Source organism: Nostoc sp. ChiQUE02, assembly GCF_034531305.2.
Lineage (GTDB): Bacteria > Cyanobacteriota > Cyanobacteriia > Cyanobacteriales > Nostocaceae > Nostoc.
On the sequence record NZ_JAVRBN020000010.1, the window covers coordinates 57,672 to 115,342 of the forward strand.

At 43.3% G+C, this 57,671-nt stretch carries 43 protein-coding genes and 2 pseudogenes (2 of these 45 cut by a window edge); 29 read left to right on the forward strand and 16 right to left on the reverse strand.

The window, feature by feature from the left end; all coding sequences use genetic code 11:
* The 7 genes and pseudogenes from pgmB to RM347_RS13005 form a co-directional block, all read left to right on the forward strand.
* Window positions 1-2,378, forward strand: the 3' portion of a protein-coding gene (gene pgmB / locus RM347_RS12975) for a beta-phosphoglucomutase (RefSeq protein WP_322720408.1). It extends 781 nt beyond the left edge of the window; 2,378 of the gene's 3,159 nt are visible here — the last part of the coding sequence; its start codon lies beyond the left edge, outside the window; its stop codon occupies window positions 2,376-2,378.
* 145 nt (window positions 2,379-2,523) lie between these two features.
* Window positions 2,524-3,873, forward strand: a complete 1,350-nt coding sequence (locus tag RM347_RS12980) for a PAS domain-containing sensor histidine kinase (RefSeq protein WP_322720361.1) — start codon at window positions 2,524-2,526, stop codon at window positions 3,871-3,873.
* A gap of 103 nt (window positions 3,874-3,976) precedes the next feature.
* Complete coding sequence (locus tag RM347_RS12985) at window positions 3,977-4,420, forward strand: hypothetical protein (RefSeq protein WP_322720360.1); 444 nt, start codon at window positions 3,977-3,979, stop codon at window positions 4,418-4,420.
* 268 nt (window positions 4,421-4,688) lie between these two features.
* Complete coding sequence (locus RM347_RS12990) at window positions 4,689-5,126, forward strand: RrF2 family transcriptional regulator (RefSeq protein WP_322720359.1); 438 nt, start codon at window positions 4,689-4,691, stop codon at window positions 5,124-5,126.
* A gap of 69 nt (window positions 5,127-5,195) precedes the next feature.
* Window positions 5,196-5,610: pseudogene (locus RM347_RS12995) on the forward strand (pentapeptide repeat-containing protein).
* Between the two features lie 97 nt (window positions 5,611-5,707).
* Entirely contained in the window at window positions 5,708-6,193 is a 486-nt protein-coding gene (locus tag RM347_RS13000) for a DUF2243 domain-containing protein (RefSeq protein ID WP_322720407.1), read from the forward strand.
* 121 nt (window positions 6,194-6,314) lie between these two features.
* Window positions 6,315-6,923: a DUF4129 domain-containing protein gene (locus RM347_RS13005; RefSeq protein ID WP_322720358.1), complete on the forward strand. Its 609-nt coding sequence runs from the start codon at window positions 6,315-6,317 to the stop codon at window positions 6,921-6,923.
* Between the two features lie 124 nt (window positions 6,924-7,047).
* On the opposite strand, the gene RM347_RS13010 is transcribed toward RM347_RS13005, so the two are convergent.
* Window positions 7,048-8,331: an aspartate aminotransferase family protein gene (locus RM347_RS13010; RefSeq protein WP_322720357.1), complete on the reverse strand. Its 1,284-nt coding sequence runs from the start codon at window positions 8,329-8,331 to the stop codon at window positions 7,048-7,050.
* An 809-nt stretch (window positions 8,332-9,140) separates the two neighbouring features.
* Window positions 9,141-10,928 (reverse strand): ABC transporter substrate-binding protein, encoded by a 1,788-nt coding sequence (locus RM347_RS13015; RefSeq protein ID WP_322720356.1) that lies wholly within the window; start codon window positions 10,926-10,928, stop codon window positions 9,141-9,143.
* A 574-nt stretch (window positions 10,929-11,502) separates the two neighbouring features.
* Between RM347_RS13015 and RM347_RS13020 the strand changes: the two genes are divergently transcribed.
* The 3 genes from RM347_RS13020 (at window position 11,503) to RM347_RS13030 (ending at window position 15,000) form a co-directional block, all read left to right on the forward strand.
* Window positions 11,503-12,522, forward strand: a complete 1,020-nt coding sequence (locus tag RM347_RS13020; protein WP_322720355.1) for a potassium channel family protein — start codon at window positions 11,503-11,505, stop codon at window positions 12,520-12,522.
* Window positions 12,523-12,785: 263 nt separating this feature from the next.
* Window positions 12,786-14,171, forward strand: a complete 1,386-nt coding sequence (locus RM347_RS13025) for a P-loop NTPase fold protein (protein WP_322720354.1) — start codon at window positions 12,786-12,788, stop codon at window positions 14,169-14,171.
* Window positions 14,172-14,175: 4 nt separating this feature from the next.
* Entirely contained in the window at window positions 14,176-15,000 is an 825-nt protein-coding gene (locus RM347_RS13030; RefSeq protein WP_322720353.1) for a hypothetical protein, read from the forward strand.
* Between the two features lie 55 nt (window positions 15,001-15,055).
* On the opposite strand, the gene RM347_RS13035 is transcribed toward RM347_RS13030, so the two are convergent.
* Complete coding sequence (locus RM347_RS13035; RefSeq protein ID WP_322720352.1) at window positions 15,056-15,256, reverse strand: hypothetical protein; 201 nt, start codon at window positions 15,254-15,256, stop codon at window positions 15,056-15,058.
* A gap of 74 nt (window positions 15,257-15,330) precedes the next feature.
* On the opposite strand from RM347_RS13035, the gene RM347_RS13040 reads away from it, so the two are divergent.
* Entirely contained in the window at window positions 15,331-20,190 is a 4,860-nt protein-coding gene (locus RM347_RS13040; RefSeq protein WP_416211926.1) for a hypothetical protein, read from the forward strand.
* A 9-nt stretch (window positions 20,191-20,199) separates the two neighbouring features.
* Here the strand turns inward: RM347_RS13040 and RM347_RS13045 are convergent, their stop codons facing one another.
* Together RM347_RS13045 and RM347_RS13050 are read right to left on the reverse strand one after the other, a co-directional pair.
* The gene (locus RM347_RS13045; RefSeq protein ID WP_322720406.1) at window positions 20,200-21,144 is read right to left on the reverse strand and encodes a heme-dependent oxidative N-demethylase family protein; all 945 of its coding nucleotides are present in this window, start codon (window positions 21,142-21,144) and stop codon (window positions 20,200-20,202) included.
* A gap of 188 nt (window positions 21,145-21,332) precedes the next feature.
* The gene (locus tag RM347_RS13050) at window positions 21,333-21,890 is read right to left on the reverse strand and encodes a methylmalonic aciduria and homocystinuria type D protein (protein WP_322720350.1); all 558 of its coding nucleotides are present in this window, start codon (window positions 21,888-21,890) and stop codon (window positions 21,333-21,335) included.
* Window positions 21,891-22,060: 170 nt separating this feature from the next.
* On the opposite strand from RM347_RS13050, the gene RM347_RS13055 reads away from it, so the two are divergent.
* Window positions 22,061-22,312, forward strand: coding sequence for a hypothetical protein (locus tag RM347_RS13055; RefSeq protein WP_322720349.1), 252 nt, complete (start codon window positions 22,061-22,063; stop codon window positions 22,310-22,312).
* Window positions 22,313-22,365: 53 nt separating this feature from the next.
* Here the strand turns inward: RM347_RS13055 and RM347_RS13060 are convergent, their stop codons facing one another.
* Both RM347_RS13060 and RM347_RS13065 read right to left on the reverse strand, forming a co-directional pair.
* Window positions 22,366-22,572 (reverse strand): glycogen debranching protein, encoded by a 207-nt coding sequence (locus RM347_RS13060; RefSeq protein ID WP_292696872.1) that lies wholly within the window; start codon window positions 22,570-22,572, stop codon window positions 22,366-22,368.
* A 146-nt stretch (window positions 22,573-22,718) separates the two neighbouring features.
* Window positions 22,719-23,372 (reverse strand): MotA/TolQ/ExbB proton channel family protein, encoded by a 654-nt coding sequence (locus RM347_RS13065; RefSeq protein ID WP_322720348.1) that lies wholly within the window; start codon window positions 23,370-23,372, stop codon window positions 22,719-22,721.
* 147 nt (window positions 23,373-23,519) lie between these two features.
* Between RM347_RS13065 and RM347_RS13070 the strand changes: the two genes are divergently transcribed.
* Both RM347_RS13070 and RM347_RS13075 read left to right on the forward strand, forming a co-directional pair.
* Window positions 23,520-23,696 (forward strand): DUF6888 family protein, encoded by a 177-nt coding sequence (locus RM347_RS13070; protein WP_409339947.1) that lies wholly within the window; start codon window positions 23,520-23,522, stop codon window positions 23,694-23,696.
* Window positions 23,693-23,917: a DUF6887 family protein gene (locus RM347_RS13075; protein ID WP_322720347.1), complete on the forward strand. Its 225-nt coding sequence runs from the start codon at window positions 23,693-23,695 to the stop codon at window positions 23,915-23,917. The genes RM347_RS13070 and RM347_RS13075 overlap by 4 nt, the downstream gene beginning before the upstream one ends.
* A gap of 13 nt (window positions 23,918-23,930) precedes the next feature.
* Here RM347_RS13075 and rsmH read toward each other — a convergent pair whose 3' ends face one another.
* On the reverse strand, window positions 23,931-24,827 hold the full coding sequence (gene rsmH, locus RM347_RS13080; protein WP_322720346.1) for a 16S rRNA (cytosine(1402)-N(4))-methyltransferase RsmH: 897 nt from the start codon (window positions 24,825-24,827) through the stop codon (window positions 23,931-23,933).
* A gap of 418 nt (window positions 24,828-25,245) precedes the next feature.
* Between rsmH and RM347_RS13085 the strand changes: the two genes are divergently transcribed.
* From RM347_RS13085 to RM347_RS13115, 7 genes are all read left to right on the forward strand, one after another.
* The gene (locus RM347_RS13085) at window positions 25,246-26,430 is read left to right on the forward strand and encodes an NAD(P)H-quinone oxidoreductase subunit H (protein ID WP_322720345.1); all 1,185 of its coding nucleotides are present in this window, start codon (window positions 25,246-25,248) and stop codon (window positions 26,428-26,430) included.
* A gap of 344 nt (window positions 26,431-26,774) precedes the next feature.
* Window positions 26,775-27,335, forward strand: a complete 561-nt coding sequence (locus tag RM347_RS13090) for a Uma2 family endonuclease (protein ID WP_322720344.1) — start codon at window positions 26,775-26,777, stop codon at window positions 27,333-27,335.
* A 1,060-nt stretch (window positions 27,336-28,395) separates the two neighbouring features.
* Window positions 28,396-28,932, forward strand: a complete 537-nt coding sequence (locus RM347_RS13095) for a GAF domain-containing protein (RefSeq protein ID WP_322720343.1) — start codon at window positions 28,396-28,398, stop codon at window positions 28,930-28,932.
* Window positions 28,933-29,014: 82 nt separating this feature from the next.
* Window positions 29,015-29,404: a VOC family protein gene (locus RM347_RS13100; protein ID WP_322720342.1), complete on the forward strand. Its 390-nt coding sequence runs from the start codon at window positions 29,015-29,017 to the stop codon at window positions 29,402-29,404.
* A 256-nt stretch (window positions 29,405-29,660) separates the two neighbouring features.
* Window positions 29,661-31,388, forward strand: coding sequence for a Dyp-type peroxidase (locus tag RM347_RS13105; RefSeq protein WP_322720341.1), 1,728 nt, complete (start codon window positions 29,661-29,663; stop codon window positions 31,386-31,388).
* Between the two features lie 236 nt (window positions 31,389-31,624).
* Window positions 31,625-32,881, forward strand: a complete 1,257-nt coding sequence (locus RM347_RS13110) for a class I SAM-dependent methyltransferase (RefSeq protein WP_322720340.1) — start codon at window positions 31,625-31,627, stop codon at window positions 32,879-32,881.
* Between the two features lie 351 nt (window positions 32,882-33,232).
* Window positions 33,233-34,099 carry an NAD(P)-dependent oxidoreductase gene (locus tag RM347_RS13115; RefSeq protein ID WP_322720339.1) on the forward strand — a complete coding sequence of 289 codons (867 nt, stop codon included), beginning with the start codon at window positions 33,233-33,235 and terminating at the stop codon, window positions 34,097-34,099.
* Window positions 34,100-34,252: 153 nt separating this feature from the next.
* On the opposite strand, the gene RM347_RS13120 is transcribed toward RM347_RS13115, so the two are convergent.
* Both RM347_RS13120 and hslO read right to left on the reverse strand, forming a co-directional pair.
* Window positions 34,253-36,382 carry a chromosome segregation ATPase gene (locus RM347_RS13120; RefSeq protein ID WP_322720338.1) on the reverse strand — a complete coding sequence of 710 codons (2,130 nt, stop codon included), beginning with the start codon at window positions 36,380-36,382 and terminating at the stop codon, window positions 34,253-34,255.
* Between the two features lie 153 nt (window positions 36,383-36,535).
* The gene (hslO, locus tag RM347_RS13125) at window positions 36,536-37,441 is read right to left on the reverse strand and encodes an Hsp33 family molecular chaperone HslO (RefSeq protein ID WP_322720337.1); all 906 of its coding nucleotides are present in this window, start codon (window positions 37,439-37,441) and stop codon (window positions 36,536-36,538) included.
* Between the two features lie 140 nt (window positions 37,442-37,581).
* Between hslO and RM347_RS13130 the strand changes: the two genes are divergently transcribed.
* On the forward strand, window positions 37,582-37,968 hold the full coding sequence (locus RM347_RS13130) for a hypothetical protein (RefSeq protein WP_322720336.1): 387 nt from the start codon (window positions 37,582-37,584) through the stop codon (window positions 37,966-37,968).
* Window positions 37,969-38,394: 426 nt separating this feature from the next.
* Here the strand turns inward: RM347_RS13130 and RM347_RS13135 are convergent, their stop codons facing one another.
* Window positions 38,395-38,820, reverse strand: a complete 426-nt coding sequence (locus RM347_RS13135; RefSeq protein ID WP_322720335.1) for a universal stress protein — start codon at window positions 38,818-38,820, stop codon at window positions 38,395-38,397.
* Window positions 38,821-39,237: 417 nt separating this feature from the next.
* Window positions 39,238-40,539 (reverse strand): histidinol dehydrogenase, encoded by a 1,302-nt coding sequence (gene hisD, locus RM347_RS13140; protein ID WP_322720334.1) that lies wholly within the window; start codon window positions 40,537-40,539, stop codon window positions 39,238-39,240.
* Between the two features lie 732 nt (window positions 40,540-41,271).
* Between hisD and rpsT the strand changes: the two genes are divergently transcribed.
* From rpsT to RM347_RS13165, 5 genes are all read left to right on the forward strand, one after another.
* Entirely contained in the window at window positions 41,272-41,568 is a 297-nt protein-coding gene (rpsT, locus tag RM347_RS13145) for a 30S ribosomal protein S20 (protein WP_322720333.1), read from the forward strand.
* Window positions 41,569-41,728: 160 nt separating this feature from the next.
* On the forward strand, window positions 41,729-42,526 hold the full coding sequence (locus tag RM347_RS13150; protein ID WP_322720332.1) for a TatD family hydrolase: 798 nt from the start codon (window positions 41,729-41,731) through the stop codon (window positions 42,524-42,526).
* A gap of 741 nt (window positions 42,527-43,267) precedes the next feature.
* Window positions 43,268-46,567, forward strand: a complete 3,300-nt coding sequence (gene rpoB, locus RM347_RS13155; RefSeq protein ID WP_322720331.1) for a DNA-directed RNA polymerase subunit beta — start codon at window positions 43,268-43,270, stop codon at window positions 46,565-46,567.
* Window positions 46,568-46,709: 142 nt separating this feature from the next.
* On the forward strand, window positions 46,710-48,587 hold the full coding sequence (locus tag RM347_RS13160) for a DNA-directed RNA polymerase subunit gamma (RefSeq protein WP_334817026.1): 1,878 nt from the start codon (window positions 46,710-46,712) through the stop codon (window positions 48,585-48,587).
* A gap of 81 nt (window positions 48,588-48,668) precedes the next feature.
* Window positions 48,669-52,715: a DNA-directed RNA polymerase subunit beta'' gene (locus RM347_RS13165; protein ID WP_334769385.1), complete on the forward strand. Its 4,047-nt coding sequence runs from the start codon at window positions 48,669-48,671 to the stop codon at window positions 52,713-52,715.
* Between the two features lie 166 nt (window positions 52,716-52,881).
* On the opposite strand, the pseudogene RM347_RS13170 reads toward RM347_RS13165, so the two are convergent.
* Window positions 52,882-53,151: pseudogene (locus RM347_RS13170) on the reverse strand (Uma2 family endonuclease); the annotation flags it as partial.
* A gap of 154 nt (window positions 53,152-53,305) precedes the next feature.
* Here RM347_RS13170 and RM347_RS13175 point away from each other — a divergent pair.
* Window positions 53,306-54,634 carry a hypothetical protein gene (locus tag RM347_RS13175; RefSeq protein ID WP_322720330.1) on the forward strand — a complete coding sequence of 443 codons (1,329 nt, stop codon included), beginning with the start codon at window positions 53,306-53,308 and terminating at the stop codon, window positions 54,632-54,634.
* Window positions 54,635-54,789: 155 nt separating this feature from the next.
* On the opposite strand, the gene RM347_RS13180 is transcribed toward RM347_RS13175, so the two are convergent.
* The 3 genes from RM347_RS13180 to RM347_RS13190 form a co-directional block, all read right to left on the reverse strand.
* Window positions 54,790-55,227 carry a response regulator gene (locus tag RM347_RS13180; protein WP_322720329.1) on the reverse strand — a complete coding sequence of 146 codons (438 nt, stop codon included), beginning with the start codon at window positions 55,225-55,227 and terminating at the stop codon, window positions 54,790-54,792.
* 242 nt (window positions 55,228-55,469) lie between these two features.
* Window positions 55,470-56,858: a DUF3370 domain-containing protein gene (locus RM347_RS13185; RefSeq protein WP_322720405.1), complete on the reverse strand. Its 1,389-nt coding sequence runs from the start codon at window positions 56,856-56,858 to the stop codon at window positions 55,470-55,472.
* A 31-nt stretch (window positions 56,859-56,889) separates the two neighbouring features.
* A complete protein-coding gene (locus tag RM347_RS13190; protein ID WP_322720328.1) occupies window positions 56,890-57,411 on the reverse strand; it encodes a peptidase C15 in 522 nt (173 codons plus the stop codon).
* Window positions 57,412-57,469: 58 nt separating this feature from the next.
* Between RM347_RS13190 and hisH the strand changes: the two genes are divergently transcribed.
* Window positions 57,470-57,671, forward strand: the beginning of a protein-coding gene (gene hisH / locus RM347_RS13195; protein WP_322720327.1) for an imidazole glycerol phosphate synthase subunit HisH. The gene runs 434 nt beyond the window's last position; the window shows 202 of its 636 coding nt (coding positions 1-202); it begins with the start codon at window positions 57,470-57,472; its stop codon lies off the right edge, out of view.

Sequence of the window (57,671 nt, forward strand, 5' to 3'; positions counted from 1 at the left end):
AAGAAAAACTCGCGCACCTTCCAGATTACGCAACATTACTAAAAGCCAATGAACAGGCATGGAATGAGGTTTGGCAGCAAAGTGACATCCTCATTGAGGGGGATAGCACAGCTGCTTTTGCTGTTCGCTACAATCTGTTTCAACTGCTGATTGCTGGGCCACGGCATGACGATCGGGTGAGTATTCCTGCTAAAACCCTTTCCGGGTTTGGCTATCGCGGTCATATTTTTTGGGATACAGAAATTTTTATGCTGCCGCTGTTTATATTTACCCAACCAGCGATCGCCCGCAACTTACTCACTTACCGCTGGCACACCTTACCAGGAGCGCGACGCAAGGCAGCCCATTACGGATATAAAGGGGCAATGTTTGCCTGGGAAAGTGCTGATACCGGAGATGAAGTGACACCACGTTGGGCACTCGGTAGTGATTTTTATGGTGAAGATGTGCGGATTTGGTGCCGCGATCGCGAAATTCATATCAACGCAGATATTCCTTACGCAGTTTGGAACTATTGGCAAGCCACTGGTGATGATGAGTGGATGCAAAAGTGTGGCGCAGAGGTGATCTTGGATGCCGCTATCTTTTGGGGGAGCCGAGTCGAATTCAATCCAGAGCGCGAAAAGTATGAAATTCGAGGAGTGATCGGCGCGGATGAATACCATGAATTCGTCCACAACAACGCCTTTACAAACCGCATGGCGCAATGGCATCTAGAAAAAGCGATCGCAGTTTATGATTGGTTGGTTCAGAAATTTCCCGAACGAGCCACAGAACTAGAAGAGAAACTAAAACTCACCCCAGAAGAGCGATCGCACTGGCAAGATATCATCACCAAAATATTGTTTCTCTATGACCCATTAACAGAATTAATTGAGCAGTTCGAGGGATTTTTTCAATTGGAAGATATCAACTTAGCAGACTATGAAGGGCGCGATCGCTCCATGCAAGCCATCTTAGGTGTTGATAAAATCAACAAATATCAAGTAATCAAACAGCCAGATGTCTTGATGCTGCTTTATTTAATGCGAGAATCAGTAGATTTTCCCTACAGCGATAAAGCATTGCAGACAAACTGGGACTACTACGCACCCCGCACCGATATTACCTATGGTTCGTCCCTTGGCCCAGCAGTTCATGCCATTTTAGCTTCAGATTTGGACAAATCAATCGAAGCTTACGAACTGTTTATGCGGGCGTTAATGGTGGATCTTGAAGATAACCGAGGTAACACCAACGATGGAATTCACGGTGCTAGTGCTGGTGGGATTTGGCAAGCTGTAATTTTTGGATTCGGTGGCATCCAGCTAACCGAAAATGGCCCTGTAGCCAACCCCCACCTACCCCCTGGCTGGACGCGCCTGAAGTTTAAACTGCACTGGCAAGGGAAATGGCACGACTTCGATCTGCATGGAGAACAAGTCAGCCAAGATATAACCCATCAACGAGAATATCTCCAACTTTCCCTCTCCCCAAATCCCCCTTTATCCCCTCCAATCCCCAATACAACTCTTGGAGAGGCTGCGCCAACGGCTTCTCTACAAGACGCTACGCGTAGCTTGCTTCCCCGCAGGGGTACGCTCAATACAAGCCCCCAATCCCCAATCCCCAATACAACTCTTGGAGAGGCTGCGCCAACGGCTTCTCTACGAGACGCTACGGGAACGCTCAGTACAAGTCCCCACTTCCAAATCCCCACTCCCCACAACCCCAACATCCAAGGATTCATCTTTGATCTAGATGGTGTGCTAACAGATACAGCAGAACTTCATTATCTAGCTTGGCAGCAGCTAGCAGATGAAGAGGGTATACCGTTTAATCGGGAGGCGAATGAAGCGCTGCGGGGTGTATCCCGTCGTGCTTCCCTGATGCTGATTCTTGGGGATAGACCGTATTCGGAGGCACAAATCGAGGAGATGATGGAGCGCAAGAATCGCTACTATGTGGAATTGATCCAAAACATGACGCCTAAGGATTTGTTGCCAGGTGCGATCGCCCTCTTGGATGAACTGCGGCAAGGTGGTATTAAAATCGGTATTGGTTCAGCTAGTAAAAATGCCCAGACTGTGATCGAGCGATTAGGCATTGCTGACAAAATAGATGCGATCGCTGACGGTTACAGTGTACAAGAACCCAAGCCAGCACCCGACTTATTTCTGTACGCAGCCAAGCAACTAGGAATCGAACCAGAGCAATCTGTGGTTGTAGAAGATGCCGCAGCCGGCGTTGAGGCAGCTCTAGCTGCTGGCATGTGGGCAATAGGACTCGGCCCCGCAGAACGAGTTGGAGCCGCTCATATTGTTTTACCCAGCCTAGCAGGCATTAAATGGGCAGACCTACGAGATCAATTGAGTAACATTTCTAGACAAAAACATTAAACAAATGAGAACCGCTTATTTCCATGCTCTGCATGGAAACGAGATAAACGAGAGAACAATGGAATAAACTTCAAAAGCTAAGATCGTCCAAGTAGGGAATCTAAAATAAAACCCAACTTTAGATATCCAAATTAGGAGTAATAGCGTGAATTTGGACGATTTAGCCTTACAGATACAGAATATGCGTAAGCGCGTCGCCCTTTTGCAACGCCAGAGTGAACAGCAAAAAGTACAGGAAGATATTGAACTCGTCAGCGCAATATTAAAAGAAGTCCACCTAGCTTTGGAAGAACTGCAAATAGCTAATGAAGAACTACAGCAGCAGAATGAAGAATTATTTAGCACTCAACAGGCCTTGGTGGCACAACGTCAACGCTACCAAGAATTGTTTGAAGAAGTACCAGACGCTTATTTGGTAAGTGATACAAAAGGGGTAATTCAGGAAGCTAATTCTGCCGCCACTACCCTACTAAACATTTCCAAAAGTTTCCTTTTGGGCGAACTTCTAGAGACTTATGTGCTTGAGAAAGAAATAATTGCTTTTCATCTGAAACTGACTCATCTGCGCGATCGTGCCGAAACCCCAGACTGGAAAATGCAAGAGTGGGAAGTGAACCTGCGACCACGTAACAGAACACCCATTATTGCTGCGGTTAAGGTGGTTGCTATTCGTAATCAACAAGGTAAGTTAGTTGGTCTGCGCTGGTTATTGCGGGACATTAGCGAAACCAAGCGAACCCAAGCCAAGCTAAAATGGGCAGAACAGGCGATGCGACAAGCGCTTGCCAAAGAAAGGGAGTTTAGTGAACTTAAATCTCGCTTGCTCACCATCACCTCCCATGAGTTTCGCACCCCTTTGGCTACAATCCACTCTTCTGCGGAACTACTAGAACATTATCGCCACCTATGGAGCAACGAGCGACAAAATACCCACCTGTGTCGCATTCAAAAATCTGTGATGCACATGACCCAGTTGTTGAATGATGTATTGGTGCTGAGTCAGGATGAAACAAGCAAGTTAGAGTTTAATCCAAAACCCCTGAATTTGGTGGAATTTTGCCGCGATCTATTAGAAGAGTTAGAACAGAGCGATCGCTCACAACACGCGATCGTTTTTAGCAGTGAGTGCCAATGCACAAGAGCTAACTTAGACGCGAAACTATTACGGCAAATCTTGAGTAATTTATTCTCGAATTGTCTAAAATACTCTCCCATTGGTAGCACAGTTAAGTTTTCTGTCACCACTGCCAACGATCAAGCTATATTCCAGATTCAAGACTCTGGTATTGGCATTCCCCCTTCAGACATTGAACACATCTTTGAACCCTTCCATCGCGCCAGTAATGCAGGCAATATCTCAGGAATGGGATTGGGGATGTCCATCGTCAAGCAGGCTGTAGATTTACATGGCGGCGAGATCATAGTCGAAAGTGCGATCGCTGAGGGAACTACCTTTACTGTGACTCTGCCATTGTCAAAAAATTTGTATGTATAGCAGCTTACACTCAAAATCTTGCTGCGCTCCAATTCGATATTCAAAAGTGAAATTCAAAAAATAATAGATATAACCCCTTACAAATGAATATTAGCCAGGGAATATGCTAATTAATTATCGGGAAAAAATTATTGCTCTGTGGACAGTATTTCTACTTGGAACTCTGTTTCATACCCAACTGGGTTTGATGCCACTTTTCCACGGTTTGACCGTAGTCGAATCCCAACGAGCTACATCTATCAGTGATATTTCTGGAATTATGTGGTTGATGTTGGGCTTTTTTGTACTCCCAATGCTGGCAATAATTGCTACTGCTTTTATAGATTCCAATCGCTATAGAATGATTCACTTTGCTTTGAGTGTGTTTTATAGCCTGATGAATTTGCTTCATCTGATTGCTGACCTCTCAGTGAAACCGATTCTTTGGTATCAGATTGCACTAATGCTACTTTTATTTCTCATTGGTTTGCTATTGAATGTTGTTGCATTCCAATGGATGCGTAGACGCCCCAACGGGTTGTCGTCAGAGATCACAATTTCCAGCTAATAAGCTGCAATAATCACTGACATAATTGGGTTGAAAACGTGACAGCCTATGCTTTCAAGTCATTTTTACCTTAGGAAGACGTACACTAATCAATCAGTTTTATTTATTGAATTTAAAAAAAAAAGTAATTGCTTGTATGCTGGAAGGTCTTTAAAGTAGAGTTAGCCGGTCAACAATAAGTTGATTGTAAAGTTTTCTTTAGCAGTAGCTTAAGGAAGCAGACTCAAAAACTTTGTATCTTTAGGTGTGAGTTGAAAATATTACGCCTGTGGTAATCTCTAATAAATCAGAATACGCGCTTCTAGCCCTGTTAGAGTTGGCAACCTGCTACCCTAACGGTGATGCGCTGCAAATTCGAGAGATAGCGGCATTACAAGACATACCGAACCGCTATTTGGAACAACTCCTAGCAACATTAAGACGTGGAGGTTTAATTAAGAGTATACGCGGAGCCAAAGGTGGCTATGTTCTGGCACGGGACCCCCAGAAGATTACCGTGTTAGATGCTTTTAGCTGTATGGAAGGGTCAGATATTGTTGCCTCTAATTGTGAGCCGACTCCCAACACGGTAGAAGGTGAGCTAATTCAGGAAGTCTGGCAGGAAGCACGTCAGGCTGCTAACTCTGTTTTGGAAAAATATACACTCCAAGACCTTTGTGAACGAAGAGCAATCCGACAGCAGAAGGAACTCATGTATTACATTTAAAAAGGATGAAGTCGGAGAATTTTCATCCTTAGCAGAAAGTAATAACAAGATAACATGTGAGGCTGTTACATGCCTGAAGTCAATTCTCAACAGCCCATAAATAATGCTGTTACTCTTGTTGAGAGTTATGCAGCAGGAAAACGAGACTTTAGTAAAGCAGAACTGGGTAATGCTGATTTGCAAGGCATTAACTTGAAAGGATCTGACCTCAGTTATGCTGACTTGAGTGAAGCGAACTTGAGTAGCGCTAATCTCAGAGGAAGTGACCTGAGCTTTGCCGATCTGGGTCAAGCTAATCTGAGGGATACTGATCTTAGGGGAGCATTGTTATTGTCAGCGAATCTTCGCCAAGCTGATCTTAAAGGAGCGAAGCTGGAAAAAGCGGACTACGATTACCTACGGTAGGCTACGCCAACGCAGCACCCATTTTCCCCAAGATTTCGACCCGGTGAAAGCGGGTATGCAGATTAAATTTGAAGATTGATTAATTTAAATTGAACGATCCTACTTGCCTCAAGATAGAAGATATTTCTCCTAAAAGAGTTGTATTTTGATAAAAAAGCCTATCTATGAGGTTGACAATGGAGGCGAAAAGTGAAACCCTCAACCGACGTGCACCACTAATTACTGCTGGAATTTTTCTTGGTGTGGGTCTTGGAGGGTTTATTGATGGAATTTTACTGCATCAGCTCCTCCAGTGGCATCACATGCTTAGTAACGTTCGACCTCTCACAAACACGGCGAATATAGATTTGAATATGGTATGGGATGGGTTGTTTCATACCTTAGATTGGGTATTCACCGTGATAGGAGTTGTCTTGCTATGGCGTGCCGGAGGGCGTGATGATGTTCCTTGGTCATCACAGACCTTTATTGGGTCAATATTGATTGGTACTGGGTTATTTGACTTCGTTGAAGGTTTAATTGACCACCAAATTCTCGGTATTCATCATGTGAAACCAGGCCCAAATGAGTTAGCTTGGGATCTAGGATTTCTTGCACTCGGTGCGCTACTTGTTGTTATCGGCTGGATAATGATAAAAAGGTCAAGAGTCATTAGTCATTAGTCATTAGTCATTGGGCATGGGGCATTGGACATTGGGCAATAATCAATAGTTCTGCTCCCCCTGCCTCCCCTGCCTCCCCTGCTTCCCCTGCCCTGCCTCCCCACTCCCCACTCCCCCACCTATGCCTACAGATACTTTTGAAAAAACTAGCTGGAGTTGGCAGCTTTCTCAATTCCAACAACAAGTGGGAGAATGGTGGGAATACCAGTTTTACCGCTTTGAACAGGCTTTGCCAGAATTGCCGACTGGATGGTCGATTAGTCCTTGGCTAAGTGAGTTGCTAAAATTCCTGTTTTGGTTGGTACTAGGATTGTTTATAGCTTGGATAGGTTGGCGATTATGGCGAGAATTTAGTCCTTATCTATATTCTTGGCTGAATAGAACTGGCAATCTCACTGATTTTCGCGTAAAAAATCGCTCTAGTGAGTCATCCATAGCCTTGTTGTTGGAGCGATCGCAACAATTTTACCGTCAGGGAAACTACCGTGAAGCTTGTCGTTGTATTTATTTAGCGATGTTGCAGCAGTTGCATCAAAACGCAATCGCACCCCACAAACTCAGCCGTACAGATGGAGAATATCTGCAATTGCTGCGATCGTCGGTGACTCCCATACAACCTTATGAAACTTTAATTACCACTCACGAACAATTATGTTTTGGTAATGCCGAAATTTTGCCAGATAATTATGAGCAATGTCGGCAAGCTTATCGAGAAATTTCCCCAGAATGAAGATAACGCGGGGATAATCATACTACATACATAGCTAAAAAAACAATAATTTTAGTAAAAATTAATATAAAAGTAAGAAAAAGCGAGAGAAAGGCACAAAGACTTATCCTCGCTTTTTGATTACTTAAGCTGTGAGAGTTGCGAGCGCTTGATCCACAGCTTGCAAGGCAGTGTTTACTTCTGCCTCTGTCACAATCAGCGGTGGCACAAATCGGACTACTTTTGGCCCGGCTGGTACCAGCAATACGCCTTCTTTGATGGCAGCATTAACGACATCGGCTGCGGTTAGCCCAATGTCGGCTCGCAACTCCAAACCGTTGATTAAACCCCAACCCCTAACTTCGCCAACGTGCTGAGGATATTTCGCTGCGATCGCCCTTAATCCAGTTCGCAACTGTTCACCCCTATCTTGCACATTCTGCAAAATATTTTCCCGTTCCAATGTCTGGCAAACACTGAGTGCCACACCACACACAAAAGGATTTCCGCCGAAGGTGCTGGCGTGTTCCCCTGGTTGAAAAACATCGCAGAATTTTTTGCTCATCATTGCACCGATGGGGATACCGCCACCTAAGCCTTTGGCACTGGTGAAAATATCCGGTTCAACGCCGAGATGTTCGTAAGCCCATAATTTGCCGCTGCGCCCCATACCAACTTGCACTTCGTCGAAAATCAACAAAACGCCAGTTTCATCGCAAATCTGCCGGAGCTTTTTGAAATAGGCAACATCTCCTGGACGCACACCGCCTTCTCCCTGTAATGGCTCAATCAGAATCGCTGCTACCCGATAATCGCCTTCATCCAACTCGCTAATCGCCACTTCCACAGCGTTAATATCGTTGTAATTTACGTAGTGGAACCCAGGAACCAAGGGATCAAAGTACTTTTGATACTTCGGTTGGGCAGTAGCGGTAATCGTTGCCAAAGTCCGTCCGTGGAAACTGGCATTGGCGGTTAAAATAATCGGTTTTTCAATGTCTAATACTGTGTGGGCATATTTCCGCGCCAGTTTAATTGCGGCTTCGTTAGCTTCAGCTCCAGAGTTGCAGAAAAACACGCGATCGGCACAGGAATGATCAACGATCCATTTTGCCAATTCACCTTGCTCAGGAATGTAGTACAAATTAGAGACATGGTGCAGCTTTTGGATTTGGCGTGTCACCGCTTCTACCATAGCTGGGTGGGCGTGTCCTAAAGTACAAGTGGCAATTCCAGCCACAAAGTCCAGATATTCCCGCCCCTGTGTATCCCAAACCCGGCATCCAGCACCCCGTTCTAGGGCTAAGGGAAACCGTGCGTAGGTAGACATGACAGCTTCATTAAAGCTATCTGTCTCAAAGGGACTGGATGCTACAGACCCTGAATCTGGGGGGATGGTGGCTTGGTCAACGAGAGTTTGTAGGCTCACTACCGCTCCTCCTGAGAGTTTTTCATCATATAGTTATTTACTAGTTTCCTAGAAATCCCTAAAAAATACTTTTTATTTAGCACAACTCGTACTTCTTCTTAAGCTAACGCTTATATAACCTCAAACGCTTGGCGGTGGTGAAAAAACTTTGTACTCAACACTTAAGCAAGAGGATGAGCGATAGGCAATTTGCGTAGGCGCAGCCCAACTCAGGCATCGCAAGTCTTGGGTAGAGTCTAGGGGTTTTCTCACTTATAGCCCAATACGCTTGGGTTAAGGCTAAAAACTAAATCGGCGTTGCGACTGTCTCGCCTACCAATGTAAAATCTCTATGCCCGTACCAGGCACCACCGAATTAGCGAAGCGGTTCCCCTGTTGCGTCAACTTGTTTTCAGCTTTTTTTTGCGATCGCACTTGACTTTCAAGACAGTCGCTACTATTCTTTTTAACCGAAGCGTATTGGGGTAAAGTCTAGGGGTTTTCTCATTGATGTCTAAACCTGACTCGTCAAATGCTAGCTTATGATTTTGACCGCGCTAAGAAACATGATGAAATTCCCCTTGCTGTGTGCGGGAAAACTGCAAGAGAGCTAAGAAAGTTAGAAATTATCGAGAGCGATCTATACGAATTATGAATTAGTTATAGCAGTTTGCTTTTTAAGTAAGGTACAAAATGTAGGACTCACGCATCAGGTATAAAGAGTTTTTTACCTCCTGCCTCCTACCTCCTGCCTCCTGCCTCAAAACCCGTAGCTTTGTACTTCATGCCAAAGAAAACTGCTGTATGATGCCTTAAATCTCTGGTTGGAATTATTTTTCTGTGATTTTCAGTTCATCAATATTCCAAAAAGTTGACCCCAAAGCAGAAAACTTGATGGGATTGACACGTTCACGCACCGCCTGAAACGAGATTGGATTCACAAGGCAGAATATCGGCAACTGTTGAGCAACGATTTGTTGAAATCTGCCATAAATCGCCTTGCGCTTGCTCTCATCTAGTTCTTTAAATCCTGCGCCAAAAAGACTGTCAATTTCTCTCTCCCAATCAGAAACTACCCATCCTTGGAATGGGGGTTTTCCTGGTAGAGCACCTTGATTGAACTGATGAAAGGAGCCTTGACTAGTCCAAAATAAAGATAGAAGATTCGGTTCAACATCTGCACCGGGAACACCAAAGGCACCGACATAACAATCCCAATCTCGGCGGGAGAGTAGCTTTTGCAACACTATATTAAAACTGACTACCTGCATATTCGCTTTGATACCAATTTGACTGAGGTCTTGTTGGATTTGAACTGCGGCATCGATTCTTGATTGATCTTCTGCTTTGACTAAGAGATTGAATTGCACCCGATTTCCATCTTGGTCTAACAGTTCTTTTTGGGAGTTGTACCTAAAACCAGCCTCTAACAACATCTGCCTAGCTCTCTGGGGATTATAATCATAAACTTTTAACCCTGCTGCTGGGGAGAAGTAATAGGGACTTTGAACAGCAATTGGCGAATGTTGAATTTCACCTAAACCGCGATAGATATTAGTTTTCATGCGGTTGCGGTCAAGGGCATAGGCGACTGCTTGCCTAAAAGCTAAGTTATTAAACCATCGAGATTTAATTGGGTCTATAAAAGGCTTACCTTTGAGATTGATAGCTCGGTTGAGATTGAAACCCATAAAGCTAAAACCCGCAGTCGTCCCACCATTGTAAATAATGTATTTTCCTCGTTTTTCCTCTTTCTTGAGTAACCCAAATACTGCTGGTGTCACATTCAAAGTATCCAGTTCCCCTGAGCGAAATCTCAGTAACTGATTTTCTGTAGATGCAATAATTTGCCAGACAATCCGTTGGATATAAGGCTGAGGATTTTTTTGAATATCTTTGCGCCAGTAATAGGGGTTGCGTCGTAAAATTACCCGTTCAGAAGGAGTATAGCTTTCTATTTTATAAGGTCCATTGCAGATAATTTTTTGCGGATCAGTATTGGTTCCCCACATTGAGAGAAACTGAGGATTACCATTGGCATCATTGGATAATACAGAAGAACGCAAGGCATGAGCTGGCAAAATCGCTAGTCTTTCGGCGTATCTCAAAAAAGGGGCAAAAGGTTCTACAAAAGTAAACTCAACTCGCAGTTCATCTAGTTTTTTGACTGACGGGAAAGTTTCTGTGTTGCCAATACGTAAAAAATCTCTATATACAGTGGGAATTTTTTTGTTAAGATAAATATCTTGATAGGTAAATACTACATCATTTGCCGTTAGAGGTTCACCATCTGACCATTTTAATCCTGTTTTTAAGGTAAAAATAATTCGCTTTTGATCGGCAGATATTGACCAAGATTCTGCCAGTCCCGGCTCCAACTTGGTAGTTATAACATTCTCATCGATCAATCCCTTGTAAATTAAAGAAAAAACACTGTATGGAGAGTCATTAATGGCATAGTTAAAAGTAGTCGGGTCACTTAGCGAAACTAAAACTAATTGAGCTACCTGAGATGCTTTGCTTTTTATTTGTGTCGGGTGACAGCTTGTGAGCAAGAAACAACAAGATAGCAGCAAACCAACTACCAAATTCAGAGGTCGAACAACAGCAGCAATCATCTCTAGTTATCTACCTCGCAGCTAGTATCTACACAGTACAGTATGGTGATTGACCAGTACTAGAACAATGTCAGTAGATCGAAAAGTTCTGCGTTAGCGTACCCCTACGGGGAAGCAAGCTACGCGGAGCGTCTCGTAGAGAAGCTCACCGTTGGCGTAGCCTCTCGTAGAGATGGTATCGCCTACCGTAGGCGCTCCACACCATAGCTTTGGACTAGTGACCTGGAATAGCTGATTTTTATCCAAAAAACTGTATTTTTTAATACAGTTTTTGATAATTCCCTTGAGCTTGTACATCAGTAAAACTAATAAATTAATCGAAGAAGCAATACCAATACTCTCTCCATAACATGTTTCTAGGTATTAGAGCTTCATGTAAAGTTAAAGATGAATATTTTTAAATTTTAGGAGTCTTGAGTTTGGACTATTAGTTTGAATAACTTGTAGTTTAAATGTACTAAAAAGGACGAATGCTATAAAGTTAGTAGAAAACTAGAAAAAGTAGGCTAAAAGTACTATTGTTACGTCATTTTCAACACTTGAGCAAAAATATCAACGTATCCAAAAGGAGTTAATGGCCGGGGCGATCGCTCTTGGCGGTGTTTTCTTCATTGGCACTTTGTGGTACTCGTTAGTGGAGGGCTGGTCATGGGAAGACGCGGCTTACATGACAGTCATCACTCTTGCGACTGTGGGATATGGAGAGACGCACCCACTGGGTAACCGAGGACGGTTGTTTACAATTGCCCTGATTTTGTTGGGTGTTGTCAATATCGGTTACATTGTCAACAGATTTACAGAAGCGATCATTCAAGGCTATTTTCAACAAGGAATTCGGCTACAACAACAGAGGCGATTAATGGAATCCCTAACAGAACACTACATCATCTGTGGATTTAGTCGAACTGGTCGTCAAATTGCCAAAGAATTTCAGGCAGAAGGTGTACTTTTTGTAGTGATTGATTCGGACATGGAATCTGTGCAAAGGGCGCAGATGGAAGGTTACACGGCATACCAAGGTGACGCTACCCTAGATGACACACTCCTAAAAGTCGGCATTGAACGGGCGATGTGTATTGTTGCAGCACTCCCTTCAGATGCCGAAAATTTATATATTGTTTTATCAGCCAAAACACTGAATTCGGGAATTCGGGTGATCGCACGGGCAAGTACAGAAGAAGCTTTGCAGAAGTTACGACGCGGTGGTGCAGATGAAGTGATTTCCCCCTATATTACTGGTGGGAAGCGGATGGCTGCCGCGGCTCTCAGACCCCAAGTTTTGGACTTTGTAGACGGGATTTTGACAGGTGCAGACCGCCAGTTGTATATGGAAGAATTTTTACTCGACCCGGCTTTTTGTCCCTTTGTGGGTCAGAGTTTGCAAAAAGCGAGATTGCGATCGCAATCTGGGGCATTAGTTCTGGCAATTCGCCGCGTTGATGGGACTTTAATCGGTGGTCCCACTGGCGATACAGTTTTAATGCCAGGAGATCGGCTAATTGGTATGGGTACAGCAGACCAATTACGTAGCCTTAACCAAATTCTTGGCCCAATTGGTTCTCAGAAATTGCGTAAACCTAAGAATAATAACTGATAAAGAGATTAAACAAGTCAAAATTCTTTTTTTCGGCTTGAATTCTTGATGTTTATCAGCACTAAATGATTTGCACATCATTGTAGAGGCCGCCCCTACAGAATTCCGTTAACATTCGCAACCATAAGTTAAATTCTCCATTCGACAAACCTGGTATAATTACGGAGAGCCAGCGTAGATTTTTCGAGTCTACTGTTAAGCAATTCTTCTGTGCTGAGGTTGAATTGAGCTTGTGTTCAGTTAATCATAAATAAAACGCAAAAATGATCATGAACTTGGATTTACAAAGGTTCTTTGATGCCTGCGATCCCAGTAGAACATTAGTCTTGGCTAATTCAGAGGATAAACTCTACTACATTGACTTTGCTGCCGTGCGGGGTGGCAAGATTATTGATGCTCTGAAGCGAACTATCACCCGATTATCCCCGAATAAACCTACCTGCCAGTTATTTACTGGGCACATTGGCTGTGGTAAATCTACGGAGTTATCGCGGTTGAAAACGGAGTTGCAAAGTGAGGGATTTCATGTAGTTTACTTTGAATCTACTGAAGACTTAGATGAAACAGATGTAGATATTACAGATATCATGCTGGCGATCGCACGTCGGGTAGGTGAAAGTTTAGAACAGATTAACATCACTCTGCAACCCCAAGGTTTTAAATCTTTCCTCAATGGAGTATGGGAGTTTTTGCAGACACCAGTAGTTGTGTCAGCTGAAACTGAGGTGCTGGGAGCTAAAATTAAGGGCAGCACTGAGGGTCAATTAGAATTTTCTCTCCCCGCAGGTATTGGCAAAATCACGGCGAAAACGAAAGATAGTCCTAAATTGCGTTCTAAATTAAGGCAGTATTTGGAACCGCAAACCAATAGAATTTTGCAGTTTATTAACGAAGAGATTATCAAAGTTGCCACTGAGCAACTCAAGCAACGCGGTCAAAAAGGACTGGTGGTGATTATTGATAATCTGGATCGAATAGACAATCGACCTACTTCATCAGGGCGATCGCTACCAGAATATCTTTTTATTGAGCGGGGGGAACAGTTACGCAAACTAAATTGCCATTTGGTTTATACTTTACCGCTATCGTTGATTTTTTCTAATGAGTGCGAAGCGCTGAAAAACCGCTTGGGTGGTGGAGTTGACCCGAAAGTTTTGCCGATGATTCCAGTACAACTCAGAGATGGATCTGAGTATTTTGAAGGAATGCAGCTATTGCAGCAGATGGTTCTGGCTAGAGCCTTTCCAGATATTCAGACAGAGGAACGACTAAGATTAATTACAAAAGTTTTTGATTCGCCTGATACATTAGATCGGTTGTGCAGCGTTAGTGGTGGTCATGTGCGAAACTTGCTAGGAATGCTGTTTCGTTGTCTTCAAGAAGTAGACCCGCCAATTTCTCGAAATATCCTAGAAGCTGTAATTCGGGACGCCCGCGATCGCCTCACACTTTCCGTTGATGATCAAGAATGGGATTTGCTGTTTCAGGTAGTACAAGAGCAGAGAGTCAAGGGAGACAAAGAATACCAAACCCTGTTGCGTAGCCTGTTCGTCTTTGAATATCAGGATAGTCAAGGGCGCTGGTTTGCTCTCAATCCGCTTTTGACAGAAACGGCAAAATTTAAGTTGTGGCAGCAGCCAAGGAAATGAGATCATGGCTGAATCAGACGGATTAGAAAATATCTTGCCAGATAATGAGCGATCGCTGCAAACACTAGCACGCACACTCAAACTAACTCAAAGACGATTTTCCTTAATTTTGGTGCGGTGTAATTACACTAGCTTGCGAGAGCAGATACTCCAACGGTTACGCCAGGAATGCACTGTTGAATTTGCTGAACTAGTCCTACCCTCATCTACCACAAAACTTTATAGCAGCATCTTAAACCAAGTAGAAAATCAGCCGCCAGCCGCTTTGATGATTTTGGGTTTAGAGTCAGTTCAAGCACTCGATGATCTACTGGTTGCTGCTAATAAGACGCGAGATAAATTCAAGAACGATTTTGCCTTCCCCTTAGTATTGTGGGTTACAGATAGGATACTGCATAGATTGGGGCGGTTGGCACCAGATTTTAATAGCTGGGCTAGTCCACCGATTCAATTTACCATTGCACCCGATGATATGGTGAATTCCTTGCGCCAAAAGGCAGAGCAAGCCTTTACTGGTGATGCTGACTTTACTTTAGATGGTTACGACCTCAAAGCCGTGCAGCAGGATTTAGGGAGTGAGCAACAAGAATCAGATCCAGAACTCCAAGCTAGTTTGGCATTTATGTTGGGCTTGCTGGACTATAGAAAGAATCGGTTAGATTTAGCGATCGCACATTATCAGCAAAGTTTGACTTTTTGGCAGCAAAATAACAATTTAGAGCGGCAAGGAATATTACTGCTAAATATTGCTCTGGCATATTACAGCAAAGCCGAACAGAAGCGCACAGAAAATCAAATTTATTGGGAAGAAACGAGAAATTATCTCTAGCAAAGCTTAGAGATTTTTGAACAGGCTCAACATCCAGAGTTAGTTGCTAAACATATTAGTCAACTGGGGGAAGTTTTGCGCCGTTTAAAAGCTTGGGACGAACTACATAAACTGGCTCACAAAGCGCTGAAGCTGCATCAAAGCTATGACATCTCCAGCCAAGTCGCTCAAGATTATGGATTTTTAGCAGAAGTTGCCCTAGAACAATCACGCTGGAATGATGCCCATGAACTGGCTCAAAAAGCTCTAGAAACATTAGAGAAAATCCCTAACTTTTTACCACAAGAACAGGGACAATATCACTTTCTTTTAGCAAAAAGCCAGCGAAAATTGGGTGAAATTGATGAAGCTGTTAATACCTTAGAAAAAGCCATAAATGAAAGTCAGTCCCAATATAATCCGCTGCTTTATATTCATATTTTGGAAGATTTACATAGCCTTTACTTTGAGCAAAAACAATACGAACAAGCATTTCATCTGAAGCAGAAACAGCGTGAAATAGAGAGTCAATATGGGTTTAGAGCTTTTATTGGGGCGGGACGTTTGCAGCCACGAAGACAGGTAATTAACCCAGAAAACTCACCCAATCAACCATCAAAAGACATCGTTGAGGAAGTTGTAGCCGCTTTTGGACGACAGCAAGATATTCAAAGTCTGCTCCATCGCATTGGCAGAACAGATTGTAAACTTACCGTAATTTACGGACAATCGGGAGTGGGTAAAAGTTCAATTGTGCAGGCTGGGTTATTGCCAGTCCTAAAACTTACTCCATTTGATGGGTTAGAAACTTTACCAATTTTAGTGCAAGTTTATACTGCTTGGGAAAAGGAATGTGGCAGGCTTGTGGTAGAAAAACTGGAGGAAGTGAGAGGCCTTCGGTTATCTGAGCCAGTTGAAACATCAGCAGCAATTATTGAACAGTTGCGCCAAAATGAAAATCGTAATCTGTTGACAGTGCTGATTTTTGACCAGTTTGAAGAGTTTTTCTTTGCTTACAAAGACCAAGCTAATAGACGACCTTTTTATGACTTTTTGCGCAATTGTCTAAATATTTCTTATGTAAAAGTTATCTTGTCACTCAGACAGGATTATCTACATTATTTATTAGAGTGGAGCCGCACTACAAAGTTACCAATTATTGATGACGACATTCTACATAAGAATATTTTGTACTACTTAGGAAATTTTACCCCAGCAGTTGCCAAAACTGTCATTCAAAGCTTTACAGAAAACTCTCAATTTTACCTAGCGCCTGATTTAATAGATGCACTAGTAGAAGATTTAGCAAGTGAGTTGCGAGAGGTGCGTCCTATTGAGTTGCAGGTGATAGGCGCACAACTGCAAACAGAGAAAATTACAACGCTGAGACAGTATAGAAAAAACTGGTTAAAAGAAAAGCTGGTAGAGCGGTTTTTAGAAGAGGTTGTTAAAGACTGTGGTTTAGAAAATGAACGTGCTGCTCAGTTAGTGTTGTATTTGCTGACAAATGAAAATAATACTCGCCCTTTAAAGACTCGCGCTGAATTAGAAAAAGATTTAGGAACAGAGGCGCAAAATTTAGACTTAGTACTTCAGATTCTTGTAGGTTCGGGGTTAGTATTTCGAGTACTAGAAACACCGGCTGATCGCTATCAGTTGGTGCATGATTATTTAGTACCATTTATTCGCCAACAACGCAGTGCAGAATTATTGGCAAAAATCAAAGAAGCAGAAGAAGAAAAACAGCTTATGCAAGCAGAACTAAATCGAGTTCTGCAAAAGCAACTAAAAGATGCACGAAGAACTGGAATTGGACTGGCGGGATTAGCAGCTCTAGCTAGTGGGTTTGCGATCGCCTCTTTCCTGGCATTAATTAGTGGTAATAATTCTGAGCTAAACGCCATGAGCGCAGTTTCAAGCGGGCGTTTAGCTGCTTATCAAGATATGGAGGCGCTTATACAAGCGATAAAGGCAGGAAAACAGCTAAAATCGTGGTGGAAAATTGGAATTAAAGATAATACCAAGAAACAGGTAGTAGCAGCTTTACAATCAGCAAGTTATGGCATTAGAGAGAGCAATACACTAGAAGGACATAGTGCTGCTGTTAACATCGTTAGTTTCAGTCCTGATGATAAGTTGATCGCCTCTGGTAGTGATGACAAAACAATAAGACTATGGAAGCCTGATGGTAGTCAAGCAATTACAAAGCCTCTTCAACATACCAAAAGCGTTACTAGTCTCAGTTTCAGCCCTGATAGTAATATGTTGGCTTCTGGCACTCAGGATGGAGTTGTGAGGCTTTGGAATATTCATGGTAAGTTAATTAAAGAGTTTAATAATTCTCAATCTATCAAAGCTAGTCGTGAAACTAGTTTTGACAGCAAGAAAAATACTTTAGGTAGTGTAAATACAAGTCAACAAAACCAAAACAATGAGGGTAAATCTAGTACAGATACTGATGATAAGAATAAGAGTATAACCAGTATTGTTTTTAGCCATGATAAGCAGATGATAGCTTCCATTAGCAAAGACGGCATCCTAAAAATCTGGAAAATTAATGGTGAATTAATTAAAGAATTTAAAGATACTGAAAGTGAGATTACAAATGTCAGTTTCAGCCGCGATCAAAAGAAAATTATTTCTGTAAATTACAATTATATAAATAACACTAATATCGTAAAAATGTGGGAAATTTATACTAAAAATACCAAGTATATCAAAAGTATTAAATTTAATAGAGATATTATTGGTGTTGTATTAAGCAATGATGGAAAAATAATTAATTCTTTAGGAAACTATAACTTAAAGCTGTGGCACAGTAATAGTAATGCGAGAGAAAATATATTACTTTTTTTAGAAAATAATCAAAAATTTAGCCCAAAAAGTAATATTTTTGCTGCATTTTCAATTTCCGATACTAGCATTTCACTATCTTCAGTAAATTCTCTGGATAATAACTACATATTCTTGGAATCACTTATTGGGCATACACAAAATATCACAAGCATTAGTTTAAGTCTAAATGGCAAAATGCTTGCTTCAGGGAGTGAAGACAACACAGTAAAATTGTGGAATATAGAAAGTAGGGATTTTAAACCCTTTGATGATAGCGAAGCTCAAAGCGTCAGTTTTAGCCCAAATGGTCACATAATAGCTTCTATCAGTAATAATAATAGGGTGCAATTTTGGCAGCATAATCATAATAAATCCTTGCTTGCAACTCTCCCAGGTAGCAATTCGGCAGTTAGTTTTAGCAAATTCGATCACACGCTAGTAGCATCTGCGAGTCAAGATAAAACAGTGCAACTCTGGCGACAGAATGGTAAGTTTCTGTCTACTCTTCGGGGAGAAGTTATAGATGGAAGTTTTAGCTCCGATGGAAAAACCATTGCTCTAATTAGTAACGATGACTACAGTGTGAGCTTATTTGGAAATGATGGACAACGAATCTCAAATCTTAAAGGGCATAAAGGCAGGGTTTACAAAATCTGTTTCAGCCAGGATGGACAAACTATTGCTACAGCTAGTCAAGATAAAAGTATCAAACTTTGGAAACGAGATGGGACGCTGCTGAAAAAATTGGAGGGCTATAATATTCCAATTAACAGTATGAGTTTAAGCCCTAATGGACAAAATATTGTCATCTTAGATGTTGATAACACTGTGAAATTTTTAAGATGGGATGGTAAATTGATTAAGACTCTCCAGGGACAAGGTAGTAGTTTGATAAAAATTAATTTCATCCCTGATGGAGAAATAGTAGCAATTAGTAATTTATATGATGATAAAAACAAAATACAATTATGGAAAAGTAATGGCACTTTTTTTCCAATGATTCAGAAAAATAAAAATGAAAGTATAAAAAACATTTTTTTTAGTTCTGATAATCAAACTATAGGCGTTCAATATGAGAAAAATATACAATTATGGAGGCGGAATGGGACTCTAATTAAAACTGTTGTTAACCTAAACAATATTTACCGCAAGGAGAATGATCAGAAATTATACAAAATGGTTTTCAGTTCTGATAACCAGACAATAGGACTTGAATATGAAAACTATATACAAGTCTGGAAGTCGAATGGGACTCTAATTCAAACTGTTAAAACATCAAACAGTATTTATAAGGTAGATTCTCAAATATTGATTACTTTTGGGAGTGACAAGAAAGTAAGAGTTTGGCAAAATGGCAAATTGATTCGTACTATCTTTGAGAAAAATGACTTTAATAAAAATGAGATTAACAACAATGAAAAAATTATTTTCGATGGTAATACTTTAGCCATTATTAAAGATGAAACCGAAGTACAGCTTAAGACTATTGATGCTAAATCAATTAAAAAGTTATTACGCGTAAGACAAAAGTCGATTATGAATCGAATCAGTAAAATTAACTTTGTTCCGAAGAGTGACATACTAGCTATTAGTGGAGATAATGACACTATAAAACTCTGGAAAATTCAGAATAATACAGATGTAGCAACGCAGCTTTTAGATCCTTTTAAAATAGATCCTATTAAAAGGCATAGTGATGAAATTACCAGTGTGAGTATTAGCCCTGATGGTAAGACGATCGCTTCAACCAGTAAAGATAAAACTCTTAAACTCTGGGAAAAAGATGGTACTTTCATTAAAACAATACCAGAAGCCGATGAAGTCAATAGCGTTAGTTTTAGTCCTAATAGTGATATCATCGCCTCAGCTAGTGATAAAGCTATCAAACTTCTTAGACGGCGTGATGGCACATTAATCAAGTCTCTTGAAGGGCATAGTAATAAAGTCAACCGTATAATTTTCAGCCATAATGGTCAAACAATTGTCTCAGCTAGCGAAGATCAAACTGTTAGACTCTGGAAGCTTGATGGCAGTTTTATTAAATCACTTAAAGAAAGCTACCCTGTCACTAATATTAGTTTTAGCCGCGATGATAAGATGATTGCTTCAGCCACAAGAGAAACAATCAAGCTTTGGAGTGTTGACGACGGCGAAGTACTGAGTACCTACCAACGTTTAGGGAAAGGAGATGTAAATTTTAGTCCTGATGGTAATAGCATAGCTGCTGCTGGTAATAACGCAGTTGCAATGTGGGATTTTGATTTAGATAAACTCCTCAATAAAAGTTGTAAGTTGGTGCGGAATTATCTAAAAAATAACCGAAGTGTAAACGACAGCGATCGCCAACTATGCGATGATATTCTTAATCGTAAATAGACCTATATTTTACTCATCTAACCACTCCAAAATACTAGCTTTGCTCTCTACCAAACCTTTATAAACCAGTGATTTGGGTGTCATGGATTCGATTGCCTCACGCAGCTTAGACCGTAACACTGGGTTTTTTCTCACTACACCACAATCTCTAAAGTAAGTACGAATACTAAAAAGCGCCGCTTCATACTCTGGTAGTCCCCAAATTACTTGTCGCTCAATTCGTAGATAAAGCTTGGGATGCTGTAAATCAAAGCTTCTACCTTGCCATTGGTTAGCTGACACACCAGGCGGTGGTTCGGGATGGTGATTGAGGCGGGTGTCGGTACTCAAACCCCAAGCAAAGCGCACCATCGGTTTGTGGGTAATCATTGTATGAGCGATCGCATCCCCTCGCCGATTTATTTTTTCCATACCAGCCACAGGTGCATGAATTGTGGCGAAATCTTTACCAATTTTCTCCTCAGCTGACCAGTGATTGGGATAGCAGAGATGAACTGCACTCAACCAGTTGCTACCATCAGCAGAACGGCAAATAATTGTCAGGTCTTCTTGTACCTGTGCTGCTAAAGCATCAAGGGTAGAGGCGTAAGCTGGAACAACTGAACTACCCTCAGCTTGCTGTAACTGCAACTCTGCATCTAAATAGAGGGTTTCTTTGGTAAGTTGGCTGTGAAATGTCACAGTGTTATCTATTGACTTTTGGTAGTAAAAATGCTGTGGATGTTCTTGAGTGAGGCGATTAATTATCAAACGAGCGATCGCACCTGCCACAGCCTGAGAATAATTGCAGATTTGGTAGTACTTGTTCAACCGTTCCCCACGAGCTAAAAGTTTAGCCTGACGGTAGTGGCTAAAATTATCATCAATTTGAAATACCTGCTGATCAGCCTCAGTGTTACCCAAACAGGAACCGAAAGGCATCATCCCCGGCTTGACTTCGTAACGTCCACTCATCAGAGGGAAATAGCAAGCCGCACTATTAGAGGCTTCGACTGTCTTAGCTTCCTGCAAGAAATTGTTTGGAGACACAGGTGCTACTATGCGTCTTTACATACCCATTTCTAACATACATAAAGGTATGAGGTAGAAATAACCAATGACTAATGACTAATAACTAATGACTAATGACCAATGACTAATGACTAATAATCAATTTCTTTCCACCCATGCATGGATGCTATGCCTTTTGTAACCCATTCGATCACAATTGGGGGAGCTTCTGATATCAAAATACTAGGATAAACTGCTGCACCCCAGTCGGGATGAACTAACACACGGCATTGATTTTTAATCACTGGATAGTTGAGCAAAGCTTTGACAACTGCTGTGTCATCGTGAGGTATTGCTCCGGGATGTGACAGTAAAGGATAGCCTGTACGAGGGTCGATTAAGTCTGTTAAATAGCCGCGATCGCGCAGATTAAATGCCAGATCGCAGCCAAATCGCATAAACTTTTCTCGTAAGCGTTCTTTCTCTGACTCTACTTCTGCTGTTTTTTTGACTAATTGATAACGCGATTGCTGTAAGACAATCACTACTCTTAAAAATGGCTGCCGTTTCCAATCTGGTAATATCCGTTCGCAGTTGGCACAGATATATTGGCTGGGAGCATGAATTGAAATTTGAACCGCTTGTCCTGTTTCGCCAACTAAATTAATGGGACAGGCTTGCTCCGAAGTGTAAACTTTGGGATAGTTCACTAAATTGATTCGTTTTATGCAAGTTTTTTAATTTAATCTACGGTAAAGATGATACCTCTTAAAAGTTCAGAAAAATCATCAATTTTATATAGTATGTCACTTTTTTTGGAAGCAGTTGCTAATAATTTGATAATTTTAATCCGAATTTCATCCTTTATTAACCTGTTCTCATGGGATTTGCTGCGATCGCTGTAGGCATTAGCATAGATGCAGCGTGTGTTAGACAAGCGATGCCTATGGCGGGCTACGCCTACGCTTTTGAAATCTGTTCGTCAAAATCCCAAAAAATTACCTCCATCTCAAACGATTTGCAGCCAAAACCAAAATGGTATAACTGTCAGCAAAGCTGGGTTAAACAGCTGTCTGGTGAAGCAAAGCGCGTCGGAGTTTCGCTCAAAGGTGAGCAGAAAAGACAAAGGTAATCTTGTCTACTGGGAAAAAGTTAAGCTCTTAGCCTACTTTCCATAGCGCCCAATTAATTGAGTTTTAAAGAATTCACCGGCACTTCATCCCAAGAATCAACTGTCCGCAATTGCGCTACCCAACCTGCTGCCTTTTGCGTCTCGGTCAAATTATTCTGAAATGAATCATGACACTCTTTGGCTTGAGATTCATTACAAGTAGCAATACAGGCATGAATCATCCCAGATGGATCAATTTGCTCATTTACCCAAATAGTCATGGAATATTCCCTCGAAAACTGTAGCGAAAAAACCTATTCGTCATTTTAGAATACTATTTAGAGTCGAAAATTGTAGAGCAAAATTGGTAACAAATAGTGAACTAATCCCAATTATCGATTACTAATTTACATTACTCAGTTCCGCTTCATCTGGTAGGCACATAGGATTTATCTCCTCTTTCATAGCGACGGCGGTAGAGTAATTCTAACTGTCCACCATATTCTTGAATCCAGGCAATCTGGCGCTGGTAGAGTCCCCGGAAGGTATTGGCAAATAAAAGTGTAAAGATTGCCACTACCAACCCTGATGCTGTGGATACTAAAGCTTCACTAATTCCCGATGTCACACCTGTTGTTTTACTACCTCCCACATCTCCAATATTCAGAGAGGCAAAGGAGGTAATTAATCCCAAGACGGTGCCGAGAAGTCCCAATAGAGGTGCAAGACCAATAATTGTCTCAAAAATATTTTGGGAGCGTTTAAGTAAAGGGATTTCGGCTTGTGCTTCACTTTCTAATGCCAAACGAAATTCCTCTGGTGTCGGCTCCTCCAATTCTAAAGCTGCTAAAAAAATTCGAGCAATGGGTAAATCGCTATTTTTCTGTAATTTATCTAAAGCACCAACTACATTATCAAGGCGATAAAGTTGTAGCACCTCTCGCACTACCTTGTTTTGCCGATTACTTATCCTTACCCAAAAGATGATCCGTTCGATAATCAGCGCCACCCCTAACAAAGAGAACCCGAGCAGAGGCCACATGACTACGCCACCTGCTGTAAACAGATTACTAATTTCCATCTACTATTTTTTAACTCTTCAACAAGGCTAGGTTAACAGATTGTTGAGATGGAGCAGTTTAAGGCTCACAGCAGCTTTTCTGCTATCCTCAGTCTGGCCGATCGCGATCGCAGCAGTAACTTTAATAAATCTTAAGGAGTTCAGATTATTCCTACACCAGAACAAAAAACACAGTGCTACATATTGTGCTGCTGGTTTACTAAGCTTTACTTGCCTATTAATATCGTTCGTATGGATGAACGAACAAAAAATCTATTCTTCTTGGCAGGTGAGGAAAATATTATAGAAATATACCCTAACGGTAAATGGAGATACATAGGATGAGCAAACCTAATTTTCATGCAATGAGTCAGAAAGAGTTACATGATTACGTTCTTGCTCATCGGGAAGATCGGGAAGCCTTCTACGCTTATGTGGATAAGCTGCATCTCGAAGGTAATTGGATTGAAATGCCACCGTTAGAGTCAGAACAGGATTTAGAAAATTATCCTAAGTTCATTGAGCATATTCGCAGCAGTTCTGAGCCACGAGATGGAACAGTTTAAGGTTGCATTGTAGTTACAGCAGCTTTTGGGCTATCCTCAACTTGGCCGATCGCGATCGCGGATTTTTACTAATTTCCTCTTCCTGTGCAATAATCGGCTTTTTTGTCAATACTTTTAATAAAGGTGAATTTCTTAAACCATGCTTCACCGGACGGTCTTCCAGACTGTGAAAGCTAATAATCGCAATTCTGCCACCAGGGACAAGGGCATTTGGTGCTTTATCCAAAAAGGTTTCTAGGGATTTTAACTCATCATTGACGACAATTCGCAGAGCTTGAAAAACCCGGGTAGCGGGGTGGATTCTCCCATAACGGTATTTAGGGGGAACTGAAGAAGCGATCGCATCAGCCAATTCTGTAGTCGTGTGCAATGGACGCCGTTCGACAATGCGTCTCGCAATCCGCCGCGATAATCTCTCCTCACCGTACTTAAAGAAAATATCTGCTAATTCTGCTTCATCCCAATTATTAATCACATCAGCAGCAGTTAGCGATCGCCCTCGATCCATTCGCATATCCAAACTTGCAGCTTGGCGAAAGCTAAAACCTCGTTCTGCTTGGTCTAAATGGTAAGAACTTACCCCCAAATCGGCTAAAATACCATCGAAAGTGTTAGGGGGAAACTCGTAGTCAGCAAAATTGCTATAAATAAATTGTATGCGATCGCTATATTCAGCTAAATTCTTTTGCGCGGCGGCTAAAGCATCTTTATCTTGGTCAACTGCTGTTACCCGCACATCCGCCGCAGCTTCTAAAATCAGCCGACTGTGACCACCACCGCCTACCGTCACATCTAAATAATGTCCACCTGGACGCACCGCCAAACCCTCAATTACCTCCCGACCCAAAACCGAAATATGGGAAAAAGCCAGTTCTTCTAAATCTAACGGTGTTTGTGAATCTGATTTCATCTTTAATTTTATTTTTGATAAATAAATTGACTCCTGTATTCTGACTTCTGAATTCTTCTTCAAAAATCTAAATAGCTGTTGGCTGTATACGTACCATTCGCCTTAGACACGAACTTATACAAGATTGAACAGGATTTAACAACATCAGGATTTTAAATGCAAAAAGAGATTAGATGAAAAAAACCTGTGCCTCAATCCCTTGCATATCAAGCTTCCCTATAATAATTGAAGAGGTGCAACGAAATGAAACATCAATTACAACTCCTCGGCTGCTATCCTCTCTCCAACATAACCCTGTAGAGTCCTAATTATATAGATTGCCCCTACAAACCTCATTTTGGCAAACTAGATAAATCAGGTCTGGTTGGCATCTGGGCGATTCAATTCAAAATTTTCACGAACGGAGAACACGAAATCTATGACCAGACTAGAAACCCGCACTGAACCAATGGTGCTAAACATGGGGCCACACCACCCCTCAATGCACGGGGTTCTGCGGCTAATCATGACTCTGGATGGCGAGGATGTCGTTGACTGTGAACCAGTTATTGGCTATTTGCACCGGGGAATGGAAAAAATTGCCGAGAACCGCACTAATGTAATGTACGTCCCTTACGTCAGTCGCTGGGACTACGCGGCGGGAATGTTCAACGAAGCCGTCACTGTCAACGCCCCAGAAAAACTTGCAGGTGTTGCTGTCCCCAAACGTGCTAGCTACATCCGCGTCATCATGCTGGAGTTGAACCGCATCGCTAACCACTTGCTGTGGTTTGGCCCATTCCTAGCTGACGTGGGCGCACAAACTCCCTTCTTCTACCAGTTCCGAGAACGGGAGATGATTTATGATTTGTGGGAAGCCGCCACAGGTTATCGGATGGTAAATAATAATTACTTCCGTGTTGGTGGAGTAGCAGCCGATTTACCTTACGGTTGGGTAGATAAGTGTCTAGAATTCTGCGACTACCTGTTACCTAAAGTTGATGAGTACGAACGTTTAGTAACCGATAACCCCATCTTCCGGCGACGTGTTGAGGGTATTGGGACTATCACCCGTGAAGAAGCAATTAACTGGGGACTTTCTGGCCCAATGTTACGCGCATCTGGCGTGCAGTGGGATTTGCGGAAAGTTGACCATTACGAATGCTACGACGATTTCGACTGGGATGTGCAGTGGGAAACCGCTGGTGATTGCTTTGCCCGTTACGTGGTGCGGATGCGGGAAATGCGCGAATCTGTGAAGATTATTCGCCAAGCAATTAAAGGACTTCCCGGTGGCCCTTACGAAAATCTGGAAGCCAAGCGTTTAGCCGCAGGTAAAAAATCCGAGTGGGACGCATTTGATTACCAATTCATCGGCAAAAAAGTTTCCCCCACTTTCAAGATTCCCAAAGGTGAAATCTACTCTCGTGTAGAAAGTGGCAAAGGTGAATTGGGAATTTATTTGGTTGGCGATGATAACGTCTTCCCTGCACGGTGGAAGATTCGTCCAGCGGATTTCAACAACCTCCAGATTGTCCCCCATTTACTGCGCGGGATGAAGGTTGCAGATATTGTGGTGATTCTCGGCAGTGTTGACGTAATCATGGGGTCTGTGGATAGGTAGATAATATCTATCTAAGTACTTTTTAGAGCAGTTGTATTACAGTGCAACTGCTCTTTTTTTTTACTAACCACAGAGGCGCAGAGAACACAGAGAGAAGGAAAAAATGCTGGGATTATATCAAGCCTAATACATGGTGCGATCGCACCGTTTACTCTTGAGCCATTTCTTCTCTGGCTGGAAAATTTTTTTTACGTCAGCTATTGATAGTCTCAACCGTTAACTGAGAAGCGGTATTAATAATTAGCAGCGACTTCTAGTCGCTAGGGCTAATATGAATTGAGACTTGACACACATCCTCTAAAATACTTTAAAGATATAATTTAATTATTTTAGGAGTAAATTTTATGGTTATATTATCATCTAATCTTTCTTTAACAGAGTTTCTGCAATTACCAGAAACTCAACCAGCTAGTGAGTATATTGATGCAAAAATCTACCAAAAACCAATGCCGCAGGGAAAACATAGCAGAATCCAAACTCGTTTATCAACTGAGATTAATCAGGTAAGCGAACCTGAGCAAAAAGCTTTAGCATTAACTGAATTACGCTGTACATTTGGAGGACGTTCTTTAGTTCCCGATATTGCTGTATTTGAGTGGTCGCGGCTTGTTGTTGATGAAGATGGGGAAATTGCCAATAAATTTGAAATTTATCCAGATTGGATAATTGAAATTATATCACCCGATCAATTTCCCAACCGTGTGATTGATAAAATTATTTTCTGTATTAATCATGGTACAAAACTAGGTTGGTTTATTGACTCTAATGATAAATCTGTGATGGTATTTCAACCTAATAAATTACCAGAAGTAAAATATAATAATGATAAATTGACTGTTATTGATGTATTAGCAGATTGGCAAATTACGCCAGCAGATATATTTAGTTGGTTAAAAGTTAAATAATTAAAAGGGTGCTTATAAACAGCGACTACACAAGCAAAACCCATCTCCGTGAGTTTCAAACCCTCAATTTTTACCTCGTTACCTTGTTCCCAGAATAGTCGGTTGGGTTTCGCAAAGCCTCAACCCAACAAAGCTTTGATAATGTTGGGTTACCCTACGGTAAGCAACCTACGCCTTGCGGAAAACACCGAAATGAGAAAGTAAACTGGGGTTTGAGAAAGCAAAAGCTTCTTTTACTTGCGGAAAACACCCTTGCGGAAAACACCGAAATGAGAAAGTAAACTGGGGTTTGAGAAAGCAAAAGCTTCTTTTACTTGCGGAAAACACCGAAATGAGAAAGTAAACTGGGGTTTGAGAAAGCAAAAGCTTCTTTTACTTGCGGAAAACACCGAAATGAGAAAGTAAACTGGGGTTTGAGAAAGCAAAAGCTTCTTTTACTTGCGGAAAACACCAAAATGAGAAAGCAAACTGGAGTTTGAGAAAGCAAAAGCTTCTTTTACTTGCGGAAAACACCAAAATGAATAAGTCAAATGGCATTTTGAGTAAGTCAAATGACATTTTGATAAAGCATTTCAGTATTTTGAGAAAGTAAACAGGCATTTTTATAAAGCAATTAGACATTTTTATAAAGTTATCAGCAAATATACTTGACAAGTAAAAATCACGACGGCATACACCAAGCTAACGCTCAAACATAACTCCAAAGCTTATGAAGGTTTCGAACGATGTTGACTGACAAATGTCTGTAGCTAGGAATACAAACTGATTTATTACATTACAGTTTGAAGTATATTTATTGCCTCAAACTATAAAAAACTGAACATATTATTTGTAATTTTTCAAAATTCTTAATTTTAAATTTATATTTTTGAATATTCTCTGGTGCAGATTAAAAAAATTAATTTCTTAATAATTTATTTTAAATTCTCCGAAGAGGTTGACTAGTATTATGTTCCGTTAAAATTGAATTGCTGCTATAAATACAAGAATGTATTTAAATAAGGTCTAATAAATTACTATATAAATCCGGTAGCATTTACTTAGTCGTAATTTTAGAACCGTGCAAATTCATCCTCACTCCGAATTTCACCATAGCCGCGATCGCCGTGAACAGGGTTTGCAAAATTTGCTCGATCGCCTTGTTAAAACAATGCAGCGCGATGAGTTAGTCCGGCAAACAACCAATCAACTCAGAGAATCGCTTCAGGTTGATCGGGTAGTGTTGTATTATTTTTACGGGCAGTGGCAAGGACAGGTGACTTTTGAATCTTTGAGTTCTAAAGAATTGTCTATACTTGGTTCCACTGGCCCAGATGATTGTTTTAACAACGAGTATGCTGATTTATACTTAGCAGGACGGGTAAAGGCGATCGCTGATATTGAATTAGAGCCAATCCAGCCTTGTCACCGAGATTTTCTTGGCAATTTGCAGGTTCGTGCCAACTTAGTTGTACCAATTGTCATACCTAGAGGATTATGGGGATTGCTAATAGCACATCACTGTGAAGGGCCTCATTATTGGTCCCCATCAGATATAGAAATGATGCAAACAGGGGCACAAACTCTAGCAACAGATCGTAATATTCTGGAGAGTTAACTCACTGTGTATTCAAATGGCATAGAGTTAAGTAGCAGAAATCCTCGCCAGCACTGATTTTTCTAGATAAGGAGAAAAAACTGTGAAATTTGGTTACACGGTCATCTGGGTAGACGATGTAGTTAAAACAGTTGAGTTTTACGAAAAAGCCTTTGGTCTAGTTCGTCGCACTCTTGTAGATAAGGGGCAATCTATCTGGGCCGAAATCGAAACCGGAAACACCACACTAGCTTTCTCTTCTAGTAGCGAAGCACAGAAGTTATTTCCTGGAGGTTTCCATGCCAACGACGCCACACAACCACCGACATTAATCCAGATATCATTTATTACTCCTGATGTTGGCAGCGCTTACATGAGAGCAATCGGGGCAGGTGCAAAAACACTAGATGCCCCTAAAACCCAGCCTGGAGGAAAAACTATTGCTCATGTCCGCGATCCCAATGGGGTGCTGGTGTCGTTGGTGAGTGCCTAAGTAGCAAATTGCCTTGAACGCAATTAATTGGGCTGAGGATTGCGATCGCTATCTTGCTCTTCTATACTACCTATTTAAAATATGTATATTTTATTTACATAACGCAATCTTCCTAACCATGAAATATGGGTAGAATTGCTGCATAAATCTTTTACCTAAGTCCGATAAGTTAACACAGGCTCCCATTAGGGATAACTGATTTGATATTTCCATTCTGGAATAGCCAATAGGTTTTACCATAAACAGGACTTTGATCATGACACAACAAATAATTCGTGAAGCACCTGCTCCTGAACCGTTAGAAGGTCAACAGGCAAATGCATTCTACGTCTCTGCGCCTAATGAGCCTATTCTCAATGTCAACAATATTCAAGGCAACATTCTAGGTGGGTTTAATAAAGACTACCAAGCCCTCTTTTTCCTTGAAATTGAAAATCCAAAGGCTTTCAAGCAGTGGCTTAAGTCACAGATCAATTTCATTGCCACCGCTTCAGAAGTGATTGCCTTCAACCGCTTATTCAAGTCCAGCAGACTACGGCGAGGCCGAGAAGGTGCTGTTAAGGCAACCTGGGTTAATATAGCTTTCTCCTTTGAGGGGCTGAAGAAACTAACCAATGATGCCGACTCATTTACGGATGCATCCTTTAAAGCTGGACTAGCAGCACGCGCTGCTGATTTGAACGACCCGGTGGATAAGGATGGTAAGCCTATTGGCTGGGTTGTGGGTGGGCCGGATAATGGCAAAGTTGATGTGGTTTTCATCATTGCCAGCGACGAACGCGCGGACTTGCTGGTAGAAGTCTCGCGGATTTTAGAAAGCATTGTGGCATTTACAGATGGGAAAGGCAACGCTAAGAGCAGCGGAGCCAAAATTACCTTCTTGGAAGAGGGAGCCAACTTACCCCCACCCCTGTCTGGACATGAGCATTTCGGCAACCTGGATGGAATATCACAACCTGGTATTCGTGGCAGGGTTTCTGATAATCCCAAAGAACTTCTCACTCCTCGGCAGAACCCAGAGAATAAAAACCAGGGCAAGCCCGGACAGGATCTTCTATGGCCAGGAGAGTTCGTTTTTGGCTATGAGGGTCAAAACAATGATGCTAAAACCTTGGAAGATAGCAAAGGTAAGGTTGTGTCGGCAGGACTACACTGGGCAAATGATGGCTCTTACCTTGTATTCCGGCGATTGCGTCAAGATGTGTATAAGTTCCACAAGTTCTTGAACGATATTGCTGCTGACCTAGACACTGACCCTCGAAAGGTGAGTGCAAAGCTGATTGGTCGCTGGCCTAGTGGTGCTCCCACTGTCCGCACGCCCGAAGAAGATGCCCCAAGTTTGGGTAATGATGACAATGCCAACAATGATTTTGAATTCAACGGTGACGATCCACCAGATGGAAAATTCTTCAAAAACGACGTAGTACCACCTTCCAAGGATGCAACGGGTCTGCGCTGCCCGTTTATTGCCCATACCCGCAAGACTTATCCACGCGATGACAAAACACCAGGAGGTGGAGGCCCAGGGCCAGAAGAGATTGACCGCAGTGAAGTGACCACTCAAACACACCGCTTGCTCCGTCGCGGTATTCCTTATGGCCCGGTGTCTCCTTCAACGCCGAACAATCCGCTACAAGATGAGAAGTTTGTTGATCGTGGTCTCCACTTTTTGGCTTATCAGACCTCAATTGAAGACCAGTTTGAGTTTGTAACCAGGTTCTGGGCTAACAATCCAAACTTCAGTGAGGAGGCGGCTACCGGCCACGAGTTTGGAGGTAAATTAACTCTTGGTCACGATCCAATTATTGGTCAAAGTGAAAATAACGGCGATCGCACACGCAAGTTCTTTATCCACCTTGAGGATGACCAAAATAAACCTCAAACTAAGCAGTTGACAGCACCTGAAGACTGGGTGATTCCTACTGGTGGCGGCTACTTCTTTGCACCGTCGATTTCTGCTTTAAAGGAAGTATTGACAAAGTAAGGACTTGATGCATCTAGTAGATGCTGAACCATTTTGTGGCGTTGCATTGATGGGCGATCGCATAGAACCGCAAACTTCTCAAGTTTTGTCTGTCAATAAATGCCAGCACTCATAGCACAGTGGTCGATATTATGGGGTTTGTAGACCGTTAGGGAAATTATGAATTATGAATTTTGTTTTGCATCATTCATAATTCATTTATTTTCTCTATTCCCCAATCTAAAACCTCAAATTTTATGGATTCAAATCCAGCATTGTGTGCTGCGATCGCAAATCACATTACCACCAGTCCCCAGCAGCGAATTACTTTTGCTGAATTCATGGACATGGCATTATACCACCCTGAGCATGGCTACTATTCCAGCGATGCAGTCAAAATTGGCTTTCAGGGTGGTGATTTTTTCACCTCTCCCAACCTCTGTGCTGACTTTGGCGAGTTACTAGCAGAACAATTTTTCCAGATGTGGGAGATTTTAGGAAAACCTGTACCCTTTTCCCTGGTAGAAATGGGAGCAGGTCAAGGATTGCTGGCATTGCATATCCTTAAATATCATCAGCTACGCTACCCAGATTTTTTTACTGCACTGGAGTACATCATTGTTGAAAAGTCCCCAACTTTAAGGCAAGAACAGCAGCAACGCTTGCAAGATTTCCCTGTGCGTTGGTGCAATTTAGAGGAAATACCACCAAATGCGATCGCAGGCTGCTTTTTTTCCAACGAGTTAGTAGATGCTTTCCCCGTCCATCAATTCATCCTAGAAACGGGCGAACTACGAGAAATTTATGTGACAACATCAAACCTAACCCTCCAACCCCCTTCAAGTGAGTCCTTCTCCCCTCCCCGCACTTCGTGCCGCTACGCGAACGTAGGGGAGGGGTTGGGGGAGAGGTCAAATTTTGCATTTGTAGAAGTAACAGGGGAACCTTCAACGCCCCAACTAGCTGAACATTTGGATTCACTGGGAATCGACTTGACCCAAAGTGCATATCCAGATGGCTACCGTAGTGAAATTAATTTAGCTGCTCTAGACTGGTTGAGTATAGTAGCAGACCGCTTGCAGCGCGGCTATGTGTTAACAATTGATTATGGCTACCCTGCCAGTCGTTACTATAATCCCAGGCGATCGCAAGGAACGCTACAGTGTTATTACCATCATCGTTTCCATGACAACCCCTATATTAATATTGGGCGACAAGATATCACTGTCCATGTTGACTTTACGGCTTTGGAACGCTGGGGCGAGAAGTGCAATTTAAAGAACGTCGGTTTTATCCAACAAGGATTATTTTTAATGGCGTTGGGGTTAGGCGAACGCATTGCTGCCCTTTCTGATCAAAAGCAACCCCTCTCACAATTACTACAGCGGCGGGATGCACTACACCAACTTCTAGATCCCACAGGACTGGGCGGCTTTGGAGTTCTTGTTCAGAGCAAAGGTTTGCACAAGACAGAAATTTCTCAACCACTAAAAGGATTGACCCTGCCAGAGTAAACGTTACTTTGAAAAGTTAAAACTCTATTTAAGAATGCAGTATTAGTCTTATTTAGACTAGCATAACAGTGATTACTGTAAAGTTAAACACACTACCAAAGTAATAATTATGTCCACTCATGACCTGTTAATGTTAGTAACCTTACTTACTCCTGGTATTTTACTTTCAGTGATAATTATGATGACTTTTGCCGCTGGTGGTTGATCGCCAAATGTAAGAGTTAATAGTCAGTGAACAGTTATAAGTATTCAGAAATCACTGTTCACTGATAACTGAATATTAAAATCTAATAATGGAAACGCGATGTCTACGACGGGCTACGCCTACGCTGTACCAAAGGAACGTAAAAAATGAAGGTGGCATTTCTGGGAACTGGACTGATGGGACTACCAATGGCTCAAAGGTTATTAGCCGCAGATATACAGCTAGTTGCCTACAATCGCACCCCAGAAAAATTAGCACCATTACAAGCAGCTGGGGCTGAAATTGTCACACATCCTCGCCACGCCATTCGTGCTGCTGAGTGCGTAATCCTCATGCTTACTAATGCCCCGGCCATTTATAATGTGTTGCTTTCAGATACCGCTTGGCAAACTCTGGAAGGGCGCACAATCATCCAAATGGGAACAATTACTCCCACAGAAAGCCAGGAAATTAGAGATGCAGTTGTTGCAGGTGGTGGTGAGTATTTAGAAGCACCCGTATTAGGGAGTATCCCAGAAGCAAAAGCTGGCAAATTGAGTGTCATGGTAGGTGCCGAGCCAGAACAATACGAACGCTACTTGAAGTTACTCCAAAATTTTGGGAGAGAACCTTTACTTATAGGGCCAGTGGGATCTGCGGCGGCGCTCAAATTAGCACTAAATCAACTAATAGCTTCCCTAACAACTAGCTTTGCTCTGAGTCTAGCTTTTGTCCAACGTCAGGGTGTCGATGTGGATGTGTTCATGCAAATATTGCGCGATAGTTCACTCTACGCACCTACCTTTGACAAAAAGCTACAACGGATGTTGGATGGCAATTATGCCGATCCGAATTTCCCCACAAAACACTTGCTTAAAGATACAGAATTGTTTATCTCTGAAGCCAAATCTCGGAGTTTGGATCTCAGCAGTATTAAAGGTGTGCGGCAAATCTTGCAAACAGCCGTGAAAATGTCATTTGCTGATGATGATTACTCATCACTATTTTCTGTCATCAAAGAATGGGGAGAATGAATTTTCCTAGGGGCACAGATGTGTGCCCCCTATGTGAAAAATGTTGTAATTTGAGACAAATTGAGGCAAGTTTCTCCCTACACCCCGACATCTTTGATATGCTTTTTGAAAATGCTGAATCAAAAGCTTTTAACTAAATCGTTAATAAGGATATTACTGCCCATTAATAGTAGTTGATGGAGGAAATGGTTGAGATTCCGGCTGAGGCTGAAGTTCCGGTTGAGGCTGAGGTTCCGGTTGAGGATTGAGAAATTCCTGCCAAGTTCTAATTTGCTCTTGTGCTGCACTGTAAGCAGCACTACCGCGTGGAATCGATTTGGCAATGTCAATCCCTCTGGCAATATCAGACTGACCTTGAGAGCGTGCTATTTCTAACAATTGCTGACTCCATTGGTCAATAGCCAGATTTGCATCCATACGTAAGATGCTATTGTTTGAAACCCGATCCGCCAGCCGTATTGCTTCAACTAAAGCTTCTGGCGTGCCAGCTGCGCCCGCTTCCTGGGCTTTTCTCCAGTTTTCTCTAGTGCGGATTTGCCCTTGCCACTCATCTATAGCAGTTTGTGCTTCTCCAGAAAGCGCCCTTCCCGAAGAGGCAATTTGTTGAGCTGCGCTAATTGCGGCGGTGAGATTTCCACTCTGAGCCAGTTCTTGTGCTTGATCCAAGTAGGGTTGGTCTTGAATTCGCTGAATCTTTCCTACCCAAGTACGAATTTTTTTCCGTGCTTCTGGATATAATGCACGACCTCTACGAATTTCGCTGGCCTGAGCGATCGCAGCTTGCAAGGAGTTAATATCGTCAAATATTGCTATCTGTTCAGCGCGTTCCAAGTAAGGTTGGTCTTCAATTGTCTCCACTTGGGCACGCCAGCGACCTATCTCTTGTCTAGCTTCTGTGCCCCTGGGATTACTTACAGGTATGAGTTCCACTTGGGCGATCGCTGCTGTTAAATTATTGACTGTTCCCTGGCTAGCCAATATTCTCGCTTTTTCCAAATGAGCAACATCTTCAATTTCCAACTGCCAACGAGCAATCAGTTGCTGTGCTTCGTTATACACTGGTCTGGAAGGATCAATTTGTTGTGCTTGAGCGATCGCTGCCTCTAATCCAGAAACATTACCTATCCAAGCACTTCTTTTGGCGTCAGCTATGGCAATAAAGTCATCAGTTTCGCCTTGTAGTTTCGTAATCTCTGGAATTTGTCTGGCAATATTCAGCGCTTCATCGGCATCTTGCTTGTCTAGTTTTGCCTGTGCCAATTCCAGCATTTTGCGTCCAAATGCCGGAATCGCTTCCTGAGCTTTTTGGTAAAGATAACTTTCCTGCCCAATGGACTCGGCTAACTTGATCGCTTCTAGTAAATTATCGACTACTTTGCTGCTTGCTAAATTTTCGGCTTTTCCTAATTTATCGCCATCTTCCCGCGCTGTGGCAATTAGACGATTCAATTGGTCGTATTTAGTACCTGCCCAGTATTGATTGTCTACACGCAGCATTTTGGCGGATAACATGAATGCCGATTGCCAGCGCCGTTCCCGGACTTCGGCGATCGCACCGTTATATGTGGCTTCTGCCTTTGACCAAATTGACTGCCATTTGCCAATTTGCTCATCGACTAACTTATAAGCGGCCACATCTTCGGGTATTTTCTGAGCAGTAGCGATCGCTTCTTCTAAATTTCCAGTTTGGAAACTTTGATCGGCTAGCTTCAAAATATCCCGCGACCATTCTTCGATGAAACGATCGATTTCTCCATGCAACGGGTGATTTTGTGGTAGTTGCTTCACTAGAGCGATCGCTTGCAATAGGTCGTTTACTGTCTGCTTAGAAGCCGCCAACTGAGCGCAGTGTAGCCGCACGGAAGCACTCGCTAGGGGCCAGAAAATTGAGGGACAATTCGGGGCAGTTGGCAACTTTAGCAGCATTGCCATTGCCAAGAATCCTACACTGCCGGGAATTAACATTAGCAGTACTAGCCACAATGTCCAGCTTTTCATCCAGCGTGGCCATTTGCCAGAATTCCTACTGAGTTGAGCAGTTTCTTCTGAATGACTATTTATAGGTAATCCTTCTTTACGAGACGCTTTGTGTAGCTTGCTTCCCCTTTGGGGTGGGGTATCGTTTTTTTTTCGCCGCTTCACTGACTTGGAGGTAGAACCAGTAGCAGGGACATCAAATGGCTGAGTTTCACCGAATTGTTCTGTTCGGGATAATCTTTTGTTTTGATCTGGCTCTCTTCCACTGGCTGAAGACCAACTGTCTGGAATATCCCGCTCTGTCATCTCTCACACCAAAATAATTGAATAGCGCTCTGTTTTAGGTCGATAATTCCATTGTTGCCATAGTAGCTTTGTCATAATTAAAAAGCTACGTTTTCCAGGATCTCTCACCACAGATACCATTAGCGATCTAAAAAAATAGTGCCCTTTTATACTTTATCCTGAAACAGTAGATTCAGCTTGCAAATCGGCAATTAGTTGAGCTAACTGATCGCCACTTGCCTGGTAAACGTTGCCGCAAAAGTCGCAAGTTGCTTCAGCCCCATCATCTTTAACAATCATATCTTGCAGTTCCGCTTCTCCCAAAATCTTCAGTGCCCCTAAAACGCGATCAAAAGAACAACCACAGTGGAAGCGCAGCATTTGCCGTTCGGGAAAGATTACCAGCCCCATGTCTCCTAGCAAGTCGTTAAAGATTTCAGGTAACGTCTTCCCAGCTTGCAACAACGGCGTAAATCCTGCCAGGCCAGCTACCCGTGATTCCAACGTTTCTACTAGGGCTTCGTCTCTGGCAGCTTTGGGCAAAACTTGCACCAGTAATCCTCCAGCAGCAGTTACTCCACCTGCTCCCACGAACACACCTAAAACTAAAGCTGAAGGTGTTTGTTCGGAATTCACCAGATAATGAGCCACATCATCGCCAATTTCGCCAGAAACTAGTTCTACTGTACTAGAGTAAGGATAACCATAACCGATATCCCGAACAACATAGAGGTAGCCCTCACCCACTGCACCACCAACGTCTAGCTTACCTTTGGCATTGGGAGGCAATTCTACAGATGGATTTCCGACGTATCCGCGTACCGTGCCATCTAAGCCTGCATCTACCAATATGCTACCTAAAGGCCCATCGCCCTTAACCCGGACATTGACCCTCGACCCAGTTCGCTTCATGCTAGAAGCCATTAACAAGCCCGCTGCCATAGTCCGACCCAGTGCTGCTGTTGCCACATAAGAAAGCTTGTGGCGTCCTCGTGCTTCTTCTGTTAAACGTGTGGTGATCACACCTATGGCACGAATTCCACCTTCGGCTGCTGTTGCACGAATTAACTGATCCGCCATGAATAACCTTACATTTCTTAACAAGTTCACTTTTTCTATTCTAAGTTCTCTGCTGCGAGAAAAGTGACGTAGTAATAATCAGTGATTGTATTTGCAATATTAGAAATAGCGATGTCTCACCTTTAGGTAATCCTATAAAAATGCTGGGTAATTTTCAACAAAGTCAACTACGGATCGAAATCGAAGCATCAACAGATGCAATTCGGGACAGTCTGCTGCATCCAGTGCAATTAGAAAAATGGCTCTTAGGGCAACGTTTTGCTCCAGGAATGCCAGAAGAACTACTTCCCGGATTCCAGTTTACGACCTGGACTGGGCCAGTCACGATTCATCATCAAGTGGATGTTGTCAAATCCAACTGTCTCCGCTTGGTACTCAGCGGAGGTATCGACGGGTTTCACGAATGGTACTGGGGAGAAGGTTGGGTACAGTCCCGCTTGGAAGGAATTTCAATTTTGCCCTTGAATTTGGGTCAAACGCTGAGTTTGTTGAGCTTGCGTCAATTTCTGGCAACTCAAGGACGTTAAATCTATTGAACGTAGGGACAAGGGGATTTTCCTTGTCTCTATGTGTCTTCTCAATCAGCCGACAAATCCTTCAGAAGTCTTGCTTTTCTCAAAAGAAGCTAGACACTCTTTAAAGGTAAGTTGTTTTTACAAAAGTGTAAAAAAATACAGCATAACTAAATTTATTTATGAGGATTGTAATGCATAAATAATTTTGAATTCGGAGCGTACCCCTTGTCTTAAGCAAGCTTTGCGCGGCGTATTGTAGAGAAGCGACGTGGTTGCTAGGGTTGTGGTTATGGCTTGTTCTTACAGCAGTTTGCAAGTAAGTGAGGTACACAATGCAGGAATTAAAATCAGATATAAACTGTTTCTACCTCCTGCCTCAAAACCCGTACCTTTGTACTTTATGTAAAAGAAAACTGCTGTATTTGCCTTTACCTGATTCTAAATCGGCTTTACCACCAATACCGAACAATTAGCCTCTTCTACAACTTGACTGCTAACAGAACCCTGAACAATTCGTTTCATCCCCATCAACCCCCGACTGCCAATTATGATCAAGTCAGTTTTGTATATGTTGGCAATACGAATAATTTCTTCGGCGGGATCACCAGTTACCAGTTCTAACTCACTTGTAACTGATAAATTTTCCTGATAGGATTGCAGTTGTTTTTCAATCTGAAAATAAGAAAATGTTGGGGACTCTGGCTGAGGACGATCAGCGGGTAGTTCCATCTCTGACTCTGGCGTGGGAAAGACATGACAGAGAATAACCTTGGCATCTTTTGACAATGCCAAATTATCTAAAGTCTGAATTACTCGTTCTGAAATTTCCGAACCGTCCAGAGCTACCAAAACATTATTTAGCACCGCTCTCGTCTCCTAAAGAGTAGACCCCTTATATAAGTATCTAGCAAAATTAGTCGGCAGCGACACTAAACCAATTTTTTATCTGCCAACTTAGTTTATATATTTGAGGGTGCGCCATAGGTCAGTTTCACACCACTTTTACGCTGGTGCTTTGTTGCAACTGTTCTGGAGAAGCTTTTCACCAGATCCTTAGAGAGGGAAACCCTCCCCAAGGAACTGCCGGACGGCAATCCCCGACTTTTAAAGCAACTACCATCGGTAATGCCCGATTTGTGGATGCTTAAAGGGTGACTGAAGGCAGGATAGCAAATGGCGTGCGTCAGCGTAGCTTACCGTAGGTATCGCTATCCAAACTTTTAACTTGAAGATAGCGAGTAACTTTTGCCAACACCATAAGAAAAAATTAAGCGTTCCAAATCACTCTTCTTGCTGAATTCGGCGTCGGACTGAATCAGCATGGGAAGGTAAACCCTCTGCTGTTGCTAGCACATCAATGGCACTAGCCACATTTTGCAGTGCAGTTTGGGAGTATTGAATAATACTGGAGTGTTTAAGGAAAGTTTCAACCCCTAATGCCGAAGCATAGCGAGCAGCACCAGACGTTGGCAAGGTATGGTTAGGGCCTGCCAAATAGTCTCCTACAGCTTCTGGTGTTGAGTAACCTAAAAAGATTGCCCCAGCGTGGCGAATCTGTGGTAGGAGTGCCCAAGGGTCTTTGACTTCCAATTCCAGATGTTCGGGGGCAAATTCATTTGAAAGTTCTGCTGCTGCTTGGAGCGATTCCACAACGATAATCAAGCCGTAGTGAGCGATCGCTTTTTCTGTGTCTATTCGCCGTGGGTGATCCACTAGCTGTCTTTCCAAGGCTACTTGCACGTTTTTCGCCAAAGCAGGATCTGTCGTCAGCAAAATCGCTGCCGCCATTGGATCGTGTTCGGCTTGGGCCAGCAAGTCAGCAGCTACATGCACCGGATTTGCGGTTTCATCAGCAATCACCAGCACTTCGCTGGGGCCTGCCAAAGAATCAATGCCAACAGTGCCATAGACAAGCTTTTTCGCTAGGGTAACGTAAATGTTCCCAGGCCCAGTAATTACATTCACTTTCGGAATCGTTTCTGTGCCATAGGCTAAAGCGGCGATCGCTTGTGCGCCCCCAATGCGATATATTTCTTGCACCCCTGCTTCTTGGGCAGCTACCAAGACTGCTGGGTTAATGGCACCCCCTGGGCCTGGTGGTGTCACCATCACCACGTGGGGTACAGCAGCAACATGAGCCGGAATTGCATTCATCAGTACTGTACTGGGATAGGCGGCACGACCACCAGGCACATACAACCCGGCTCGGTCTACGGGGGTGTAGCGTTTGCCCAGCACTACTTCATCGTCACCAAAGTGTACCCAGCTTTTCGGTACTCGCTGACGATGAAACGCTTCAATTTGGCGGCAAGCTAGCCGAACTGCATCAAGCAATTCCTTTGACACCTGTTGATAGGCTGCATCTAGTTCCGAACCTGTAACTCGGAGTTCTTCTGCTTTCAAGGTTTGTTTGTCAAATTCGACTGTGTAATGCAATACAGCTTTGTCGCCTTGGCGCTTCACTGCTTGCAAAACTTCCCGCACCGTTGCTTCTTTGTGAAGCACCTGTTCGTCATGGGTGCGATCGCAGATCCGTTGTAGTTCTGCTCTAACGTCTGCCTGCTGAGTAATGATTCGCAGCATGGAGTAAGGACAATGCCAAAATTATAATATTGCCACCTGAGATTTAGTATTGCTCTTGACCCACTGGGGTGTACAAGCTGACTCTAACTCTCTTCTCTAGCTTAACCTGGATTTTTTTGATACTCTCAAGGCTGCCAGCATATAGTTTGCTTGAGAAGGCGACTTAATTGCTCAGTCCGACAAGCCTTGGTAGGCTAGTGGCAGGAAGCAGGCGTGCCATTCCTCGCTACCCTTATGCCCCTCCCCTCACTCCTTACGGGGTGAAGGTTGTGTGTTTACACATCCAATCCCCAGGATTTACAGGGGTAGGGTCTGAGTATAATTTTTACTTATTTTCCTAACCTTTTAGTAGTTAACGTGTGTACAGACACGATATGTCGGTTCTATACTTGGAAATCCCTGGAATTTTAGCTCTTTACAGTTCTTTGCCTCTGACAATACATCTGCTTTATGGACAGATTATTATATTTATTGGCAATTACATTGCTTAACCAGGTTGTGGTGAGTTAGGGTCACTATTGTAAGATGTACCTCATTTTAACGCATTTCCTAAATTGACAACATACTGAATTGAGGAATGAGGAGATGAGGACGCAGGGGAAGAACTATTGATTATTCATCCATACCCAATCCCATAATTTTTTTAGGAAATTATAACATTGGCAATTTGGATGCTATATTAGTAAGTCTAGTAGTGTGTGTACATAATTAATAGTATTTTTGGAATTGACTGTGGCGAATACAAAGTCTGCTCTCAAGCGTGCCGAAATCGCAGAACGTAACCGATTGCGTAATAAAGCTTACAAATCAGCAGTCAAGACGCTGATGAAGAAATACTTTAATGCTGTAGCTGCCTATACAGCTAATCCTACGCCAGAATTAAAACAAGAAGTACAGGATCGGTTATCTGAGGCTTACGGCAAAATCGATAAAGCGATCAAACGGGGTGTTCTTCACCCCAACAATGGGGCAAGGAAAAAGTCAAGATTGGCTCACAGACTAAAACCCCTCACACAAACAGCTGAGTAGTCATTAGTCATTTGTCCTTAGTCATTGGTCACAAAACACAAAGAGAAGTCTGAGCGTCGGCTTCCGGCGTTAGCAAGTCCGCGAGCGTCTGGCTCCTCTATAGCGTTCACGCAGGGTGAACTGGGACAAATGACGAAGGACAAACAACAAAGGACAAAGAATGCAACTGATAGACACGCACGTTCATCTCAACTTTGATAGTTTCCAGCCGGATTTAGCAACAGTGCGATCGCGATGGCAAGAAGCAGGTGTAGTGCGTTTAGTACATTCCTGTGTTCACCCGGAGGAGTTTTCCAGTATTCAATCCATAGCCCAAGAGTTTCCCGAAATCAGTTTTGCCGTGGGATTACATCCTTTAGATGCTGATAAATGGAATAGCGATACAGCCGATAAAATCAAAACCTTAGCGAGTTCTGACTCGAATGTAGTAGCCATCGGGGAAATGGGACTGGATTTTTACAAAGCTGATAACTATGAGCAACAGTACATGGTGTTCGAGTCACAGTTGGCGATCGCATCTGAACTCAACTTACCAGTGATTATCCACTGCCGCGATGCTGCTGTGGCAACCAGAGAAGTGTTGCAAAAATGGCGGGAACTCAAAGGAGAAAAAGTGCGGGGCGTCATGCATTGCTGGGGAGGAACGCCAGAAGAAACTCAATGGTTTCTCGATTTAGGCTTCTACATCAGCTTTAGCGGGACGGTAACGTTCAAAAACGCCAAAGCGATCCAATCCTCAGCTGCGATGGTGAGTAGCGATCGCCTACTAATTGAAACAGATTGCCCGTTTCTGGCTCCAGTTCCTAAACGGGGCGAGAGACGCAACGAGCCTGCATACGTACTTTATGTCGCCGAGCAAGTAGCTAAACTGCGTCAGGAAACGGTAGAGGCAATCGCCCATCAAACCACCCAAAATGCCTGTGAATTATTTGGTCTGTCAATATCAAGTATGCCCTAATATCTTTTGTTAAGTTGTGCTAAAAAAAATAAAACTTTAGGGGGACAAAAATATGCTAATATTATTCCCTCAAAAACATTTTGCTTGCGCCATAATGAGAAAGGAAGGAACCTAAAACTTCTGGTCTGAATTTTTCCTGCTGTTATCGGCTTGGCCATCCTCCAAATCTCTACAAGCGGATGCTCTCCACACATGACTAACCGTGCCAACCAAAATTGAGCTAGACTTTTGCACAACATAGGCTTGGTGTGTATTGAACCTATTCAAAATCGTTAAACAAAATTGCCTTGTGAGTACAATTCAGCAAAATGAAGTGATTCTGATTCAACGCCGACAAGGTACGGATCGTTCCCTCAGTCTTAGGATATCTAGGATATCACTGAGAGTATAAACAGTGGAGTGGACTTAAGACACGCCATGTAGAGCTGCGTCAGAAAATTAACGCGCTTTTTGGAGGGGAAGTGAGGAAAGTAGATCAAACTCAGGAATATCTCAACTGTATATTCTTGTTGAATCAAGACTATAGTTGGTTTTTGGCTTTTGAGTCACCGATTAGGGGCGATTACCCCCTTGTCAAAATTGCTCATTCCATCCAACTTTAATCGCTGCGTTTGCCCACACCTGTAAATAGCAAGTGTGTAAGAAAAAGTTCCCAAACAGCTAAGGACACTGGCTAGCAGTGGGAAGCGTCAAACAGCAGTGTCCAAGGGAAAATTTTACCAGGTTGACAAAGGAAGAGGCATGACTAAAGAAACATACATGGAACCCGCCTTTCTGTTGCCCGACTTGATTGAAATCCAGAGATCAAGCTTTCGCTGGTTTTTGGAAGAAGGGCTGATAGAAGAACTTAACTCCTTTAGTCCTATTACAGATTATACGGGCAAATTAGAACTGCACTTTTTGGGTCATAACTACAAACTCAAGGAGCCAAAGTATAGCGTCGAAGAAGCCAAACGTCGGGATAGTACTTATGCTGTCCAAATGTATGTTCCCACACGGTTGATAAATAAGGAAACCGGGGAAATCAAAGAGCAAGAGGTATTCATTGGCGACTTGCCTTTGATGACCGATCGCGGCACGTTTATTATTAACGGAGCCGAACGGGTAATTGTCAACCAAATAGTGCGATCGCCAGGGGTCTACTACAAATCAGAAATAGACAAAAACGGACGGCGCACTTATTCAGCTAGCTTAATTCCCAACCGGGGGGCATGGCTGAAATTTGAAACAGACCGTAACGATCTGGTGTGGGTACGCATCGACAAAACCCGTAAACTATCAGCACAGGTACTCTTAAAAGCTTTAGGGTTATCAGACAACGAAATCTTTGACGCCTTACGCCACCCCGAATATTTCCAAAAAACCATCGAAAAAGAAGGGCAATTCTCTGAAGAAGAAGCCTTGATGGAGTTATATCGGAAACTGCGTCCTGGTGAACCACCCACAGTCTTAGGCGGACAACAACTCCTAGACTCCCGTTTCTTTGACCCGAAACGTTATGACCTTGGTCGCGTCGGACGCTACAAGCTCAACAAAAAATTGCGCCTTTCTGTCCCAGACACAATGCGCGTGTTGACTGCTGGCGATATTTTGGCAGCCGTAGATTACCTAATTAACCTAGAATATGACATTGGTAATATCGACGACATTGATCACTTAGGCAACCGTCGGGTGAGAAGCGTTGGTGAATTGCTGCAAAACCAAGTGCGGGTGGGCTTAAACCGCCTAGAGAGAATTATTCGGGAACGGATGACCGTATCCGATGCCGAAGTATTAACCCCCGCTTCCTTGGTGAACCCCAAACCATTGGTAGCAGCAATTAAAGAATTCTTTGGTTCCAGCCAGTTAAGTCAGTTCATGGATCAAACCAATCCTCTCGCAGAACTGACCCACAAACGCCGTCTGAGTGCCCTTGGCCCCGGTGGTTTAACCCGCGAACGCGCTGGGTTTGCTGTGCGAGATATTCATCCTAGTCACTATGGACGCATTTGCCCCATTGAGACACCAGAAGGCCCCAACGCCGGATTGATTGGCTCCTTAGCAACCCATGCGCGGGTTAACCTGTACGGATTCTTAGAAACACCGTTTAGACCTGTAGAAAATGGACGAGTCAGATTTGACTTGCCTCCAGCTTACATGACAGCCGATGAAGAAGACGATCTACGGGTTGCTCCTGGGGATATTCCTGTAGATGAAACTGGGCACATTATTGGGTCACAAGTACCAGTCCGCTATCGTCAAGAATTTTCCACCACAACACCAGAACAGGTGGACTACGTAGCAGTATCTCCAGTACAGATTGTGTCGGTAGCGACCAGCATGATCCCCTTCTTAGAGCATGATGACGCTAACCGAGCGCTGATGGGATCGAACATGCAACGGCAAGCAGTACCCTTGCTCAAGCCAGAGCGTCCTCTGGTGGGTACTGGTTTGGAAGCCCAAGGAGCAAGAGACTCCGGGATGGTGATTGTATCGCGTACCGATGGCGATGTCACTTATGTGGATGCCACGGAAATTCGCGTCCGTCCTAAACCTAATACCCCAGAAATTAAATACACTCTTTCCAAGTACCAACGTTCCAACCAAGACACCTGTTTAAATCAGAAACCTCTCGTCCGCATTGGTGAACGTGTTGTTGCTGGTCAGGTATTGGCTGATGGCTCCTCCACCGAAGGCGGTGAATTGGCGCTAGGGCAAAATATCGTCGTTGCCTATATGCCTTGGGAAGGCTACAACTACGAAGATGCAATTTTAATCTCTGAAAGATTGGTGCAGGATGATGTTTACACCTCAATTCACATTGAAAAATATGAAATTGAAGCTAGACAAACGAAACTAGGGCCAGAAGAAATTACCAGAGAAATTCCCAACGTCGGGGAAGATGCTTTGCGTCAGTTAGATGAACAGGGAATCATTCGCATTGGCGCATGGGTAGAAGCTGGGGATATCTTGGTAGGAAAAGTCACCCCTAAAGGTGAATCTGACCAACCGCCAGAAGAAAAGCTGTTGCGTGCCATTTTCGGTGAAAAAGCACGGGATGTGCGAGATAATTCTCTGCGAGTACCAAACGGTGAAAAAGGTCGCGTAGTTGATGTGCGCTTGTTTACTCGTGAACAAGGCGATGAACTGCCACCAGGAGCCAATATGGTAGTTCGGGTGTATGTTGCCCAAAAACGTAAAATCCAAGTTGGCGACAAAATGGCAGGACGCCACGGTAATAAAGGGATTATTTCTCGGATATTACCAGCAGAAGATATGCCATATTTGCCCGATGGTTCACCAGTAGACATTGTACTTAACCCCTTGGGCGTACCCAGTCGGATGAATGTCGGACAAGTATTTGAGTGCCTCTTGGGTTGGGCTGGTCAAACCTTGGGAGTGCGATTTAAGATTACTCCCTTTGATGAAATGTACGGGGAAGAGTCATCCCGCCGAATCGTGCATGGCAAATTGCAAGAAGCACGAGACGAAACAGGGAAAGACTGGGTATATAACCCAGATAATCCAGGCAAAATCATGGTGTATGACGGTCGTACAGGCGAACCCTTTGACCGAGCAATTACCATCGGTGTAGCTTATATGCTGAAGCTGGTGCATTTGGTGGATGATAAGATCCACGCTCGTTCCACAGGCCCATACTCACTGGTAACTCAGCAACCCTTGGGTGGTAAAGCACAACAAGGTGGTCAGCGGTTTGGGGAAATGGAAGTGTGGGCATTGGAAGCCTTTGGTGCCGCTTACACCTTACAAGAATTGCTGACAGTTAAATCTGACGATATGCAAGGACGGAATGAAGCGTTAAATGCGATCGTTAAAGGTAAAGCAATTCCTAGACCTGGAACTCCAGAGTCCTTTAAGGTGCTAATGCGCGAGTTGCAATCATTGGGGTTAGACATTGCCGTACACAAGGTAGAAACCCAAGCAGACGGCAGTTCCCTAGATGTGGAAGTCGATTTGATGGCAGACCAGTCAGCCCGTCGCACACCTCCTCGCCCCACCTATGAATCTCTTTCCCGCGAATCGCTGGAAGATGACGAATAAACAAGTCAAAAGTTAAAAGGCAAAAGGCAAAAGAAGAAGAAAAGAATAAAAGTTTTTCTTTTGACTTTAATTTCTCTTTTTTACTTTGCCTTTTGACCTTCTCTTTACTTTTGCCTTTTTACTTTTTACTTTTTACTTTTGTATGAGACCTGCCCAAACTAATCAGTTTGACTACGTAAAAATCGGCTTGGCTTCCCCTGAACGCATTCGGCAGTGGGGCGAGAGAACATTGCCCAATGGTCAGGTAGTCGGTGAAGTTACCAAGCCGGAGACAATTAACTACCGAACTCTCAAGCCAGAGATGGATGGCTTATTTTGTGAGCGGATCTTTGGTCCCGCGAAAGATTGGGAATGCCATTGTGGCAAGTATAAAAGAGTCCGTCACAGAGGTATTGTCTGTGAGCGCTGTGGGGTAGAAGTTACCGAGTCACGGGTGCGTCGTCACCGGATGGGCTATATTAAACTCGCCGCACCAGTAGCTCACGTTTGGTATCTCAAAGGTATTCCTAGCTATATTTCCATCCTGTTAGATATGCCCTTGCGGGATGTCGAGCAGATTGTCTATTTCAACTCTTATGTTGTCCTGAGTCCAGGTAATGCGGAAACCTTAACTTACAAACAACTACTGAGTGAAGACCAGTGGTTGGAAATAGAAGACCAAATTTATAGCGAAGATTCTCAGCTGCAAGGCGTAGAGGTAGGTATTGGTGCCGAAGCATTGCTGCGCTTGCTTGCCGACATCAATTTAGAACAAGAAGCGGAAAGCCTACGCGAAGAAATTGGTAACGCCAAGGGGCAAAAGCGGGCCAAGCTAATTAAGCGACTGCGCGTGATTGACAACTTCATCGCCACTGGTTCCAAACCAGAGTGGATGGTAATGGCAGTTATTCCCGTGATTCCCCCCGATTTGCGCCCAATGGTGCAACTAGATGGCGGACGCTTTGCCACTAGCGATTTGAATGATTTGTATCGGCGGGTAATTAACCGCAACAATCGTTTGGCACGCTTGCAAGAAATTTTGGCACCAGAGATTATTGTGCGGAATGAAAAGCGGATGCTGCAAGAAGCAGTAGATGCTTTGATTGACAATGGTCGTCGGGGACGCACTGTGGTAGGGGCAAATAACCGACCCCTAAAATCTTTGTCCGACATTATTGAGGGTAAGCAAGGACGTTTCCGACAAAACTTGTTAGGTAAACGGGTTGACTACTCTGGACGTTCTGTAATTGTTGTCGGGCCAAAACTGAAAATTCACCAGTGTGGTTTGCCTAGAGAAATGGCGATTGAGCTATTTCAACCATTTGTGATTAACCGCCTCATTCGTAGCGGTATGGTGAATAACATCAAAGCCGCGAAAAAGCTGATATCTCGTAATGATCCCAGTGTCTGGGATGTGTTGGAAGAGGTGATTGAAGGACACCCTGTGATGCTAAATCGGGCACCAACATTGCACCGCTTGGGTATTCAGTCTTTTGAACCGATTTTAGTAGAAGGTAGAGCGATTCAACTGCATCCTCTGGTGTGTCCAGCCTTTAACGCCGACTTTGACGGCGACCAAATGGCGGTACATGTCCCGCTGTCGTTAGAAAGTCAGGCTGAAGCGCGGTTGCTGATGTTGGCTTCTAACAATATTTTGTCACCAGCCACGGGTAAACCTATAATCACGCCTAGCCAAGATATGGTATTAGGGGCGTATTATTTAACAGCAGAAAATCCCGGTGCGACAAAAGGCGCAGGAAAGTACTTTTCTTCGCTAGAGGATGTGATTATGGCTTTCCAGCAAGAGCAAATTGACTTGCACGCCTATATTTACGTGCGGTTTGACGGTGAAATAGAATCAGACCAACCAGACACGGAACCCGTGAAAGTGACGGAAAACGAGGATGGTACCCGCACATTACTCTATAAGTTCCGCCGAGTCAGACAAGACGCTAAAGGCAATGTACTTTCTCAGTATATATACACAACTCCTGGCCGCGTTATTTACAACAATGCCATTCAGGAAGCGCTAGCAAGCTAGTCATTTGTCATTTGTCTTTTGCTAATGACAAATGACAAATGACTAATTGACTAATGACTAATGACCAAGGACTAATGACCAATGACTGAAAAAATGATTTTTCGCAATCGGGTGGTTGATAAAGGTCAACTAAGAAATTTAATTTCTTGGGCCTTTACGCATTATGGTACGGCGCGAACCGCAGTGATGGCGGACAAACTCAAAGATTTGGGATTTCGCTATGCTACCAAAGCTGGGGTTTCCATCAGTGTGGATGACTTGATGGTGCCACCAACTAAGCGATTGCTCCTAGAAGCAGCCGAAGAAGAAATTCGCGCCACTGAAACCCGTTACCAACGGGGAGAAATCACCGAAGTAGAACGCTTCCAAAAGGTAATCGATACCTGGAATGGTACCAGTGAAGCCTTGAAAGATGAAGTAGTCGTCCACTTCAAGAAGACTAATCCCCTGAACTCCGTATATATGATGGCATTCTCCGGGGCGCGGGGTAACATCTCCCAAGTCCGGCAATTGGTGGGGATGCGGGGACTGATGGCAGATCCTCAAGGGGAAATTATAGATTTGCCCATCAAAACCAATTTCCGTGAAGGATTAACGGTGACGGAATACATTATTTCGTCTTACGGTGCCCGAAAAGGTTTGGTGGATACTGCCTTACGGACGGCTGACTCTGGTTATCTTACCCGCCGATTGGTGGATGTATCGCAGGATGTAATTATTCGGGAATTTGACTGTGGCACTACCAGAGGAATTCCCATTGGGCCAATGACAGAAGGTGCCAAAACCTTGATTCCTCTAGCAACCCGCTTGATGGGACGGGTAATTGGCGAGGATGTGGTGCATCCGGTGACAAAAGAAGTGATTGCACCACGAAATACCCCAATTTCTGAGGATTTGGCGAAGAAAATTGAAAAATCTGGGGTAGCAGAAGTTATGCTGCGATCGCCCCTAACTTGTGAAGCTGCACGTTCTGTCTGTCAACACTGCTACGGTTGGAGTTTAGCCCACGCCAAGATGGTGGACTTGGGCGAAGCTGTGGGGATTATTGCCGCCCAAAGTATCGGTGAACCTGGTACTCAGTTAACCATGCGGACATTCCACACAGGTGGGGTGTTTACTGGAGAAGTGGCACAACAAGTTCGTTCTAAAATCGATGGGACTGTCAAGCTTCCCCGCAAACTGAAGACCAGAACATATCGTACCCGCCACGGGGAAGATGCCCTCTATGTTGAGGCTAATGGCATCATGCTTTTGGAGCCAACAAAAGTAGGTGATGTTACTCCAGACAACCAAGAGGTTCATCTTACCCAAGGTTCAACACTATATGTATTTGATGGAAATAAAGTAAAACAAGGTCAGTTGTTGGCAGAGGTTGCCCTTGGTGGACGCACAACTCGGACTAATACAGAAAAAGCAGTTAAAGATGTAGCCTCTGACTTAGCAGGGGAAGTGCAATTTGCCGAAGTCGTTCCAGAACAAAAAACCGACCGTCAGGGTAACACCACAACCACAGCCGCACGCGGTGGTTTGATTTGGATTTTGTCTGGGGAAGTTTACAACTTGCCGCCTGGTGCAGAATTGGTTGTCAAAAATGGTGATGCGATCGCCTCTAATGGAGTTTTAGCAGAAACCAAGTTAACCAGTTTGCATGGTGGTGTGGTGCGCTTGCCAGAAGCTACCCCAGGTAAGAGCACCAGAGAAATTGAGATTATCACTGCTTCTGTGGTCTTAGACCAGGCAACCGTGACAGTCCAAAGTTCTCAAGGTCGCAATAACTACTTAGTCTCCACTGGCAACAACCAGGTATTTAACCTCCGAGCTACACCAGGCACAAAAGTGCAAAATGGTCAAGTGGTAGCTGAGTTAATTGATGACCGCTATCGCACAACCACTGGTGGTTTCCTGAAATTCGCGGGTGTCGAAGTCCAGAAAAAAGGCAAAGCCAAGCTGGGTTATGAAGTCGTGCAGGGCGGTACTCTTTTGTGGATTCCGGAAGAAAGCCACGAAGTTAATAAAGATATCTCCTTGCTGTTGGTAGAAGACGGTCAGTTTGTGGAAGCTGGCACCGAGGTAGTAAAAGATATTTTCTGCCAAAACAGCGGTGTGGTAGAAGTCACCCAGAAAAACGACATCCTGCGGGAAGTGGTGGTGAAGCCAGGGGAACTGCTGATGGTGGACGATCCAGAATCAGTTATTGGGCGAGATAACACCTTCATCCAACCAGGTGAGGAATTCCAAGGCAGCGTGGCCACGGAATTGCGCTATATCCAGTATGTGGAGACACCAGAAGGCCCCGCCCTGTTGAGTCGTCCAGTAGTTGAGTTTGCCGTACCGGATAATCCAGATGTGCCATCAACGACATCGGTAAGTCAACAAACCGGGCGCTCGATTCAGTTGCGGGCTGTGCAGCGACTACCTTACAAAGACTCGGAACGCGTCAAATCTGTTGAAGGCGTGGAATTATTGCGAACCCAGCTAGTACTAGAAATCGAGCAAGAAGGGGAACAAGACCACAATGCTTCGCCCCTAGCAGCAGATATTGAATTGGTACAGGATACTGAAGACCCAGAAGTTCAGCGTTTACAGCTGGTGATTTTGGAGTCATTGGTAATTCGTCGAGATATTACCGCTGATGCCACCCAAGGTAGCACCCAGACAACACTTGAGGTACAAGATGGGCTTTCCATCGCTCCTGGAGCTGTGGTAGCACGTACCCAAATCTTGTGTAAAGAAGGCGGGATAGTGCGGGGCGTGCGAAAAGGTACCGAAAATGTGCGTCGCTGTTTGGTGTTGCGCGACACTGACATGCTCACAATTAATACTAGTACTCAGCCTAAAGTGAAAGTGGGTGACTTGCTAGTAGAAGGTGCAGAAGTTGCTCCTGGAGTTTTTGCCCCAGAATCGGGACAAGTAGTGGATATCAAAAATGCCGCTGCTGCATCTAGTGGAGAATCAGCCCTGAGTACTAAAAACTACGTTATTAGTACCCGTATCGGTCGCCCTTATCGAGTCAGCCCTGGTGCTGTGTTGCAGATAGAAGATGGCGATTTAGTACAACGGGGTGATAACTTGGTGTTGTTGGTGTTTGAACGCGCCAAAACCGGAGATATTATTCAAGGTTTGCCCCGGATTGAGGAACTGCTTGAAGCTCGTAAACCTAAGGAAGCCTGCATTTTATGTCGCCGGGCGGGTGAAGTTAAGGTAGTTTACGCTGAGAGTGGTGATGAAGCGATCGCCATCAAGGTCGTAGAATCAAATGGCGTGGTCACAGATTATCCTCTAGGCCCAGGACAAAATTTGATTGTACCAGATGGCTCGACTGTGTTAGCGGGACAACCGTTGACCGATGGGCCATCCAATCCCCACGAAATTTTGGAAATCTTCTTTAGCCTGGGTTCCGAAGATGGAATCTATGCTTGTGCTAGCCATGCTTTGCAGAAGGTACAGTCATTCTTGGTGAATGAAGTGCAAATGGTGTATCAGTCTCAAGGCATTGATATTTCCGATAAGCACATTGAAGTGATTGTTCGCCAGATGACCAACAAAGTCAGGATTGATGATGGTGGTGACACCACTATGCTTCCTGGTGAATTGGTAGAACTGCGCCAAGTTGAGCAGGTGAACGAAGCTATGGCAATTACAGGCGGTGCTAGGGCACAGTATACCCCAGTATTGTTAGGTATCACCAAAGCATCGTTGAACACCGACAGCTTTATTTCCGCTGCATCCTTCCAAGAGACAACACGGGTACTTACCGAAGCAGCTATCGAAGGCAAATCCGACTGGCTGCGCGGCTTAAAGGAAAACGTGATTATCGGGCGATTGATTCCAGCTGGTACTGGGTACAATACCTATGATGAACCCGGTGCGATCGATGACTATGCTGCTGAAATTAGCAGTAGTGTCTTGGATGAAGTTGATGATCCCCTCGATATGGTCTTAGATGACCGCACAGCTCGCACCTATAATTTAGATTCTCCTACTCTTGGGGAATCTGGCTTTGGCAGCAGACGTGCAGAAAGGTCAATTCTAGAGGAAGAAGATGAATTAATCGCTGATGAAGTAGCAGACGACGACGATTACGAGGAAGACGATGAAGACGACGAAGATGATTTCGATGACGAGTAAAGACTTGAAATTTCCCGTCTCTGTTAAAAGATAAAAACTAATAAGGCAAAAGAAAATCTTCTTTTGCCTTTTTTTTGCTCTCTAAAAACATATTTTTAAATCCTCAATATTCTGGTTTCTGGCTTTCGAGCTAGTAATCAGTCAATTACGGGGATTCAAAAGTAAGGTCACAACTTACCGTCACATCGGGGTAGTAATAGATGTTAATCGACTCAATATGTGCTTTGGTGTCTGAGATATAAGCCTGACAACCACTCCCGCGCAAATGATTTCTCAACATAGCAAACAGATTGCCGCTAATGATTACATGGGTACTACTTGCTCCTGCCATTGCATAAACCTGTCCCTGTCTATATTCATACTTGATAGGACTGGTTTCTTCTCCTTTGAGATAGTCTTCTGACGAAATATAGCTAGAATTTGGAGTTGCAACCATCTGTAATGACCTTGTGTGATGCCTTGTATCTAGTTTAAAAGAAGCTCGACGGTTAAATCCGCTAAGTACACGTCACCATATATCTAGCAATAGCTAGATGCTGCAATTCTCTTAAGAGCTATAATCTACATCTGTTGCACCGAGAGATTTACTTGTGGATGTCATATTAGAACGATCGCACGAATTAAAACAAGCCTTAGTTGATTTTGTCCTTGATGCTGAAGGCGAACTGGCAAAAGCATTGGAAACTTATGCAGCAGCACAGTCACGCCGTGGAAGTGGGGATATTACACAGCAGGACTTAATCATCGATAGCTTTCTGACAGCAGGGAAAGTCGGTGATAAGTCTCCATTAGAGTTGTTTATCGAAAGCCATCCAGATTTAGAAGAAAGCGATCGCAGCCTAATCAACAGTTGGCATCATAGTTTTATTGGCTTATTTGCCATAACTAATATTCTACCCGATGGCTTTGAATTGACGAACTGGTTGACAGATAAATGCTACATCGTCAAGCCAAACAATACTCAAACATTACAGGCAATATCTCGGTTGAAAGTAGGAGAAATCTTGCTAACTCGCATTTCTCCTGTCACCGATAGCTACTGGATGTTTTCTGGCCCCTACACAATAATGGGTAAATTAGGTAAACCAAAACTTGCTGTAGCAATTGGTAATTTCAAAGAGAATTATAAAAGTAGTCTTTACAGCGATGCTCCAGACTTGCTAGAAGAAGCTTGGCAGTCAGTAGGACAATATCATCAGCAGTTTGTGGACTTTTTTGGCACTGATGAAATCACACTATCTGGATACCAGCTTAATAAAAAAATAGCGGAATTTCAAGAAGTAATTACTGAAAAAACATTTGCAGCAGCAGGAATTGATACTTCTAAATCTCTGGCTGAAGTGGCAGAAGCAGCTGGCATTGGAGACGATGAAATCAAAGCAGCAGCAGAAGAATTTGGTGCTGATTCCAATGTAGTCTCTCAGATGTTTAACAGCAAAAGCGGCAATAGCAAAATGGTGATGCCAAAAGTTGATTTGCCTCCTGAACTCAAGAAAGCAGAACAGGTAACAGCTCTTTCTCATCCCCGTTGGGGACAAATGTTTTTACCAACATACAGTAAGGTTCAAGCAATTTTATCAGCAGAGGACTGGCAAAGTGTTCAAGGGGCGGAAAAACTAATTCGCTACTACCTCGAAGATAAAAGTATTAATGCTTTTATCTGGCATCGACTAGCACAACAGTATCCAAGTAAATTAGAAAATGTGTTGCAAACAGTTCTGCAACGTCCAGAGTTTCAGCTTGAAAGTGACTTGAATACACTTTTACAAGAATTCAACAAACCTATTGAGCCAGAGTTACCAGAAATTGCTAGCGTCCCCATACATCTACACAACTTATTTCAAGAAGCTTTAGGAGAAGTTAACAAATCTAAGCCCAAGGGTAAGGGGCAAAAAAAGTCAGCAAAAGGTTTTCAATAAAGTTAACAGATATATCCAACATCTCACTCTACCCACTTAGGGTTATATGGTTTCCAAGGTAGAGTTTTTTTAGGAGCGTACAGCTAGCTGTACGTTCCAAGTGCCTTTTGGGTAAAATCAGTGTCAAAAACGAGATGAAAACCGGATAGTTAGATTTAAACATCGGTAGATAGGAGGTGAACAATCTCACTTACGATTTCATCTGGACTCTCAAGCTTGACTAGAAATCGATTAAAGCCAGCATTCAAAGCCTTATGACTTGAGACTTCCCGTGTATAAGAAGTGATAGCGATCGCAGGTAACTGTCTTAAGGATAAGCAAGAATGCACTCGAATTTGCTCAATTAACCAATTTCCATCATGATCGGGTAACTTCACATTGCACAGCAGAATATCAGGATGAAGCGATTCGACCAAGGCAAGGGCTGCTTCTGCATCGGTAAAAGCCATCACCTCTGCACCTGCTGCTTCCAAAATGAAGATGAGCAAATCTGCAATATCTGGCTCATCCTCTACCAGTAAAATCTGAGTTCCAATCAGGTGCTGGAGCGGATTTAACTCAGTTTCTTGATTGATTTTTTGATCTGTTGCCATGCCGTCCCTTTATTGCCCGCTATAGTCTGCTATTTCTATTGCAATGCATGGAGCGGAATAAGTATTCACCCTAAATACACAAATTTGGGGTGAAAAGCACTTTTATCCAGTTAAATTTCTTAACATTTTCTCTAATATTTTTAGGTTGTGGTGATGGCGTTTTTGTAGTCTTCACAAAGTTGACCAATATTTTTTGGTAATAGGTAGCTGGAGAAAAGCTATTACCCATTACCCATAACTCATTACCGAGGTTCAGCTTGAGTTGAAACTGTTAATACTTGCGGTGGTGTAGCATCCGGTGGATAGAGAAAGTCAACTTCTACTAAAGAGCGATCGCCTGGTTTCATCTTTAATAAAACTAACGGTTCCCCTGCTTGACCTCTCTTTTGTACTAAATGCACAAACTGAGTTTGTGGCTGATTTTGGTTATCTCTGTAACGTACCCGCACTGTACCTCGGAAGAATACTTGAGGGGCTGGTGTATTCAGAAAGCGTAACCCTGGTTTGACTAACTGATCCTCCTTGAGTGGCGTTTGTATGGATACACTAACAGTTTGAGGACTTTGAGTATTGTTGTATAGCGGCAACTTCAGATTATATTGAATTCCATAGTTGCCATGAGCGCGATATGCGGTGTCAGGATAGCGCACCAGCATAGGCGCACTTTGAATTTGACCAGTTCCTAAGGTACCGCCATGCAGGGTACTCAGAGCGTAGGAAAACACTTGGCCAGGCTGGGGAATAGTCAGATACCTAGCTTTAGGATTATCTACTAATAAGGCTCTCCATCGTGAACCACTAGCCACTCCAGCTACACGCCCATAAATTCTTGGTTTGCCAGTTTCCTCTAAGGGAGTGGGCGCTTTATCCCGTGGCCCAGCCAAATCACCATTATCTAGTAAATTCTGCCACTCTTCTAAAGTAGGCGATCGCTCACCGCCATCAGGATTCACCCGTGCAAACATGGCTAGGCTAGCTGCATAGACAGTGCCATTACTTTGCAGTCGGATCAATGTAGACCGACCATTGAGGGGTGGTGTCAATCCCTGCACAGGAATTGGTAAATTTAGTAACATCCGACTTTGCCCTGGTGGAATCTCAATTTGGGCAGGGAAAATCTCTTGTCGCTGTCCTCTAAGTACATCAGACATAACGCGATCGCCTGGCCCGGCAAAAACTTTACCTAAAAGATTTTGGCTAAAGGATGGTAATTGAATAAATGGTGCATCCGGTTGACTCAAATAACTCGCGGCCTGCCAAATATTTACCTTCACTGCTTCCGAACCAGGGTTATGCAAAATTATTCCTAGATAGAGCGATGTCTCCGACGGGCTACGCCTACGCAAATTCTCTGGTGGTTCAGCCTTCGCAACGTGATGGGCAAAAATATCAAATCGCCCCCGGAAGGGAAAATTCAGATGCGCTGTTGGCACTTTTTTCCCATCTGGTGGAAAAGTGGAGAGTAAAATTCCTTCTTTCAAAACCAGTTCTGGACTATTACTATTAAACGTTGGCACTGTATCCAACTGACCTGGTAAAGGCCGCACTTCTTGCGGTTGCACCACTTCTTCAGGTGGTGGCGTGGCAGGAGTTGATTGGGCAATTGGGAAAATTAGTAACAATGGCAACATATACTTAGATATTTCTTTCACCATACAGACATTAACAACTTGATGAAAGTGCCAATTTGTTAATAATTAATACGAAATCTGCAAGAATCCCCCTCAAATTTTCTTGATTGAGAACCGGAACGTGAACAAAAATACAACGTGCCGTGAGTTTGTTTTGGCTTAAGTAGTCCAACACTGAATAGTAAAGACCTTCACAGACAAATTTTCCGCAGTCGTGGCTAATGTCAATTCCTGCTGCTCCCGCCACTAAATTTTCTAAATCAACTTCTGTCTGCAAAATACTTTCTCCACAGCTAGCACCTGCTTCCACACTTAATTGTGTGCGACTTGCAGCCATGCCACAACAGATGATGTAATCAGGTTGGATTGCATTGATTTGTTCAATTACCTGAGCACTGGCAAGTTGCACATCTACGGGTAACTGGCGTAAAAAAGTTAAATCATCGGGTATCAACTCAAGTTTTGTCACTTCAAGTAATAAATCATTAGAAGAATTCGACAGTTGATCGTTAAGCCAAATATCAAAAGAAGTTAATAGAATTCTTTTCTTCATAACAAATATTATTTAGAATAGAAAAACCCTCCATAATAAATTTACAAGGAGCAGGTAAATGCCAGTAATTGCGATCGTAGACTACGAGATGGGAAATTTGCACTCAGTCTGCAAAGGCTTGGAAAAAGCTGGGGCAACTCCTAATGTTACTTATTCTGCAAAAGAATTAGACCAAGCAGATGCAATAGTTCTGCCAGGAGTGGGAGCATTTGATCCAGCGGTGCAACACCTGCGAGCGCGTGGTTTGGAACAACCTATTA

Excerpts from the sequence above, each read along its gene's own strand:
- RM347_RS13105 (WP_322720341.1), top strand. The coding sequence starts at position 29,661 with ATGACACAACAAATAATTCGTGAAGCACCTGCTCCTGAACCGTTAGAA.
- RM347_RS13150 (WP_322720332.1), top strand. The coding sequence starts at position 41,729 with ATGCAACTGATAGACACGCACGTTCATCTCAACTTTGATAGTTTCCAG.
- RM347_RS13190 (WP_322720328.1), bottom strand. The coding sequence starts at position 57,411 with ATGAAGAAAAGAATTCTATTAACTTCTTTTGATATTTGGCTTAACGAT.
- RM347_RS13060 (WP_292696872.1), bottom strand. The coding sequence starts at position 22,572 with ATGACTATTTGGGTAAATGAGCAAATTGATCCATCTGGGATGATTCAT.
- RM347_RS13005 (WP_322720358.1), top strand. The coding sequence starts at position 6,315 with ATGCCTACAGATACTTTTGAAAAAACTAGCTGGAGTTGGCAGCTTTCT.
- RM347_RS13115 (WP_322720339.1), top strand. The coding sequence starts at position 33,233 with ATGAAGGTGGCATTTCTGGGAACTGGACTGATGGGACTACCAATGGCT.
- RM347_RS13110 (WP_322720340.1), top strand. The coding sequence starts at position 31,625 with ATGGATTCAAATCCAGCATTGTGTGCTGCGATCGCAAATCACATTACC.
- RM347_RS13020 (WP_322720355.1), top strand. The coding sequence starts at position 11,503 with ATGGCCGGGGCGATCGCTCTTGGCGGTGTTTTCTTCATTGGCACTTTG.
- RM347_RS13085 (WP_322720345.1), top strand. The coding sequence starts at position 25,246 with ATGACCAGACTAGAAACCCGCACTGAACCAATGGTGCTAAACATGGGG.
- RM347_RS13160 (WP_334817026.1), top strand. The coding sequence starts at position 46,710 with ATGAGACCTGCCCAAACTAATCAGTTTGACTACGTAAAAATCGGCTTG.
- RM347_RS13055 (WP_322720349.1), top strand. The coding sequence starts at position 22,061 with ATGGGATTTGCTGCGATCGCTGTAGGCATTAGCATAGATGCAGCGTGT.
- RM347_RS13045 (WP_322720406.1), bottom strand. The coding sequence starts at position 21,144 with ATGAGTGGACGTTACGAAGTCAAGCCGGGGATGATGCCTTTCGGTTCC.
- RM347_RS13025 (WP_322720354.1), top strand. The coding sequence starts at position 12,786 with ATGATCATGAACTTGGATTTACAAAGGTTCTTTGATGCCTGCGATCCC.
- hisD (WP_322720334.1), bottom strand. The coding sequence starts at position 40,539 with ATGCTGCGAATCATTACTCAGCAGGCAGACGTTAGAGCAGAACTACAA.
- RM347_RS13120 (WP_322720338.1), bottom strand. The coding sequence starts at position 36,382 with ATGACAGAGCGGGATATTCCAGACAGTTGGTCTTCAGCCAGTGGAAGA.
- RM347_RS13165 (WP_334769385.1), top strand. The coding sequence starts at position 48,669 with ATGACTGAAAAAATGATTTTTCGCAATCGGGTGGTTGATAAAGGTCAA.
- rsmH (WP_322720346.1), bottom strand. The coding sequence starts at position 24,827 with ATGAAATCAGATTCACAAACACCGTTAGATTTAGAAGAACTGGCTTTT.
- RM347_RS12985 (WP_322720360.1), top strand. The coding sequence starts at position 3,977 with ATGCTAATTAATTATCGGGAAAAAATTATTGCTCTGTGGACAGTATTT.
- RM347_RS13180 (WP_322720329.1), bottom strand. The coding sequence starts at position 55,227 with ATGGCAACAGATCAAAAAATCAATCAAGAAACTGAGTTAAATCCGCTC.
- RM347_RS13130 (WP_322720336.1), top strand. The coding sequence starts at position 37,582 with ATGCTGGGTAATTTTCAACAAAGTCAACTACGGATCGAAATCGAAGCA.
- RM347_RS13000 (WP_322720407.1), top strand. The coding sequence starts at position 5,708 with ATGGAGGCGAAAAGTGAAACCCTCAACCGACGTGCACCACTAATTACT.
- hslO (WP_322720337.1), bottom strand. The coding sequence starts at position 37,441 with ATGGCGGATCAGTTAATTCGTGCAACAGCAGCCGAAGGTGGAATTCGT.
- RM347_RS13075 (WP_322720347.1), top strand. The coding sequence starts at position 23,693 with ATGAGCAAACCTAATTTTCATGCAATGAGTCAGAAAGAGTTACATGAT.
- RM347_RS13065 (WP_322720348.1), bottom strand. The coding sequence starts at position 23,372 with ATGGAAATTAGTAATCTGTTTACAGCAGGTGGCGTAGTCATGTGGCCT.
- RM347_RS13035 (WP_322720352.1), bottom strand. The coding sequence starts at position 15,256 with ATGTTTCTAGAGCTTTTTGAGCCAGTTCATGGGCATCATTCCAGCGTG.
- RM347_RS13015 (WP_322720356.1), bottom strand. The coding sequence starts at position 10,928 with ATGATTGCTGCTGTTGTTCGACCTCTGAATTTGGTAGTTGGTTTGCTG.
- RM347_RS13185 (WP_322720405.1), bottom strand. The coding sequence starts at position 56,858 with ATGTTGCCATTGTTACTAATTTTCCCAATTGCCCAATCAACTCCTGCC.
- RM347_RS13090 (WP_322720344.1), top strand. The coding sequence starts at position 26,775 with ATGGTTATATTATCATCTAATCTTTCTTTAACAGAGTTTCTGCAATTA.
- rpoB (WP_322720331.1), top strand. The coding sequence starts at position 43,268 with ATGACTAAAGAAACATACATGGAACCCGCCTTTCTGTTGCCCGACTTG.
- RM347_RS13030 (WP_322720353.1), top strand. The coding sequence starts at position 14,176 with ATGGCTGAATCAGACGGATTAGAAAATATCTTGCCAGATAATGAGCGA.